General features: G+C 40.5%; 59 protein-coding genes and 1 tRNA gene (2 of these 60 only partly in view). 35 read left to right on the top strand and 25 right to left on the bottom strand.

From position 1 onward, the window contains the following. The 10 genes from HMPREF1212_RS06030 to tpx form a co-directional block, all read left to right on the top strand. Positions 1–1,148 carry the final stretch of an FAD-dependent oxidoreductase gene (locus tag HMPREF1212_RS06030; protein WP_046148754.1) on the top strand. Its footprint begins 1,297 nt before the window's first position, so the window shows 1,148 of its 2,445 coding nt (coding positions 1,298–2,445); its start codon lies beyond the left edge, outside the window; it ends in the stop codon at positions 1,146–1,148. Positions 1,149–1,152: 4 nt separating this feature from the next. After that, positions 1,153–3,363, top strand: a complete 2,211-nt coding sequence (locus HMPREF1212_RS06025) for a heavy metal translocating P-type ATPase (RefSeq protein ID WP_046148753.1) — start codon at positions 1,153–1,155, stop codon at positions 3,361–3,363. A gap of 15 nt (positions 3,364–3,378) precedes the next feature. Continuing rightward, positions 3,379–3,852 carry a thioredoxin gene (trxA, locus tag HMPREF1212_RS06020; protein ID WP_002561278.1) on the top strand — a complete coding sequence of 158 codons (474 nt, stop codon included), beginning with the start codon at positions 3,379–3,381 and terminating at the stop codon, positions 3,850–3,852. 328 nt (positions 3,853–4,180) lie between these two features. After that, positions 4,181–4,342, top strand: coding sequence for a rubredoxin (rd, locus tag HMPREF1212_RS26575; protein WP_082099838.1), 162 nt, complete (start codon positions 4,181–4,183; stop codon positions 4,340–4,342). Positions 4,343–4,361: 19 nt separating this feature from the next. Then, positions 4,362–5,597: a DUF438 domain-containing protein gene (locus HMPREF1212_RS06015; RefSeq protein ID WP_002561280.1), complete on the top strand. Its 1,236-nt coding sequence runs from the start codon at positions 4,362–4,364 to the stop codon at positions 5,595–5,597. Positions 5,598–5,603: 6 nt separating this feature from the next. Further along, positions 5,604–6,098 carry a DUF1858 domain-containing protein gene (locus tag HMPREF1212_RS06010; protein ID WP_002561281.1) on the top strand — a complete coding sequence of 165 codons (495 nt, stop codon included), beginning with the start codon at positions 5,604–5,606 and terminating at the stop codon, positions 6,096–6,098. 398 nt (positions 6,099–6,496) lie between these two features. After that, a complete protein-coding gene (gene rd, locus HMPREF1212_RS06005) occupies positions 6,497–6,661 on the top strand; it encodes a rubredoxin (RefSeq protein ID WP_002561282.1) in 165 nt (54 codons plus the stop codon). A gap of 11 nt (positions 6,662–6,672) precedes the next feature. Then, a complete protein-coding gene (locus tag HMPREF1212_RS06000) occupies positions 6,673–7,914 on the top strand; it encodes a DUF438 domain-containing protein (RefSeq protein ID WP_046150253.1) in 1,242 nt (413 codons plus the stop codon). Between the two features lie 55 nt (positions 7,915–7,969). Further along, positions 7,970–11,524, top strand: coding sequence for a pyruvate:ferredoxin (flavodoxin) oxidoreductase (gene nifJ / locus HMPREF1212_RS05995; protein WP_046148752.1), 3,555 nt, complete (start codon positions 7,970–7,972; stop codon positions 11,522–11,524). A gap of 86 nt (positions 11,525–11,610) precedes the next feature. Further along, complete coding sequence (tpx, locus tag HMPREF1212_RS05990) at positions 11,611–12,111, top strand: thiol peroxidase (RefSeq protein ID WP_046148751.1); 501 nt, start codon at positions 11,611–11,613, stop codon at positions 12,109–12,111. Between the two features lie 103 nt (positions 12,112–12,214). On the opposite strand, the gene HMPREF1212_RS05985 is transcribed toward tpx, so the two are convergent. From HMPREF1212_RS05985 to HMPREF1212_RS05945, 8 genes are all read right to left on the bottom strand, one after another. After that, complete coding sequence (locus HMPREF1212_RS05985; protein ID WP_052724928.1) at positions 12,215–12,832, bottom strand: helix-turn-helix domain-containing protein; 618 nt, start codon at positions 12,830–12,832, stop codon at positions 12,215–12,217. 24 nt (positions 12,833–12,856) lie between these two features. Beyond that, positions 12,857–12,947 (bottom strand) — tRNA-OTHER (locus HMPREF1212_RS05980). Positions 12,948–13,210: 263 nt separating this feature from the next. Further along, positions 13,211–13,654 carry a thioredoxin family protein gene (locus HMPREF1212_RS05970; RefSeq protein WP_052724927.1) on the bottom strand — a complete coding sequence of 148 codons (444 nt, stop codon included), beginning with the start codon at positions 13,652–13,654 and terminating at the stop codon, positions 13,211–13,213. Between the two features lie 118 nt (positions 13,655–13,772). Then, positions 13,773–13,958: a YgaP family membrane protein gene (locus HMPREF1212_RS05965; RefSeq protein WP_046148750.1), complete on the bottom strand. Its 186-nt coding sequence runs from the start codon at positions 13,956–13,958 to the stop codon at positions 13,773–13,775. Positions 13,959–13,960: 2 nt separating this feature from the next. Then, entirely contained in the window at positions 13,961–14,272 is a 312-nt protein-coding gene (locus HMPREF1212_RS05960) for a P-II family nitrogen regulator (RefSeq protein ID WP_046148749.1), read from the bottom strand. A gap of 2 nt (positions 14,273–14,274) precedes the next feature. Continuing rightward, positions 14,275–17,484, bottom strand: a complete 3,210-nt coding sequence (locus HMPREF1212_RS05955; RefSeq protein WP_046148748.1) for an efflux RND transporter permease subunit — start codon at positions 17,482–17,484, stop codon at positions 14,275–14,277. 10 nt (positions 17,485–17,494) lie between these two features. Beyond that, the gene (locus HMPREF1212_RS05950; RefSeq protein WP_046148747.1) at positions 17,495–18,577 is read right to left on the bottom strand and encodes an efflux RND transporter periplasmic adaptor subunit; all 1,083 of its coding nucleotides are present in this window, start codon (positions 18,575–18,577) and stop codon (positions 17,495–17,497) included. 14 nt (positions 18,578–18,591) lie between these two features. Then, the gene (locus HMPREF1212_RS05945) at positions 18,592–19,905 is read right to left on the bottom strand and encodes a TolC family protein (RefSeq protein WP_046148746.1); all 1,314 of its coding nucleotides are present in this window, start codon (positions 19,903–19,905) and stop codon (positions 18,592–18,594) included. A 255-nt stretch (positions 19,906–20,160) separates the two neighbouring features. Here HMPREF1212_RS05945 and HMPREF1212_RS05940 point away from each other — a divergent pair, with 255 nt between their 5' ends. The 5 genes from HMPREF1212_RS05940 to HMPREF1212_RS05920 are packed head-to-tail and all read left to right on the top strand — an operon-like array spanning position 20,161 to position 21,812. Continuing rightward, on the top strand, positions 20,161–20,361 hold the full coding sequence (locus tag HMPREF1212_RS05940; protein WP_046148745.1) for a DUF6132 family protein: 201 nt from the start codon (positions 20,161–20,163) through the stop codon (positions 20,359–20,361). Positions 20,362–20,389: 28 nt separating this feature from the next. After that, positions 20,390–20,689 (top strand): rhodanese-like domain-containing protein, encoded by a 300-nt coding sequence (locus tag HMPREF1212_RS05935; RefSeq protein ID WP_046148744.1) that lies wholly within the window; start codon positions 20,390–20,392, stop codon positions 20,687–20,689. A gap of 12 nt (positions 20,690–20,701) precedes the next feature. Then, the gene (locus HMPREF1212_RS05930; protein WP_046150249.1) at positions 20,702–20,944 is read left to right on the top strand and encodes a hypothetical protein; all 243 of its coding nucleotides are present in this window, start codon (positions 20,702–20,704) and stop codon (positions 20,942–20,944) included. Continuing rightward, complete coding sequence (gene trxA / locus HMPREF1212_RS05925) at positions 20,941–21,411, top strand: thioredoxin (protein WP_046148743.1); 471 nt, start codon at positions 20,941–20,943, stop codon at positions 21,409–21,411. The genes HMPREF1212_RS05930 and trxA (HMPREF1212_RS05925) overlap by 4 nt, the downstream gene beginning before the upstream one ends. A 23-nt stretch (positions 21,412–21,434) precedes the next feature. Continuing rightward, a complete protein-coding gene (locus tag HMPREF1212_RS05920; protein WP_046148742.1) occupies positions 21,435–21,812 on the top strand; it encodes a MarR family winged helix-turn-helix transcriptional regulator in 378 nt (125 codons plus the stop codon). A 110-nt stretch (positions 21,813–21,922) separates the two neighbouring features. Here HMPREF1212_RS05920 and HMPREF1212_RS05915 read toward each other — a convergent pair whose 3' ends face one another. Genes HMPREF1212_RS05915 through HMPREF1212_RS05875 form a run of 9 tightly spaced genes read right to left on the bottom strand, consistent with a single transcriptional unit; the run spans position 21,923 to position 33,330 of the window. Beyond that, positions 21,923–22,393: a nucleoside-triphosphatase gene (locus tag HMPREF1212_RS05915; RefSeq protein ID WP_046148741.1), complete on the bottom strand. Its 471-nt coding sequence runs from the start codon at positions 22,391–22,393 to the stop codon at positions 21,923–21,925. Further along, positions 22,390–24,399, bottom strand: a complete 2,010-nt coding sequence (locus HMPREF1212_RS05910; protein WP_082099835.1) for a TonB-dependent receptor plug domain-containing protein — start codon at positions 24,397–24,399, stop codon at positions 22,390–22,392. The genes HMPREF1212_RS05915 and HMPREF1212_RS05910 overlap by 4 nt, the downstream gene beginning before the upstream one ends. Then, positions 24,396–25,067 (bottom strand): respiratory nitrate reductase subunit gamma, encoded by a 672-nt coding sequence (gene narI / locus HMPREF1212_RS05905; protein ID WP_046148739.1) that lies wholly within the window; start codon positions 25,065–25,067, stop codon positions 24,396–24,398. Before narI ends, HMPREF1212_RS05910 begins: the two co-directional genes overlap by 4 nt. Further along, positions 25,064–25,612 (bottom strand): nitrate reductase molybdenum cofactor assembly chaperone, encoded by a 549-nt coding sequence (gene narJ, locus HMPREF1212_RS05900; protein WP_046150248.1) that lies wholly within the window; start codon positions 25,610–25,612, stop codon positions 25,064–25,066. The genes narI and narJ overlap by 4 nt, the downstream gene beginning before the upstream one ends. A gap of 28 nt (positions 25,613–25,640) precedes the next feature. Further along, positions 25,641–27,110, bottom strand: a complete 1,470-nt coding sequence (gene narH / locus HMPREF1212_RS05895) for a nitrate reductase subunit beta (RefSeq protein WP_046148738.1) — start codon at positions 27,108–27,110, stop codon at positions 25,641–25,643. After that, a complete protein-coding gene (locus tag HMPREF1212_RS05890) occupies positions 27,107–30,832 on the bottom strand; it encodes a nitrate reductase subunit alpha (RefSeq protein ID WP_046148737.1) in 3,726 nt (1,241 codons plus the stop codon). The genes narH and HMPREF1212_RS05890 overlap by 4 nt, the downstream gene beginning before the upstream one ends. 9 nt (positions 30,833–30,841) lie before the next feature. Then, positions 30,842–32,128 (bottom strand): MFS transporter, encoded by a 1,287-nt coding sequence (locus HMPREF1212_RS05885; protein ID WP_046148736.1) that lies wholly within the window; start codon positions 32,126–32,128, stop codon positions 30,842–30,844. Then, entirely contained in the window at positions 32,125–32,694 is a 570-nt protein-coding gene (locus HMPREF1212_RS26260) for a molybdenum cofactor guanylyltransferase (protein ID WP_052724925.1), read from the bottom strand. Before HMPREF1212_RS26260 ends, HMPREF1212_RS05885 begins: the two co-directional genes overlap by 4 nt. A gap of 9 nt (positions 32,695–32,703) precedes the next feature. Then, a complete protein-coding gene (locus tag HMPREF1212_RS05875; RefSeq protein ID WP_002561307.1) occupies positions 32,704–33,330 on the bottom strand; it encodes a hypothetical protein in 627 nt (208 codons plus the stop codon). A gap of 178 nt (positions 33,331–33,508) precedes the next feature. On the opposite strand from HMPREF1212_RS05875, the gene HMPREF1212_RS05870 reads away from it, so the two are divergent. Further along, positions 33,509–34,201: a Crp/Fnr family transcriptional regulator gene (locus HMPREF1212_RS05870; protein WP_046148735.1), complete on the top strand. Its 693-nt coding sequence runs from the start codon at positions 33,509–33,511 to the stop codon at positions 34,199–34,201. Between the two features lie 65 nt (positions 34,202–34,266). Here HMPREF1212_RS05870 and HMPREF1212_RS05865 read toward each other — a convergent pair whose 3' ends face one another. The 4 genes from HMPREF1212_RS05865 to HMPREF1212_RS05850 form a co-directional block, all read right to left on the bottom strand. Continuing rightward, positions 34,267–35,301, bottom strand: a complete 1,035-nt coding sequence (locus tag HMPREF1212_RS05865) for a phospholipase A (RefSeq protein WP_002561309.1) — start codon at positions 35,299–35,301, stop codon at positions 34,267–34,269. Positions 35,302–35,526: 225 nt separating this feature from the next. Continuing rightward, the gene (locus HMPREF1212_RS05860; RefSeq protein ID WP_046148734.1) at positions 35,527–36,225 is read right to left on the bottom strand and encodes an SMUG2 DNA glycosylase family protein; all 699 of its coding nucleotides are present in this window, start codon (positions 36,223–36,225) and stop codon (positions 35,527–35,529) included. Positions 36,226–36,227: 2 nt separating this feature from the next. Then, positions 36,228–36,737: a pyridoxamine 5'-phosphate oxidase family protein gene (locus HMPREF1212_RS05855; RefSeq protein ID WP_002561311.1), complete on the bottom strand. Its 510-nt coding sequence runs from the start codon at positions 36,735–36,737 to the stop codon at positions 36,228–36,230. Then, positions 36,734–37,396, bottom strand: a complete 663-nt coding sequence (locus HMPREF1212_RS05850) for a Crp/Fnr family transcriptional regulator (RefSeq protein ID WP_046148733.1) — start codon at positions 37,394–37,396, stop codon at positions 36,734–36,736. The genes HMPREF1212_RS05855 and HMPREF1212_RS05850 overlap by 4 nt, the downstream gene beginning before the upstream one ends. A gap of 112 nt (positions 37,397–37,508) precedes the next feature. Between HMPREF1212_RS05850 and HMPREF1212_RS05845 the strand changes: the two genes are divergently transcribed. The 6 genes from HMPREF1212_RS05845 (at position 37,509) to HMPREF1212_RS05820 (ending at position 42,060) form a co-directional block, all read left to right on the top strand. Beyond that, positions 37,509–38,360, top strand: coding sequence for an ATP-binding protein (locus tag HMPREF1212_RS05845; RefSeq protein ID WP_002561313.1), 852 nt, complete (start codon positions 37,509–37,511; stop codon positions 38,358–38,360). 26 nt (positions 38,361–38,386) lie between these two features. After that, positions 38,387–40,018, top strand: a complete 1,632-nt coding sequence (gene hcp, locus HMPREF1212_RS05840) for a hydroxylamine reductase (RefSeq protein ID WP_196811952.1) — start codon at positions 38,387–38,389, stop codon at positions 40,016–40,018. Positions 40,019–40,144: 126 nt separating this feature from the next. Continuing rightward, positions 40,145–40,894 (top strand): SDR family NAD(P)-dependent oxidoreductase, encoded by a 750-nt coding sequence (locus tag HMPREF1212_RS05835; RefSeq protein WP_002561315.1) that lies wholly within the window; start codon positions 40,145–40,147, stop codon positions 40,892–40,894. An 18-nt stretch (positions 40,895–40,912) separates the two neighbouring features. Then, positions 40,913–41,239, top strand: a complete 327-nt coding sequence (locus tag HMPREF1212_RS05830; RefSeq protein ID WP_002561316.1) for a cupin domain-containing protein — start codon at positions 40,913–40,915, stop codon at positions 41,237–41,239. 29 nt (positions 41,240–41,268) lie between these two features. Beyond that, entirely contained in the window at positions 41,269–41,799 is a 531-nt protein-coding gene (locus HMPREF1212_RS05825) for a DUF488 domain-containing protein (RefSeq protein ID WP_002561317.1), read from the top strand. Between the two features lie 36 nt (positions 41,800–41,835). Continuing rightward, positions 41,836–42,060 carry a hypervirulence associated TUDOR domain-containing protein gene (locus tag HMPREF1212_RS05820; RefSeq protein ID WP_002561318.1) on the top strand — a complete coding sequence of 75 codons (225 nt, stop codon included), beginning with the start codon at positions 41,836–41,838 and terminating at the stop codon, positions 42,058–42,060. A 91-nt stretch (positions 42,061–42,151) separates the two neighbouring features. On the opposite strand, the gene HMPREF1212_RS05815 is transcribed toward HMPREF1212_RS05820, so the two are convergent. Continuing rightward, positions 42,152–42,814, bottom strand: a complete 663-nt coding sequence (locus tag HMPREF1212_RS05815) for a Crp/Fnr family transcriptional regulator (RefSeq protein ID WP_002561319.1) — start codon at positions 42,812–42,814, stop codon at positions 42,152–42,154. Between the two features lie 136 nt (positions 42,815–42,950). On the opposite strand from HMPREF1212_RS05815, the gene hcp (HMPREF1212_RS05810) reads away from it, so the two are divergent. From hcp (HMPREF1212_RS05810) to HMPREF1212_RS05780, 7 genes are all read left to right on the top strand, one after another. After that, on the top strand, positions 42,951–44,591 hold the full coding sequence (gene hcp / locus HMPREF1212_RS05810; protein WP_002561320.1) for a hydroxylamine reductase: 1,641 nt from the start codon (positions 42,951–42,953) through the stop codon (positions 44,589–44,591). Positions 44,592–44,679: 88 nt separating this feature from the next. After that, positions 44,680–45,405 carry an iron-sulfur cluster repair di-iron protein gene (ric, locus tag HMPREF1212_RS05805; protein ID WP_002561321.1) on the top strand — a complete coding sequence of 242 codons (726 nt, stop codon included), beginning with the start codon at positions 44,680–44,682 and terminating at the stop codon, positions 45,403–45,405. Positions 45,406–45,418: 13 nt separating this feature from the next. After that, on the top strand, positions 45,419–46,738 hold the full coding sequence (locus HMPREF1212_RS05800; RefSeq protein ID WP_002561326.1) for an NAD(P)/FAD-dependent oxidoreductase: 1,320 nt from the start codon (positions 45,419–45,421) through the stop codon (positions 46,736–46,738). 140 nt (positions 46,739–46,878) lie between these two features. Then, positions 46,879–47,385 (top strand): flavodoxin, encoded by a 507-nt coding sequence (locus HMPREF1212_RS05795; RefSeq protein WP_002561327.1) that lies wholly within the window; start codon positions 46,879–46,881, stop codon positions 47,383–47,385. Positions 47,386–48,206: 821 nt separating this feature from the next. Further along, positions 48,207–49,049 (top strand): RteC domain-containing protein, encoded by an 843-nt coding sequence (locus HMPREF1212_RS05790; RefSeq protein WP_002561328.1) that lies wholly within the window; start codon positions 48,207–48,209, stop codon positions 49,047–49,049. A 269-nt stretch (positions 49,050–49,318) separates the two neighbouring features. Then, positions 49,319–49,843 carry a dihydrofolate reductase family protein gene (locus tag HMPREF1212_RS05785; protein WP_046148732.1) on the top strand — a complete coding sequence of 175 codons (525 nt, stop codon included), beginning with the start codon at positions 49,319–49,321 and terminating at the stop codon, positions 49,841–49,843. A 336-nt stretch (positions 49,844–50,179) separates the two neighbouring features. Further along, positions 50,180–50,482 carry a helix-turn-helix domain-containing protein gene (locus tag HMPREF1212_RS05780; protein WP_002561330.1) on the top strand — a complete coding sequence of 101 codons (303 nt, stop codon included), beginning with the start codon at positions 50,180–50,182 and terminating at the stop codon, positions 50,480–50,482. 356 nt (positions 50,483–50,838) lie between these two features. Here HMPREF1212_RS05780 and HMPREF1212_RS05775 read toward each other — a convergent pair whose 3' ends face one another. Then, a complete protein-coding gene (locus HMPREF1212_RS05775; protein WP_052724924.1) occupies positions 50,839–51,633 on the bottom strand; it encodes a tyrosine-type recombinase/integrase in 795 nt (264 codons plus the stop codon). Between the two features lie 52 nt (positions 51,634–51,685). After that, on the bottom strand, positions 51,686–52,585 hold the full coding sequence (locus tag HMPREF1212_RS05770) for a 1,4-dihydroxy-2-naphthoate polyprenyltransferase (RefSeq protein ID WP_046148731.1): 900 nt from the start codon (positions 52,583–52,585) through the stop codon (positions 51,686–51,688). Between the two features lie 89 nt (positions 52,586–52,674). On the opposite strand from HMPREF1212_RS05770, the gene HMPREF1212_RS05765 reads away from it, so the two are divergent. The 6 genes from HMPREF1212_RS05765 (at position 52,675) to HMPREF1212_RS05740 (ending at position 57,076) form a co-directional block, all read left to right on the top strand. Then, positions 52,675–53,073 (top strand): hypothetical protein, encoded by a 399-nt coding sequence (locus tag HMPREF1212_RS05765; RefSeq protein WP_028727494.1) that lies wholly within the window; start codon positions 52,675–52,677, stop codon positions 53,071–53,073. Between the two features lie 291 nt (positions 53,074–53,364). Next, a complete protein-coding gene (locus HMPREF1212_RS05760) occupies positions 53,365–53,577 on the top strand; it encodes a hypothetical protein (protein WP_028727493.1) in 213 nt (70 codons plus the stop codon). Positions 53,578–53,619: 42 nt separating this feature from the next. Next, positions 53,620–53,826, top strand: a complete 207-nt coding sequence (locus HMPREF1212_RS05755) for a hypothetical protein (RefSeq protein ID WP_028727492.1) — start codon at positions 53,620–53,622, stop codon at positions 53,824–53,826. 202 nt (positions 53,827–54,028) lie between these two features. Then, complete coding sequence (locus HMPREF1212_RS05750) at positions 54,029–54,976, top strand: calcium/sodium antiporter (protein ID WP_046148730.1); 948 nt, start codon at positions 54,029–54,031, stop codon at positions 54,974–54,976. A gap of 89 nt (positions 54,977–55,065) precedes the next feature. After that, positions 55,066–55,770: a nucleoside-specific channel-forming Tsx family protein gene (locus HMPREF1212_RS05745; protein WP_046148729.1), complete on the top strand. Its 705-nt coding sequence runs from the start codon at positions 55,066–55,068 to the stop codon at positions 55,768–55,770. Positions 55,771–55,780: 10 nt separating this feature from the next. Beyond that, positions 55,781–57,076 (top strand): NCS2 family permease, encoded by a 1,296-nt coding sequence (locus HMPREF1212_RS05740; RefSeq protein WP_046148728.1) that lies wholly within the window; start codon positions 55,781–55,783, stop codon positions 57,074–57,076. 88 nt (positions 57,077–57,164) lie between these two features. Here the strand turns inward: HMPREF1212_RS05740 and HMPREF1212_RS05735 are convergent, their stop codons facing one another. Continuing rightward, positions 57,165–57,671, bottom strand: the final stretch of a protein-coding gene (locus HMPREF1212_RS05735) for a M13 family metallopeptidase (protein WP_046148727.1). The gene runs 1,536 nt beyond the window's last position; the window shows 507 of its 2,043 coding nt (coding positions 1,537–2,043); its start codon lies beyond the right edge, outside the window; the stop codon is at positions 57,165–57,167.

Here is a 57,671-nt window from a genome sequence, read left to right as displayed (position 1 = left end):
CGGCCAAAGACCCTGTGAATATCGCCGGATTCGTAGCAGAGAATATACTAAAGGGAAAGATGAAAATCGTGCATTGGCGCGATATTGCAACTATTGATCCTGCAAAGGATTTTCTATTGGATGTTCGCACAGTACACGAATATAATCTGAATCGTATAGACGGAGCGGTAAATATTCCTGTAGATGACCTGCGGGGTAGATTAGATGAGATACCTACTGATAAACGGATAATCATCTATTGCGCCATCGGACTACGTGGCTATCTGGCCTACAGGATATTGACTCAGAAAGGATTTACGAATGTATATAACCTTTCGGGAGGCTTTAAGACCTATTCATCTGTAGTGTGTGAACAATCTTGCTACCACGAACCGGATAATCTGGACGAGAACCAAAATACAATAAATCACGATCCCGACAATACAAAAACAATCCGTGTAGACGTTTGCGGATTGGCCTGCCCCGGTCCAATTATACAACTGAAAAAACATTATGATTTACTGGATACAGGAGAGCGTCTGGAGGTTAAATCGACAGACATGGCTTTCAGTCAAGATGCCGAAAGCTGGTGCAGCATAACCGGAGCTCGGTTTGTAGAACGAAAAATCGAAGCGGGAATCGTTTCTGTTACTGTAGAAAAAGTACGTGAAGCGCAGGCTGTTCCGGCTGTTTCTATGGGAGGAAACAAGACCATGATTGTTTTTAGTGATGATCTGGATAGAGCCTTAGCCTCTTTCGTTATTGCGAATGGAATTGCTGCTACCGGGAAAAAAGTCAGCCTATTCTTTACATTCTGGGGGTTAAATGTGATTAAAAAAAGAGAGAAACCTTCCGTAAAGAAAGATATTTTTGGCAAAATGTTTGGTATGATGCTTCCGGCAAACAGCCGTAAACTATCTCTTTCCAAAATGAATATGGGCGGCATGGGCAGTCGGATGATGCGCCTTATCATGAAAAAGAAAAACATCGACAGTTTAGAGGCTCTTATACAACAAGCCATTGATTCGGGAGTAGAAATGATAGCTTGCACCATGTCGATGGACGTGATGGGAGTTAAACAAGAAGAGTTGTTAGACAACGTTCAATTGGGGGGTGTGGCCACTTACCTGGAGCGAGCTGAAAAATCCAACATGAGTTTATTTATTTAATATTATGACCCAAAAAGATATTTTTCCGGTATTGAATATGGGATGTGCCGCTTGTGCCGCTAAAATAGACAAAGCGATAAAGGAGCAGCCCGGAGTGCTTACTTCTTATGTAAACTATGCATCGGCAACTTTGAGTGTTGAATACGATTCTTCAGTTGTAAGCCCTGAATCGTTTCGCAAAGTTGTTACCGATGCCGGGTACGACCTGATAATCGACCAGCAAGAAGACCCTACTATAGAGTTGGAAGAGAATCAGAAGAAAAGGTTCAAAGAATTGAAATATCAAACCATTGGAGCGGCTGTCTTATCGCTTCCGCTTATTGCTATCGGGATGATATTCATGGATATGCCTCATGCCAATCTAATCATGTGTCTACTCGCCACTCCTATAGTTTTTTGGTTTGGACGAACATTCTTTATCAATGCGTGGAAGCAATTGAAACACCGCTCGGCCAATATGGATACATTGGTAGCGCTCAGTACGGGAGTTGCCTATGTATTTAGCCTTTCCAATTTACTTTTTCCGGACTTCTGGTTAGCGCAGGGAATACACCCTCATGTTTATTTCGAATCGGCCGGAGTTATCATAACATTCATCCTTGCAGGACGTTTGTTGGAGGAAAAAGCAAAAAAGAAAACTTCATTAGCAATAAAGAAATTAATCGGACTACAGCCTAAAGCTGTTACAGTTGTAAATGAACAGGGAATATCCACAGAGATACCTGTCAGCCATATTCAAGTTGGGAATACATTAATTGTAAAGCCGGGAGAAAAAATTGCAGCAGACGGATATGTACTGGAAGGAAGCTCTTTTGTGGATGAGAGTACGCTTAGCGGAGAGCCTGTCCCTGTTTTAAAAGAAGCTAAGAGCAAGGTGTTTGCAGGAACAATCAATCAAAAAGGCAGTTTCCGTTTTTATGCCGAAAAAACAGCTAATAATACCATGTTAGCACAAATTATCCGAATGGTTCAGGAAGCACAAGGAAGTAAAGCGCCTATCCAAAAATTGGCAGATAAGATAGCTGCTGTCTTTGTGCCGGTTATTATCGGCATAGCCATACTTTCTTTTATATTATGGATGCTTCTTGATCCGGCAAATGGATTCATGCACGGACTGCTGGCTTTGATAACCGTATTAATCATAGCCTGCCCCTGTGCATTGGGATTGGCAACGCCTACTGCAATTATGGTTGGTATAGGGAAAGGAGCGGAAAAAGGAATCCTTATTAAAGATGCGGAAAGCCTTGAAATTGCAAAAACGATTAATACGGTTGTTTTAGATAAAACGGGCACTATTACCGAAGGCAAACCAACCGTAACTGGTATTCTATGGTTAAATAACGATGACGCCACAAAAAACATCTTGTACAGTCTTGAAAAATCATCAGAACATCCCTTATCCAATGCCGTGACTCAATACTTTAACAATACGGAACCCATTTCTATATCCCAATACGAAAGTATAACCGGAAAAGGAGTAAAAGGATATATAGATAATGAGGTATGGTATGCCGGAAACCAGAAATTACTTATTGAGAATAATATCCAAATAGCTGCCGAATTAATCTCTCAATCTCTGCAATGGACGCTGGAGGCAAAGACTATAATCTGGTTTGCAAATTACGAGCGGGCTTTGGCTGTGATTGCCATATCCGATGATGTGAAGCCAAATTCACAGGAGACGATTTCTCAACTTAGCCGTTTGGGGATTACCGTTTATATGTTAACGGGAGACAATGAACAAACAGCTCAAAGAGTAGCAGAAAAAGTCGGAATAAAATACTTTAAAGCTGAAGTATTACCCGGTGAGAAGGCTGATTTTATAAAAGAATTACAGCAAGATGGTAAAATTGTAGCAATGATAGGCGACGGAATTAATGATAGTGCTGCTCTGGCTCAGGCAAACCTAAGTATTGCTATGGGTAAAGGGAGTGATATTGCCATAGATGTAGCCCAAATGACAATCATATCCTCCGATCTGGCTAAAATACCGGAAGCTATAAACCTGTCTAAACAAACGGTTCGCACCATCCGGCAGAATCTGTTTTGGGCATTTATTTACAATATAATAGGTGTTTCTATTGCTGCCGGACTCCTTTATCCTATCAATGGATTCTTGTTAAACCCTATGATTGCCGGAGCAGCCATGGCTTTAAGTAGTGTAACAGTTGTAACAAATAGTCTGAGATTAAAAAAAAGAAGATATAAACATTAAACAATCATTAGAGATATGAAGAAAAGAAGATTATTTGCAATCGTATTTGCCTTAATAGCCATCACTCAATTGGCAGTCTGTCAGAATCATTCAAATAAAACAAACAATAAAAAAAAGAAAGAAATGAAAACAATTCAATTGACTCAAGCAGATTTTCTCACTAAAGTAGCAGATTATCAGAACAACCCACAAGAATGGAAGTATTTGGGAGATAAACCTGCGATTATTGATTTCTATGCCGACTGGTGCGGCCCCTGTAAGATGATAGCACCTATACTTGAAGAACTGGCAGCGGAATATGATGGACAAATCTACATCTACAAGGTGAATAGCGAAAATGAAGAGGAGTTAGCTGCTGCATTTGGTATTCGCAGTATTCCATCACTTCTTTTTATTCCTATGGGAGAAACGCCCCAGATGGCACAGGGAGCCTTACCTAAAAATGAGTTAAAGAAAGCCATTGATGAAGTATTGTTGAAATCAAAATAAAATAATTGTAAGAGCGGGCCTTGACCATCACGGTTGAGGCTCGTTAGCCTATGTGCCTAACCCCAGCTTTTGTAGACAACAAAAGGTATAGTAGAGGTATTGACTTAAGGTGTTAATCATTCCTGGATGAAAAAAATAATTATAACACATATTTTATTCGTAACAAATGTTACGAATCCTATGATTACAAAACCGTAATTTTGTATTATCCAATGGTTAAATAATTGTATATAGAAACAGATACAACTTTTGATACCACAATGGTGTTTACTGTAAAAGTTACCTTCTATACAGAGAAAAAAAATGTATAACTTAAAATAGAACAAAAATGAAAAAGTATGTTTGTGATCCTTGCGGGTACATTTACGACCCTGAATTAGGCGATCCGGATAGTGGAATAAAGCCGGGAACTCCTTTTGAAGATATACCGGACGATTGGACATGTCCAATTTGTGGCGTGAGTAAAGACGATTTCTCTTCATTGGATTAATATGATTAATTAAGATTTTATGAGTGAGATAATAAATAACTCGGAAAAGCGAAAGGAACTGCTTAAGCATCTGATCCTTCAGCTACATAAAGGCGAAGCACCGGAACAGGTGAGAAGGCGCCTGATAGATTTACTACATTCAGTACCATATGATGAAGTAGTGGAAGTTGAACAGGAATTAATTTCTGAAGGACTTCCAGTGGAGGAAGTATTACGGCTTTGTGATATACATACTGCCGTTCTGGACGGAAGTATTGATGCATCTACAGCCAAACCCATTCCAGACGGACATCCTGTCGATACGTTTAAGCAAGAAAATCGAGCATTGGAAAACCGGATAAGTAGAGTCGAACAGCTATTCAGTAAATTCGAAGAATTGGATGAAGATAAACTTGGAGACTATCTGTTGGAATTACAAGCACTCTTCAATGAATTGTCGGATGTGGATAAACACTATCTGCGTAAAGAATATCTACTATTTCCTTTCCTTGAAAAAGCAGGTATTACTGGACCTCCTAAAGTAATGTGGGGAAAACATGATGAAACGCGTGAGCTACTCAAAGCTGCGCACGAGGTTTTTGCCAATAAAGACGGGCTTACCAAAGAAGAGTTGAAGAGCATCATCATTTTGGTGCTTCAACCAGTTCTAAGTGCTATAGAGGGAATGATTATGAAAGAAGAAGAAATTCTTCTACCAATGGCAATGGATACGTTGACAGATACAGATTGGTATCAGATTGAGGAAGAAACACCAGTCTATGGTTTCTGCCTATATGATCCGCAGACTGAGTGGAAGCCGGAGGAGATAACCACTGAACAATCTCTCTTTTTACCCGGCAATGCCATTAAGTTATCGTCCGGCAGTTTTGATATGAAAGAATTAGAGGCTTTGTTCGTAACTCTTCCTATTGACATTACTTTTGTAGATAAAAATGACAAAGTAAAATTCTTTTCGCATAGCCCTAACCGTGTTTTCGAACGGAATCGCTCTATCATTGGACGCGATGTGCGTATGTGCCATCCGCCACATAGTGTTCATATCGTGGAGCAGATAATCAATGATTTCAAAAGTGGAAAAGAAAATAAAGCTGCCTTCTGGATATCTAATTTCAAAGGACGCTTTGTTTATATTGAATATACGGCTTTGCGAAGTCCCGACAATGAATATTTGGGTATCATTGAGGTTACACAAGATATTACAAATCTGCGGGAGTTAAAGGACGATCAGCGTTTATTATCTTATTCTTCAAAATAAGACTTTATGGAAATTGATCTGCAAACCAAGATTGCCGACTTGCTTAAGTTTTATCCGGACTTGGAAGATACTTTGCTGGAATTATCACCCGCCTTTGCCAAACTGCGTAATCCCATTTTACGCCGTACGGTAGCAAAGGTTACATCCATACAGCAGGCTGCTAAAATTGCAGGTATCTCTCCCTCAGTAATGGTACAGACTTTGCGCAAGGCGGCAGGACTAGCTACTGTTGACTCTATCGAAACATACGAAAACAATCAGCAAGAGCCCATGCCTGAATGGTTTGATGAAACAAAGATTACTACTCGTTTTGATGCAAGCCCAATTATAAATGCAGGAGAAAGCCCTATGCAGGAAATCCTTCGATTGTCAAAAGAACTTCAAGAAGGTGTAATCATGGAATTAACAGCTCCGTTCCGTCCTGAACCTATAATAGATATACTGAAATCCAAAGGTTTTAAGGCCTGGTCTAATGGCGGGAAAAGTTATTTTATGAAATGATCTATGAAAGTAATATTTTGAAGAAAAGAATATAAACAGAATATTATCTTGTTACTGTTACATATTTATTCTTTAAATATCAAAAATACATGTAATATTTTAGCAACTGTGACAAATGTCACATAGATTATAATTCTCTTCCCCTAACTTTGTACTATATAGTTGTAATGCTTAGATATAAAGCCAATACTCTCTACTCGTACAATGTTTATTTAATATAAATTTTAACAGATAAACAGAAATACGTATTGTAGGAGTATATGATGTAGAAATAAGTAAAAGAATCATCATACCAGCTGATGTACTGCATAAGCTACACGTTGTTGGTAATTTGAGATATTACGTTCAATGAAAAAAGAATAGAAGAAATATTGATATTTAATAAAAACAGAAGAAATATGAAAAAATATATTTGTGACCCTTGTGGGTATATCTATGATCCGGAATTAGGAGACCCTGATAGTGGTATAAAGCCAGGAACTTCTTTCGAAGATATACCAGATGACTGGGAATGTCCGGTTTGTTTTGTGGGGAAAGGGGATTTTTCACCGTTAGAAGATTGATTGAGATTGCCGTGAGTGAAATAATCAATAATTTGGAAAAACGGAAAGAATTACTTAAAGAATTAATCCTTCAATTACATGGTCATAAGATACCAGAACAGGTAAAGAGACGTTTTGCTCATCTACTGCATTCTATCCCGCATAATGAAGTGGTAGAAGTGGAACAGCAGTTGATTTCCGAAGGTTTTTCCGAAGAGAAAATACTGCGGCTTTGCAATATACATACCACTGCTTTGGACGAAAATATGGATACTTCTATGGTAAATTATATTCCTGCTGGACATCCTGTCGATACTTTCAAGCAGGAGAATAGAGCATTGGAAAATCGCACAACACAAATAAAAGAACTATTTGCTAAACTACTGCTAAATAAAGAAGAGGTTGGCGATTATTTGGTGCAACTAAAGATTCTTTTTAATGAATTATCAAATGTAGATAAACATTATTTGCGAAAAGAATATTTACTGTTTCCTTTTCTCGAAAAAGCAGGTATTACCGGCCCTCCCAAAGTAATGTGGCGTAAGCACGATGAAACACGTACACTATTCAAAACTGCACATGAAGTACTTAGTAAAAGATTAACAAAGGACGAATTGGCAAATGTAATACCGTTGATACTACAACCAACTATTGATGCTATCGAAGGGATGATAATAAAAGAAGAAGAAATTCTCCTACCTATGTCGTTGGATACTTTAACTGACGAAAAATGGTATCAGATCGCAGAAGAAACATCAATCTACGGATTTTGTTTGTACAATCCGCAAACAGAATGGAAACCGGAGAACATCGTTGCCGGAGAACCTACCTTTTTACAAGGCAATGCCATTAGACTATCGTCCGGCAGCTTCGATATAAAAGGACTGGAAGCACTATTCGTCACGCTTCCTGTTGATATTACTTTTGTTGATAAGAATGATAAGGTGAAATTTTTCTCTCATAGTCCAAACCGTGTTTTCGAGCGCAACCGTTCTATCATCGGTCGCGATGTACGTATGTGCCACCCACCACATAGTGTTCATATTGTAGAGCAGATAATTCGTGATTTTAAGGATGGGAAAGAAAGTAAAGCTGCTTTCTGGATTTCTAATTTCAAGGGACGATTTGTATATATCGACTACACGGCTTTACGAGGTGCAAACAATGAATATCTAGGTATTATCGAAGTTACACAAGACATCACAGAACTAAGAAAATTAGAAGGCGACCAGCGTTTGCTTTCCTATTTATCAAATATTAATAAAGTTAAATAAGAATATAATAAATCAGGATATAAGACAATTATAAAACCAAATAATAAATTTCAGTATGGCTAAAGATAAAAAATTTATAACCTGTGATGGAAATGAAGCAGCAGCACATATATCATATATGTTCAGCGAGGTAGCTTCTATTTACCCAATTACACCGTCATCAACAATGGCTGAATATGTTGATGAATGGGCAGCGAAAGGTAGAAAAAATATATTTGGAGAAATAATCAAAGTACAAGAGATGCAATCCGAAGCTGGAGCTGCGGGCGCACTTCACGGATCGTTACAAGCCGGTGCTTTAACTACAACATATACAGCATCTCAAGGCTTATTGCTAATGATTCCAAATATGTATAAAATCTCAGGCGAACTACACCCATGTGTGTTTCATGTATCGGCTCGTGCATTGGCAGCACAAGCCCTTTCTATTTTTGGAGATCATCAAGATGTAATGGCTACTCGCCAAACCGGGTTCGCCCTATTTTTCTCTGGATCGGTACAAGAGGTTATGGATCTTTCGGCAATATCTCACTTGGCAACGCTTGAAGCTCGTATTCCATTCATGAATATTTTTGACGGATTTCGTACTTCTCACGAAATTCAAAAAGTAGAATTGATGGAGCAGGAATCATTAATTCCACTTGTTAATCAAAAAGCAATAAAAGAATTTCGCAAAAGAGCCTTAAATCCTGAAAAACCTATAACCAAAGGAACAGCTCAAAACGACGATATTTACTTTCAAAGCCGTGAAGCATCTAATAAATTCTATGATGCTGTACCAGAAATTGTAGAAAAATATCTCGGAGAGATAAATAAAATAACAGGACGTAACTATGGATTGTTTGACTATTACGGGGCTGATGATGCAGACCGTGTAATCATTGCAATGGGATCTGTTACAGAAACAATAAAGGAATCTATCGACCATTTAAACGCAAATGGCGAGAAAGTTGGTCTTATTGCGGTCCATCTTTACCGTCCATTCAAAGCCAAAGCATTCCTTTCTAAAATACCTAAAACGGTAAAGAAAATTGCGGTCCTTGATCGTACCAAAGAACCGGGTGCAACCGGGCAACCCCTGTATCTTGATGTTAGGGATTGTTTCTATGGCAGACCTGAAGCACCGATTATTGTGGGCGGTATCTATGGACTTTCGTCGAAAGATACCACTCCGGCACAAATCATATCTGTGTATGAGAATTTAGCCATGAGCCTGCCGAAAAATGACTTTACAATAGGTATCGTTGATGATGTTACATTCAAATCTCTTCCGTTAAAAGAAGAAATTAGTGTAGTTGATTCTAACTATGAAGCCAAATTTTATGGACTAGGTTCTGATGGAACTGTTGGGGCAAACAAAAACACCATCAAGATAATTGGAGAAAATACAGATAAATATTGCCAAGCATATTTTGCATATGATTCCAAAAAATCAAATGGATTCACTACGTCTCACCTTCGTTTCGGGGAAAGTCCTATTCGTTCTACCTATCTGGTAAATTCACCAAACTTCGTTGCTTGTCATGTTATGGCATATCTCAATCGTTATGATGTAACTAAAGGATTGAAAAAAGGAGGGACATTTCTTCTTAACTCTATTTGGGGAAAAGACAAAGTAGGCGACAATTTACCTAACCATATTAAAGCGTATCTGGCTAAGAACAAAATCAATTTCTATATCATCAATGCGACTAAAATTGCAGCAGAAATTGGTCTTGGGGGACGAACAAACAGTATCCTTCAATCGGCATTTTTCAAAATATCGAACATAATACCTTACGAATTGGCAGTAGAGCAAATGAAAAAATTTATTGCTAAGTCGTATAGTAAGAAAGGGGAAGATATAATAAAGAAGAACTGTGCAGCCGTTGATCGCGGTATCGAAATTGAAAAAGTAGATGTCCCCGCCGATTGGGTAGACTTGGAACCTGATATAGTAAAAGAGGACGATGCTCCCGACTTTGTAAAGAAGGTAGTCCACCCGATTAATGCACAACGAGGTTATGATCTTCCGGTTTCCGTATTCTCAGGTCGCGAAGATGGGACTTGGGATAATGGAACAACAACTTATGAGAAACGCGGGATTGCTGCATTTGTCCCTGTATGGGAGGCTGAAAACTGTATTCAATGCAATCAATGCGCTTATGTTTGTCCACACGCTACAATTCGTCCGTTTGTATTAGATGAAAAAGAACAAATAGGATTAAAAGAGGGTACAGAATTACTAAAAGCTCAAGGAAAACAATTCGATGGTATGTCATTTCGTATACAAGTTGATGTTCTTGATTGTGTTGGCTGTGGAAACTGTGTTGATATATGTCCAGGTAAAAAGGGAAATAAAGCGCTTGAAATGGTAGCGATAGAAACTCAATTACCAGAACAGGAGAACTGGGATTATATGGTTGAAAAAGTGAAGAGTAAGGCACATTTGGTCGATACTAAACTTAGTGTAAAAAATTCTCAATTCTGTACTCCATTATTCGAGTTTCCGGGAGCTTGTTCCGGATGTGGAGAAACTCCCTATATAAAATTGGTTACTCAACTTTACGAAGATCGTATGTTGATTGCTAATGCAACAGGTTGTTCTTCCATATATGGAGGTTCTGCCCCTTCCACTCCATATACAACAAACGAAGAGGGTAAAGGCCCGGCTTGGGCAAACTCCCTATTCGAAGATAACGCAGAGTTTGGATTGGGATATGCTCTTGCAAACATCACTATGCGTGATCGTATAAAAAGATTGATGGAAGAAGCTATTGCCGGTGACAATACTCCGGTAAATGTAAAAGAACTATTTCAGGCATGGATAGATAACAAATCGGATGTAGACAAAACAAAAGAACTTTATCCTCAGATAGTAGATGAGTTGGAGAAAGGAGACAAATCCGGCTGTACTATTAGTACTGAACTTCTTGAATTGAAACAATATCTCATCAAACGTTCTATCTGGATATTTGGAGGTGACGGATGGGCATACGATATAGGTTTTGGAGGTTTGGATCATGTTATAGCTTCGGGTGAGGACGTAAATATACTTGTACTCGATACAGAAGTATATTCAAACACTGGAGGGCAGGCATCTAAATCGACACCAATAGGTGCAGTTGCCAAATTTGCTACTTCGGGTATGAAAACTCGTAAAAAAGATCTTGGTCTGATTGCCTCTACATATGGTTATGTATATATTGCTCAGGTGGCAATGGGCGCAAATCAGTCGCAATGTCTTAAAGTGTTTAAAGAAGCCGAAGAGTACAAGGGGCCATCTCTTGTTATAGCATATTCTCCTTGTATCAATCATGGTTTAAGAAAAGGGATGGGGCATGCTCAGAATGAAGAAAAATCAGCTGTAGAGTGTGGATACTGGCACCTGTGGCGCTATAACCCAATGATAGCGCTGGAAGGCAAAAATCCATTCTTATTAGACAGCAAAGAACCGGATTGGAATAAATTCCAAGACTTTTTAAGGAAAGAAACTCGTTATACTTCATTGGAAAAAGTAAACCCTACTGCGGCTCCTGAACTTTATGAAGCTGCTCAAGAAAGTGCGTTATGGCGCTATGAAAGCTATGTACGCATGGCTGAAATGAAATATGGAGGTGATAAAAGTTAAACCGGTCTAAAGAGATAAAATAGAAAAATCTATTAGCCCTTAAAAAAGGGCTAATAGTAATAAAATAATAAATTAAAATTCTAATCATGGCAAAAGTAACGTTCAAAGGATCAGAAGTAAACACAAATGGAGAGTTACCAACAAAAGGAGAATTAGCTCCAGAATTTACTTTAGTAAAAAATGATTTGTCCGAAATCTCACTAAAAGATTTGAAAGGTAAAAATATTGTTCTAAATATTTTCCCAAGTCTTGATACAGAAGTATGTGCTGCATCGGTAAGGAGGTTCAACAAAGAAGCAGCCAGCCTCGTAAACACTATTATCTTGGCTATATCAGCCGATCTCCCATTTGCTGCAACAAGATTTTGCACAACAGAAGGTATCGAAAACGTAATTCCCACATCAATTTTCAGAAACGCAGAATTTGCTAGAAACTATGGGGTTTTGATGAATGACGGTCCACTCAAAGGGCTTTTGGCACGTTCAGTTATAATTGTGAATCCAGAAGGAAAAATCATATATACTCAGCTGGTTTCTGAAATTACAGAAGAACCAGACTATCAAACAGCAATTGATGCTATAAAATAAGTTCAATTAATATTTTAAAAAAAGAGATATCATCCACAATACCATATAAAGTAATAGGACTAAAGTGCGAATCAATAATTTTTGTATTAGAGGAATTACAACGTTAGATAAGTACGTTTTGAATAGAAGGTGCGTTAACCTTGGTTTTAACGCACCTTTTTTTTTGTGTAAATTTCTTTGGTGACATCCCTGTGTTTTTCTTAAAAAATTTACCGAATGAAGACTGGTCGGCAAATCCCAGATTAAAGCTTACTTCCTGAATAGTCAGATTGGTGTGAGTTAACAGTGCTTTTGCTTCCAATAAAATAAATTCTGTTATCCATACACTTGCACTCTTACCACTTACATCTTTTACTACTTTAGATAAATATTGGGGGGTAACAAAAAGCTTTTCAGCATAAAACTTGATACCATGTTCAGTAGAACAATATTGTCTTATTATAGTAATAAATTTATCGAAGAGTTCTTCTTGCCTTGATTTACAAAAACCTTTTGCCTGCTTATATTTAGATAGAATTAAACTATCTATATAAACAGAACCTTTCTTAAAAAAATCAAGTAATTCATCCTGAGATAAATTGTTCTGTATATATGAATATAGGTAATGGCAGAACACACAAAAATCCGTACTATTCATGCTAAAATCATTTACGTCAGGGATTGTTAATTGACCTATATTCTTATTGTGTTCTACAATATTGATGGAAGATATATTTTTCATTTGGAATGATTTAAGTTTAGTCTGTGCTGACGACAGGATTCGAACCTGCATTCTGCTTATTTATTTGATTCATATGCATCAAAAAGCCGCTCTAACCCAGTTAAGCTACGTCAGCATTTTTTCAATTTATTGTTTCAGAAGCTGCTTTGATCTCATTATCTTGAAATAAACTACCGATAAGCCCGCCAAATAGAAACCCATATATGCAGTTTACCCAACATTCGGAAGATAATGGGTAAGTTCCCCAGTAAATAGAATAGTTTAGCCAATAGAGGTAAGCAATTATAGCCCCTGTCAACATTCCGATCAATACCTTTTTGTTGATCCTGATAAAAAATACTATTTGTTCAATTTTATACTTGCTATTCATGATTGTTTTCAATTAAATGTTTTATCATATATTTTTTCTAAGTTTTGTTCCGGAACAACCCCCATAATCCGGGCAACTTCAATCCCTTCGTTAAATATAAATATATTAGGTACTCCTGATATGTTATATTTTAAGTCATATTCGGGGTATTTATCTAAATTGAGTTTATAGAAACCCGTTTTTCCCTGATTATTTTTCGCCAGCTTACTTAAACTAGCCGACATTATATCACATAATTCTGAGTCCTCCTCATAAAACAGAACAAAGCATTTTTTCAGGGTTATGCTGTCAAAAAAAGAATCTTTATCTAACTCAATTAAGCTATTCTCATTTTCATTTAATAGTGGTTTACTCTGAGTTTGTATTCCAAGTATGTATATAAAAATTGTGAAAACAATAATTCCTGTAAGAATATGCCCTGTTTTTATCCGTGTACTTTTATTCTTTTTCATAATTCTGTTTTTTAGACTAAAATATGTACTTCTTGCAATGAGAATAGAAATAAGGAAGAGAGCAAGAACAAGAGTTAAGTACTATTCCTGCCCTCTTCGAACTTATTAATCAATTAAATCACTTAATATTTAATTTATCCAGCAACATCTCCAATGGACAGAACTTCGTGAACGACGACTGTATAAGATTCACTCCTACAAAGGCGGGCAACAACAGCCATCCGATGGCAACAAAGTAAGCCAGGGAAATACCTGCCAGCACCATGGCGCCGGCTACTATGCGGATGATATATTCACGTTTCATAATCAGAACAGTTTAGAGAAATTTTCAACATCAAGAATAAACACATGTACGGGGAAAGGGTTCTCCGTTTCTATATTGCAAGTATCAATCTCTGTAAGGGCTCTGTCGGCTATCTCTTTTTCTACAAAGCTGAAAAGCATGATGGAGTTTGTTTTCGCATTGTTGGAATTAACGGCAAACCAACCCAGATTTTCTTTTTTCCTTTTATAACCGGTTATGTTGGTTACACTAAAGCGATTTACTCCGGCATCTTGCAGCATCCCGGCTACCCGCTCCTGATATTCTTTTATACTTAATACAACTAATAGTTTCATGATTATTTTACTTTTTTCTTTAACATCTTGAAATATAATAAGGGCACGACAATCAATGTCAATACGGTAGAGGTGATCGTTCCGCCCAACAATGATATAGCCAAACCTTGGAAAATTGGGTCGAACAACATAACAATCGCTCCCAACACCACACCACCGGCTGTGAGTATAATGGGAATGGTACGCACGGCTCCGGATTCAATCACAGCCTGTTTCAGTGGGATACCGTCTTTGAGGCGGATGTCTATAAAGTCTATCAGCAATACAGAGTTGCGTACCATAATTCCCGCCAGGGCAATAAACCCGATCATCGAAGGGGCGCTGAAATAAGCGCCGAAAGCCCAGTGTCCGAGAATAATCCCGATCAGGGACAGCGGTATGGCTGCCAACTGTACCAACGGCGTAATAAAGTTCTGAAACCAAGCTACAATCAATATGTAGATAATAATCAATACCAGCATAAAAGCCAAGCCCAGGTCGCGGAACACCTCGTAGGTTATCTGCCATTCTCCATCCCATTTCAAGGCGAAATTGTCTTCATATTTAGGTTGCTCGCTATATTCTTCCGATAGCGTATATCCTTCGGGAAGCTTTATTTCGGACAGTTTATCCGATACCGCAGTAATCGGGTAGATAGGGCTTTCGAGGTCTCCTGCTACTTCGGTCAGAACGAACACCACCCGTTTCTGGTCTTTACGCTGGATGCTTTTCGCTTTCTCGCCTTGGGTAACCGTTACTAAATCGCTGATTGGAACGGCTAATCCCTGCTGGTTGACCACCTTCATATTCAGTACATCTTCGAGGCTTGCTTTTTCCGTTTCGGGTAATTGAAGCACAATCCCAATCTGTTGAACGGAAGCCGGCCGATGTAATACGCCTACCGACATCCCGGACAGGGCAGCCCGTAGGTTCTGAACCACCTGCGCATTGGGGATTCCCAACCGTATAGCCTTGTCTTTATCCACCTCGAACTTATATTCGATCTGCGCGTCTTCTACCGACCAATCTACATCAGCCACATTGTCGGTCGCAGCCAATATATCTTTCACTTGACGTGCCACTTCTATCTGCTGTTCGTAGTCAGGACCGTAGATTTCGGCTACGATGGTAGACATCACCGGAGGGCCAGGAGGAACTTCTACCACCTTTACATTGGCATTATACTTCTTCGCGATAGCCTGCAAATCGGCACGCACGGAGGAAGCAATATCGTGGCTTTGTTCGCTACGCTCGCCTTTACCTATCAGATTTACCTGTATGTCAGCTATATTATCACCCATGCGCATATCGTAGTGGCGGACCAGTCCGTTAAAACTAATGGGAGCCGATGTGCCTACATAAGTTTGATAGTTAGTTACCTTCTCGTTCCGGCTCAAGTATACGGCCAGTTCTTTGGTAACAGCTGCCGTGCGCTCCAGTGTAGTGCCTTCGGGCATATCTATGACTACCTGAAACTCATTCTTATTGTCGAAAGGCAGCATCTTTACCGGAACCGCTTTGGTATAGAAGAGCGAGAACGTAGCAAGCAGAATTATGGTCAGGGTAATCATAAAGCCCCAACGGTATTTTCTGTTTTCCAGAAACGGAGTGATTGTCCTGGCATATAACCGGTACATCTTCGTTTCGCGCAAATCGGAATCTTTCTCTTCCTGTTTCTTCGCCTTCTTTCCTTTTTTATCTTTATGCCTGAGGAACAGATAACCAAAATAGGGCGTGAGCGTCAATGCTATGATTAACGAGAACGTCATTGCAATAGACGCTCCGATAGGCATCGGACTCATATAAGGTCCCATCATCCCCGAAACGAATGCCATAGGCAGTACGGCGGCAATCACTGTAAGGGTAGCCAGAATAGTAGGGTTACCCACCTCATTGATCGCATACAAAGCAGCTTGCAATGGCGGCAGTTTCTTCATCTTGAAATGCCGGTGCATATTCTCGGCAATCACAATGGAGTCGTCCGTTACAATACCTGTTACAAACACTAAAGCAAACAAGGTAATACGGTTGAGCGTATATCCTAAAAAGTAGTAGGCAAACAAGGTAAGGGCAAAGGTTACCGGTACGGAAAGGAATACGACCAATCCGCCACGCCAACCCATGGCCAGCATCACAAACAGGGTTACTATGACGATGGCGATAGATAGATGCGACAGCAACTCGAAGACTTTGTCGGAAGCCGTTTCGCCGTAGTTGCGGGTAACCTCCACATGTATATCATTGGTTATCACCTCTTTCTTTAGATGTTCTACTTTATCGCTTACTATTTCTGCCAACTGCATGGCATCGGCTCCCTTCTTCTTGGCTATCGATATGGTTACGGCCGAATAATCGTCGGGCATAGCGTCCTTTTTGTCTTTCGATGCGGCGCCATAGCCGAACGAAACATACTGCTTAGGCACTTCGGGGCCGTCTTCTATCTCTGCTATCTGATAAAGGTATACAGGCTGATTATCGTTCGTTCCCACAATCAGGTTTTTCACTTCTTCTACATTGGAAAAGAAACTGCCGGTTTGTACTGAATAAACCATATCGCCTGTTATGATATTACCGCTCTGCATCTGCGAATTATTCGCTTGTAAGGCTTGGGTTATTGCCCCGAAGTCGAGTTTGCTCTGTGCCATCTTGTCTTTGTCGAGCATCACTTTCACCTCGCGGCTCTGTCCTCCGACGACGTTTACCTGAGCCACGTCGGGTATTTTCTTTATCTCGTCGCCTACCACTTCGGCTACCTGGCGCAGCTGATAGTCGCCCATCTCTTCACTCCAAAGGGTATATGCCAGTGCGGGCACATCGTCTATGGCACGCGATTTAACTAAAGGCATGGTCGCTCCTTGCGGCATACGGTCCATATTCTTCATTATCTCGTTGTAGAGCTTTACCAGCGAGCGTTCCACATCTTCGCCCACATAGAATTGTACGGTGAGCATTCCCATATCATTCATCGAAGTGGAGTATACATGTTCAACCCCTTTGACATTGGAAACCACCTTTTCGAGCGGTTGCATGATTCTCGACTCTACCTCCTCGGGCGAAGCGCCCGGATAGCCGACCATAATGTCAGCCATGGGCACATCGATCTGAGGCTCTTCCTCACGCGGGATTAGATATAGGCTGAACAGCCCCAAGAGCATAAAAGCGATAAAGAGCAATACGCTCAACTTTGACTTAATGAACGCATTGGCTATTTTTCCTGAAATTCCGTTTTCCATAACTTCCTGTTTATTTAGATGCCGATACTTTTACTCCGTTATACAACTTACTTTCAGCATTCAATACCACTCTATCGCTGTGGTTCAAACCCGAAAGTACCTCTATCTGATTTCCGGTTGTCTTACCCAACCGCACCCAACGCAGGTTGGCTTCACTGCGGTCGTCCACCACATACACACCCGTTAGCTGGTCGCGGTAAACGACAGAATTCTTATCTATCAGTATCTTTGATGCAGTGTCTTCTTTTACCTTATTAGGTATGAGTATATTCACATACATTCCCGAATGGATATTCTCTTTGTCCTTGGTATCGATAGCCAGCTTCATGGCATATTGTCCTCCCGCGCGGTAGGCCGAAGGGCTAAGTTCCGACACTTTACCCGGTATAGTTGTGGCCAACGACTTTATTTCTATCCGGGCCGCATCACCTACTTTCACATACGGGATGTAGCTTTCGGGCACAGAGGCAACGATTTGTAGTTCGCCGCTTTGTTCCATCATCAGGATAGGCATTCCCGGATTGGCCATACTGCCTTCGTCCATTAGTTTCTGGGTAACCGTTCCTGAAAAGGGCGCGCGGATATGGCTATAGGCCAGCATCGCATTCACTTCGTTCATCTGCTGATGAGCCATTTGTACTTTTGCCTGCATGGAAGTATGTTGTAAGGAGACGTTTTCCAATTCCTTATCCGATACACTGTTTTGCGCACGCAGTGTTTTGAAGCGTTCATAGTCTCGCCTGGCGTTTTTCGCTGCTGCTTCGGCCTCTGTGATTATAGCCTGCACCTGTGCTTTTTTAGCCTGAATATCATCACTGCTGATTGAAACTAATAGCTGTCCGGCTGAAACCTTATCACCCGGTTTCGCATGTATCTTATTTATATATCCCATCATACGTGTACTGATGGTGGCTGTTTGCCGGGCAGTGATCTCGCCACTCAAATAAAAGCCTTCGTTGGTTGACTGGGTGGGATAATACACCTCTACATTTACGGTCGGCTGGCCTTTCTCTTTTTGCTCATCGGCAGATGAACAGGAATAAAGCATGGATATTGCTACAATACCTAAAACTACGTTTCTTGAAATTTTCATATCTATCTATTTTGTTAATTCTTAGTTGTGGATAAAAGCCGGAGGTATGCTTCTATTATATTATAGGACATAATAGCTTGTGAGAGCAGAAGCTTCTGCCCAGAGAACTGGGCCTGCGCCATCAATAGGTCGGTAGTACTTGCCAAACCCTCGCTATGACGGTCAGCCAGGATGCGCAAGGCTTCTTCGGCCTGCTCAACGCTTATCTGTTGTTTATTTATTTCCGTTTGCGAGTCGTTCAGATCACGCCTCGCCTTGTCCAATTCCAGTTGTTCTTTTTTAATATGCAGGTTTAGTTCTTCCTGCATCCGGCCTTTTTGGTATTGTGCCGATTTCATTTTACTCCGGTTACGGTTTCCCGAAAAAATATTCCAGCTCAGGTTGATGCCCGCCAGATAAGAATCGTTTCTGAACTTAAAGGCTTTGGAATCGTTCAGGTTGTATGAACCGAAAGCGTTGATGCGAGGCAGGAAGGCCATCCGGGAAGATTTCAGCATCATATCCGTTGCATCTACAGCCTTTTGGAGCGCCATAATATCCGGGCGGAATAAAGAAAGAGTGGTTTCCGGATATATTTCTCTTTTTTGTACTAAAGAATCTGCCGTATATACTTCATCGCTTATGTCTTGCCCCATCAGCAGGCGAAGTCCGTTAGAGGCATTGTGTATGTTACTCTCGGCTTTTGCCAAGGCACTCTCAATAGTGTTTACTTGTACCTGCGCATTCAGTACATCTGATTTTTGTATCAGTCCCTGATTGTAAAAGTTAGCCACCGATCGGTGTATCTGCTTTACATCTTCGAGCGATTTTTGAAGGATATTCCGTGCCTGATAAGCCATTTGTAGTCCGGTATATGCTTTTCTTACTTCAAACTCGATGTATTCTTTGGTGCGCTCAGCTTTATATTTGTACATTTCTTCCTGTGCGCGGGCTCCTTTACGGGCATAAATCATATCCATATTCAATAGAGGCAGTTTCGCCTCTACCTGGGTGCCGTAGTTTTGCGTTGCACCCGGATTATTCAGCTTCGCAGGATCGAAATCCATAGCCGTAACCGATTCTTGTTGTAAGAGGAAGCCAAAGGCATTCAACGGATTGTTTGTCGTCAACGCCGTATATCCCACTGTGATTTGGGGCAGGAAAATAGCATCCGTTTGATGATAGTCGGCATTAGCTATTTTCCTATCCAGATTTGAGATTTTTATATTACTATTATTTTCAACAGCAATATTTACGGCATCCTCTGCCGTAATGTACCGGTGGCTTTGCGCCTGAACCGACAGGCTAAGCCAGATTACACTTAATGTGATGATCGTTGTTCTTTTCATTTTTACTATATTCTACTATTTATTGTATACTCATATTAGTTTCCAATGGAAATATGATGCAAAGGAAAGTAATATATTCCAAAGAAACAAGTTTCCGGCGGAAAATATTATTTTTGAATGTTTTTTCTTATTATTTTGTTTCGTAAACCTCTTATTTGTAGCGGTTATATATTTTTTACAAATTATTTCTAAGAGAAGTAGTTTCCGTTAGAAATAAATGTCTATCTTTGTGGTCTGAATGATAAAAACAAACATATGGAAGTCATAAAAAATAATTGGACATACCTTTTAGGAGCTCTGTTAGGTGCAGTAGGCGGATATCTTTATTGGAGATATATCGGATGTAGCACTGGAACTTGTCCCATAACTTCATCGCCTACCATGAGTACTTTATATGGAGTGCTGATGGGAAGTTTATTAGGAGGAATTTTCAAAAAAGATAAAGCGAAAAAGTAATGAAACAAACAATAATAAATTAAACATTATGGCAGGATTTTTCAGCAGGCTGTTCGGATTAGAAGAGAAGGCCGATTTCAAAACACTTTTAGAAAACGGGGCTATACTTCTGGATGTTCGAACAAAAGAAGAGTATAAGCAGGGAGCAGTAGCTAATTCAGTTAATATTCCCCTGGATAGTTTGAACAACAATCTATCAAAGCTCAAAAAGGATAAACCCATTATTGCCGTATGCGCCAGTGGAATGCGTAGCCGCAGCGCGGTAGCGATCTTAAGGTCTCAAGGGTTTCAGGAAGTATACAATGGAGGAAGTTGGTCTAATTTTTAAATGGAGAACAGTATGAATCGTATATTAAAAAACTGGGATATTACCCGGGTGGTTAGACTGCTATTGGGAATAGCAGTCGCTATCTATTCTATAAGCTCTAAAGATTACATTTTTCTTATGTTAGGAGGAGTGCTGCTTTTTCAGGCAATCATGAATATGTCCTGTTGTGGAGCAGGAGGATGTTATACTGATAAGCAACAGAAAGAAAACATCTATGGTAACCAGATTAGAAAATATAAACCGGATAGAAAATGAAACATACAATCTTGTTATTTCCGCTAATAGCACTGTTGCTAATTTCTTGTAATAATAAAGCGGAAACAAAAAATCAAACGGAAGTAAAAACTAAAAAAGAGAACAATATGACAACAATACATTTAACAAAGGCTGAATTCTTATCAAAAGTTGCTAATTTTGAAGCAAGTTCCCAGTGGCAGTATTTGGGAGATAAGCCGGCATTGATTGATTTCTATGCAGACTGGTGTGGACCGTGTAAAGCGATAGCTCCGGTATTGGAAGAACTGGCGGCAGAATATAAAGACCGTATCTATATTTATAAAATCAATACGGAAACAGAGCCTGAACTTGCTGCTGCCTTTGGAATAAGAAGTATTCCATCATTGCTGTTTATTCCGATGAGTGAACAGCCCCAGATGGCAGCAGGAGCATTGCCCAAACAGCAATTAAAAGATGCTATCGATACTATTTTATTAAAAGAATAATGAGAATATAAATTTATACTGTAATGGCAAATAATATGGATAATTCGCAAGTAAGTACGCTATGTCAGATCAGGGATGTATACAGGGCGATTTATGAATTTGAATCAGACTTTCAGCAATCATATAACCTGGGGTTAAATGAAGGAATGCTGTTATGTTCCCTGAGCATTCAAAAGTATTCTTCAAATGAATTAGCTGGTGTTTTGGGATTGAGTAACTCGAATACGTCGAAAGTAATAAAATCGGTAGAAAAGAAAGGGCTTATCAAGCGTATTGTCGGGAAAGACGATAAGCGCCAGATGTATTTTACGTTGACAGGAGCAGGACTAAAAAAGCTTGAATCGATTAAATGCGCTGAATTCACTATTCCTGAATCATTAAAGCCAGTGATCAAGCTGTAATAGCAGGAAATAAAAAAAGCAGAAGCAACGGTTTCATTAACTATTGCTCCTGTCTTTTTTGTTATGTCAATGATCCTAGAAACAGAGTCTTTATATTTTATATTATACTATTATATACCCAATAACCGGTATTCCTTTATTTTGTACTGATTCAGGGTATCGACTAAGAGACTATCCCTTACCGTAATAGTTATCTCTCTGTCAGATTTCAACAACCTACGCAACAGTTTATCGTATCCCTTCCCTTTGAGTTCCAGTTTGCCGATTTCATCTATCCAGACAGGAATGTGGTCAGAAGAACTCAATATGTATCGTTCGGCTATCTCGAATGTTTCTTTCAGGAAAGCAAACCGTCCCTGGATAAGATAACAGTTCTCGTTTTGGTATATGGATTCTTTTAAACAGATAAAAGGGATTTCTTCTTTACCGGGTAGCAGAATGAGATTGTAACCCACAATCGTTTCTTCCTCATTGTATAGTTTTTTTGCGTATAAACCTATACTATCTCCACTTTCTTCGTATAGTTTTAGAAATCGGGTACTCTTTCCACCATTTACAGGCCCTGTTATAATCCTTATCATGGGTTGCTCTTATTTTTAGTAAACCGGTAAGCCAGCGAAATATAATACCGCCGTCCTTCCATTGGATATCCTTCGGAGAAATAATAGAGTTTGTCGAAGAGATTTTTTATTCCCAGTTTTACATCGAATCCATTAAACTGTTTACCTATATTAGTATGGAACAGTGCATATCCCGGGATTGTTATTTTGCCGTCACTGCTCATATTCGTTTTGCTGACGGCGGTCATCCGCGCCTGAATCCTTATATCATAGAAAGGGCTGACTTGTATCATCGCGTTCCATTTATGATCGGGTACTTCAGTAAACTTTATATCCTTATCCGTTTTGTTTACGCGGTTGATATAGCTGTAATTAGTTTCTGCTTCTATCCACCTGTATCGGTAAGATAATCCAGTTTCAAAACCCCTAAAATGAGCTTTCCCTTTATTCTGAAGTTGCCATATAAGCGGGTCTTCTGTATCCACTCCTGTGATTTCCTGAATGGTATTGGTGAGAAGCATATAATATGCGCTTGTGTACCATTGCCAATGATTCCATTTGCCGTTATAAGTTAAATCCAGATTGTAGGAATGTTCTGTCTTCAGATCGGGATTAGGGACTGCCTTTCCCCGTTTATACGAATATCGCTCTTTTAGTGAAGCAAAACGGGAATTCCGGGAAAAACTGAAACGTAGTCCATGATTAAGATTGTATCGGTAATCCACTGCTAACTGGTAGTTGATATCGTTGTCTGATGATTTTGGATAATTCACTATTCCGTATTCTTTAGAACTCTCTAATTGTTCGTAGGCTTCGATAGTAGCACCCTGATGCCGAAAATATCCAATGCCAGCCAAAAGGGATAACTTGTCATTGATAGTGTAGGTGTTTTCCAAAGAGAGGGAAGCCGTATATTCACTTTGTTCGGCTTCGGGGTCATCATCATCGTGGCTGCGATGCACATCTTTCTTGTAGTTCGCTCCCAGTTTCAGATGATTATTTTCTATCCCTTTCCATCCCAATACCAAACCTGCTCCCAGCGAATAATCGTCATAATAGCTATCGAAAGCCGATTTGCTTTCCTGCGAATTATAATTCTCATCATCATAGGCTTTCAGCAAGTTATAGTATCGGTCGTAAAACAGGCGGGATTCCAATCTCCATTCTTTACCAAGATTAGTTCCGGAAAAGAAATATATCTGATCTTTATCCCAATCCTTATATCTCCAGAAACGTGGTTTGCTCTTTTTGCCCAGATAGGGGGGGACGTATTTATCCGCGCGCACCATACTGTATCCCACAACATATTCATCACCTTCCCGAGGGGTGAAGCCAAACTTTCCATTCAGTTGCCAATCGGTTGTTTCGGAATGATGCCGCTTGCTTCCTTCCTGTAACCCCTCTACTGCGTCATAGCCCGAAGGCAGGTGGAAATCATTACGGTGTATCCAACCCGCATCCACTTGCAGGAACCATTTGTCCTGCCTGGTTCCCAGATTTACAGATGTATTCCATAGTGTACTGGCCTGTATACCTACTTCCAGCTTATTGGTTGGTGACGCACTGATGATATTTACAGCTCCCCCCATCGTATTCCCGCCTAATAAAAGGGAGGATATTCCTTTCGATACATGGATTTTGGAAACGGAAGCGGTCTGCAAGCGTCCCAGATCAATGAACCCGTCAAAAGGAACGGATACAGGTATCCCGTCCATATATACCGGAATACGGCTCTGGTTAAATCCTCGCAAATAGATCATGGTTTCTCCGCGCGATGAAGCTTCTGTAAGCGTTATCCCCGGTATCCACTCCAGTGCTTCGGGCACTTTGGTGATATCCATTTGTTTTATTTCCAACGAAGATATTTCAGTGCCCGCGGATGCGGGAAGTTTTTCCATCACTACCACTTCTCCAAGTGAGAATGTTTTTATACTGTCGATCTCTTCTTTTCCAGTGTTCTGGCCATAACTGTTCAGTGTGCATACGACCAGCAGTATACACACTACGACTTGTTTAAAGTTTATCATTTTCTAAAATAATCAATCACAAAATGTACCGGTACCATCACCATGTGCATCAACTTGGTAAACGGGAAGAGAATAAATATCAGAAACCCGTTAATAATATGCAGTTTGTATACCCAGCTCTGATGGGCTATATATTTCCACGAATCGGGTTCGAATATAACAATACCTTGTGCCCAATGTTCCATAGCCATATAATCCTCGAGTGGAGATTGAGTGGTAATGTATGTGCCCCACAAACCCAGTGCGATCTGGAAGAGTAATAGGGCTACGATGATATAGTCCTGCAATTGACCGGTTGCCCGCACACGTATATTTGTAAACCGGCGCAGGGCAAGTATGGTAATACCGATAAGCGCGGCAATACCCGATAACGAACCCATACTAATGGCGAGCAGGCGCTTGGTTTCGTTCGAAATGAGCCATGTATAAAGCCATTCGGGCGTAAGTAGTCCAAAAATATGTCCCAGAAATACCAGTATGATGGCATAATGAAAGAGCGTGCTTCCCCAGCGGATACTTTTATCGTTGCTGATAAATTGTGACGAAGTGGCTTGTATGGTGTTATTACGCTTGACGGCGCGATAAATAAATCCTGCCGCGAATACGCCCAGAGCGATATAGGGTAGATATCCCAGGAAGAAATTATTCAGATAATCCGATATTGTCATACACTCACTCCTTTCTTTTTATCAGGCTCGCTCTCCAAAGGAGTAGAGAGGCTATGTAATATATCCAGAAGAAGGACATAGGGTGTTTCTTTTTTCTCTAGCGCTTGCTTCATATTGTCCAAAATATGAGATACTTCGTGTAGTAGTTTCTCAGATTCTTCTACCCGTGTCAGCAGTGACAGGTATTCCAGAAAGAGCGGCAGGTAATCCGGTAATTCGTTGGAGCATGGGGTGAATCCTGACCCGGCATACATCTCCGTAAGATCTACCATAGCTTGTCCGCGCTCGCGTGAATCGCCATATACGTGGTCGAAAAGATAGAGATTACTGTGGGTCGAAAAATCGAACAACTGTACATATTGCTGTTGCCACCCTGTTAATGACAGCGATAGGACGTAGTCGATAAACACTTGTAATTTGACGCGTTGAGGTTCGTCCAGATAGCTTTCTTCTTCTACAATCCCCATCACACCCGAAAGATTCTCCTTTAATTCTTCGTTTGGATAATCCAGTAACAACGACAATATTTTATATGTATTTTGCATAACTAACGTATTTAAATAAAACACACTCTTACCTTCCACCAAACAGGTTGCGTCCTTCCTCTTCTTTACCCGGATATTCGTAACCCAACCCGGCCCGTAGTCCGGCCAGATCGGTATCTTCCGTCTTCGTAGGAGCTGTTGGAATAACAAACCGGTCTTTGTAATCAGCAATGGCCATATAGCGGTACATATCTTCATAATCGGCCTTTTCCAGTCCTAATTCCGCGGGAATCAAAGGGTTTTCGTTTTTCTCCACGGTGCGCTGGCGCATATACTGTCTCATGGCCAGCAAACGTGCCAGAGCGGTTCTTACAGGGGTTTCGTCTCCTGCCGTCATCATTCGTGCGATATAATTAACCGGGATACGCATTTCATCGACGGTGGCAAAGAAGTTATCCTTTACATCTGCTTGCTGAAGTACGGGAGACATGGGCGGCACGTACCATACCATAGGTAATGTACGGTATTCGGGATGAAGGGGAAAGGCCACTTTCCATTGTTTCATTAGTTTGTAGACAGGTGAAGCCTGTGCCGCCCTGATAAATGAATAGGATATTCCTTGTTCCTGTGCCTTGCTGATAACTTGTGGGTCGTCAGGATCAAGTATCAGGTCAAGCTGCTTTTCGTACAGGTCTTTATCGTTTTCCGTGGCGGCATATTCATCGATACGGTCGGCATCATATAATAATACGCCGATATAGCGGATGCGCCCTACACAGGATTCGGAGCAGACTGTCGGTTTGCCGTTTTCTATCAGTGGATAGCAGAACGTGCATTTCTCTGATTTTTTCCTGTCCCAGTTAAAGTAGGTCTTTTTGTAAGGACATGCGCTTACACATTCACGCCATCCCCGGCATTTATTCTGGTCGATGAGTACGATTCCGTCTTCTTCCCGTTTATATATTGCTCCCGAAGGACAGGATGCCGCACAGGCGGGATTGAGGCAATGCTCACACAGGCGTGGGACATAAAACATAAATGATTTCTCAAACTCTTCGTATCCTTTTGTATCAAAGTCTTTCAGGTTTGGGTCTTTTTTACGTTCATTGAAAGAACCGCCCAGATTATCTTCCCAGTTGGGGCCGTATTCTATTTTTTCCATCCGCTGGCCTGTAACCAAAGAATAAGGACGGGCACTCGGAGCCGTACGAAAACGTTTCGTCCCCGTCAACTTCGAGAAATCAAAAGTGAAAGGCTCGTAATAATCCTTCATATCGGGTAAATGCGGATTGGCAAAAATCGTAGAAAGAATACTGAGATTGTTTCCTTGCAATAACTGCAACTTGCGTTTCCTGACAGTCCAGCCGCCTTTGTACCTGTCCTGATTTTCCCATTGTACGGGATAACCTGGTCCGGGTTTGGTTTCTACATTGTTAAACCAAACATACTCCATTCCTTTACGGCTTGTCCATACATTTTTGCAGGTAACAGAGCAGGTATGGCAACCGATGCACTTGTCAAGACTCAAAACCATAGCCATTTGTGCTTGTATTTTCATCTTACTGCCTCCTTTCTTTCTTCCATATCCTCATCTTCCCAGAGAACGGTTTCACATTTGCGGATAATTACAAATTCGTCGCGGTTGGCGCCGATCGTTCCATAATAATTCAGTCCGTATGATAATTGGGCATATCCGCCAATCATGTGTGTAGGTTTAGGGCAAATGCGGGAAATGGAATTATGTATTCCTCCCCGGTTTCCCGTAATAGAGCTTAATGGAACATTCACTGTTCTTTCCTGATTGTGATACATAATCAAAGCGCCTTCGGGAATACGTTGTGAAACGATAGCCCGGCAACTTGCCGTTCCGTTGTCGTTGAACACTTCTACCCAGTCGTTATCCTGTATGTTTATTTTGGCGGCATCCGCCTCGCTAATCCAGATAACAGGTCCTCCTCTACCCAATGTAAGCATGAGTAAATTATCGCTCCATGATGAATGGATAGACCATTTGTTGTGAGGGGTAATCAGGTTCAGTGTCAGTGTATCATCGCTAATCCGCAACCTTTCTTTTACGTTATTAACTTCCTGTTTTGATAAGGGCGGTTTATAGCATACCAATCCTTCGCCGAATGCTAGCATCCACGGATGGTCTTGATATAGAGATTGCCGTCCGGTTACGGTACGCCAGGGAATGAGTTCGTGTACATTGGTGTAATTGGAGGTATAGTTCACTTCGTGAGATTCAACACCGCTCCATATCGGAGAATTGAGTACGCGGCGGGGCTGTTGTACCAGGTCGTCATAACGGATTTGGGTATCGCCTCCTTCCTCGGTCAAATGCTCTAAATCCAGACCTGTAGGCTTTTCCAAAGATTTCCATGCTTTACGCGATGTAACGCCATTACTTTCGGGTGCCAGCGACAGTATGGATTCGATAGCCTGAATATCCGTTTCCAAAGCAGGCAAGCCTTGTGTAACTCCCCGATCCTGTATCGTTCCGTTCAATTTCTTGAGGAACTCGTATTCCTCATTCGATTTCCATGTGATACCTTTTCCTGTTATTCCTGCTTTTTCCAATAATGGACCCAAAGAAGTAAAACGTTTATATGTATTCGGATAATCACGCTCCACCACGATCAGTTTACCCATATTGTGCCCGGGAACAGGATGGTTCCCGCTTTCTTTCCAATCATCCACAAACAAGGGTTCCGATATTTCGCCCGGTGAATCGTGCATCAGTGGCTGCATTACTACATCTTTTTCTACTCCTAAATGCCCCTGGCATAGTTGAGAGAATTTCTCGGAAATGCCTTTGAATATATCCCAATCGGTACGCGACTCCCACACAGGGTCTACCGCTTTCGAGAAAGGGTGAATAAAGGGGTGCATATCCGTGCTGCTAATATCGTTTTTCTCGTACCACGTAGCAGCCGGCAGTACAATGTCGGAATGGAGGGAAGACGATGTCATCCGGTAGTCGAGCGTAACAACCAGATCGAGTTTGCCTCTTGCTCCTTCATCGTGCCAGTTCTGATAGCGAGGTAGTGGTTCGCCCAGTTCCTTCAGGTCTTCGCCGAATACACTGTTTTGTGCACCCAGAAGATGCTTCATAAAATATTCCACCCCTTTGGCGCTACTACCGATAAGGTTGGCACGCCAGATGAAAAGGTTTTTAGGGCTGTTCTCTTTCCTGTCCAGATCTTCCGAAGCCAGATTCAGTTCACCTGTATGCAATTTATCGGTGATATAATTGGAAACATCTATATTTTTAGACTCGGCTTCCTTACATATCTGCAACGGGTTCCGGTCGAATTCGGGCGAAGCGGGAAGCCAACCCATCCGTTGCGATTTGATATTGCAGTCGAGCAACGTGAGTTTACTCCATTCGTCTTTCTTGCATAGTGGAGAAATCAAGCTGTCGACTTTCACCTTTTCGTAACGCCACTGATCGCTGTGCATATAGAAGTAACTCGTCGTATTCATGTGGCGGGGAGGACGTATCCAGTCCGAAGCAAAAGCCAGTGTTGCCCATCCCGATTGCGGCCGTACTTTTTCCTGACCTACATAATGCGCCCAGCCGCCGCCCGATTGCCCTACGGTTCCACACAGGATAAGCAGGTTCATGGCGGCACGATAAGTCATATCGGTATTGTACCACTGGTTGACCCCGGCGCCAATAATAATCATACTTTTACCTTCTGTTTTGGCAGCGGTTTCGGCAAACTGGCGGGCAACGGTGATTACCCTTTCGGCAGGAACTCCTGTTATCTGCTCCTGCCATTTCGGAGTATAGGGAATATTATCGTTATAATCTTTCGCGGTTTGCGGGTCGTTCAATCCTCTTTCCACACCATAGTGAGCGAGCATGATGTCGAACACTGTAGCGCATAGTACTTCACCTTCTGCTGTTTGGCATTTCACAACCGGCACTTTTCTTCTTTGTACATCCGCATGGGCAGAGGCGTTGAAGTAGGGGTTTTTATATTCTTCCCCTCCGAAGTAAGGAAAGGATACATCAATGATTTCGTCTTTTTTATCTATCAGAGATAAAAGAGGGGTATATTCTTTTCCTGTCCGCAGATCTTCGTTCCGCAGGTTCCACTTGCCTTCGTTGTTCCAGCGCGAACCGATACATCCGTTGGGAACTACCTTTTCGCCCGTTTGCTCGTCTAGCAACACAGGATACCATTCCGCTTGTTTCTCTATATTTAGTTTATCTTTGAAGTCGGAGGCACGAAGCATCATTCCGGTGCGGTAGCCCCCTTCGTAAGACTCCAGTTTCACCAGGAAAGGCAGGTCGGAATATTTCCTTACGTATGAGTCGAAATATGGAGTTGTTTTATCTACAAAAAATTCTTTCAGAATAACATGTCCCATAGCCATTCCTAATGCGGAATCAGTTCCCTGTTTCGGATTCAACCATATATCGGCAAATTTGCTTGCGTCACTGTAATCAGACGATATGGTAATAACTTTCGTTCCCTTGTATCTTACCTGCGTAAGGAAGGGCGAATCGGGCGTGCGTGTTACAGGTACATTGGAGCCCCACAGCATGATAAAAGACGAATTGTACCAATCGGCGCTTTCGGGAACATCGGTTTGTTCACCCCATGTTTGCGGGGAAGCAGGAGGCAGGTCGCAATAGAAATCATAAAAACTGAGGCATGTGCCTCCAATAAGGCTTAAGTAACGGGTTCCCGCGGCATATGACACCATCGAAAAAGCCGGGATAGGAGTAAATCCCACCAGGCGGTCGGGCCCGTATTTCTTTATGGTATAGATATTGGCGGCAGCAATGATTTCCTGTGCCAGATTCCAGTCCAGACGGACGAATCCACCTAATCCCCGTCTTTCTTTGTATTTTTTAGAGGCAACCTCATCAGCCATCACCGCTTCCCAAGCCGGGACAGGATCATGTAGTATAGCTTTTTGCTGTTGATAGGCTTCCAGCAACTCATGGCGTATCATCGGGTGTTTCACACGTCCCGAGTTATACAGATACCATGAATAACTCGCTCCGCGAGGACATCCGCGCGGTTCGTGGTTCGGCAGTCCCGGACGGTTTTGCGGATAATCCGTTTGTTGGATTTCCCACGTAACAATACCTTTCTTTACGAATATTTTCCAGGAACAGGAGCCTGTACAATTTACACCGTGAGTAGAACGTACCTCTTTATCGTGTTGCCAACGGTTGCGGTAAAAGTTTTCCCATGCTCTCTGTCCGGTATCTCCGGCTCCCGAAAAGAACTTCTTTTTTTGTAGAAGAGACTTTATCATAGCGTTCTGTTATTTTTTGTTCTTATTGCGAACAACCAATCCGAAATAGAGGATCAGTAGTACGATTATACTTAATACGGTAAAGGTGAAAAAGCCCCGGTAATAACCGGTGATTCCCATCACATCCACCACTTTTCCAAGTACGGGAGGAATAACAAATCCACCGAAAGCGCCCAGGCCTCCAACCCAGCCGGATGCCCCACCTACCGATTTGGATACATATACAGGAACCAGTTTCATAATGGCGGCATTATTCAGTCCGAACGCAACGGCAATGACCAGTGTGCAGATTCCGGACAATATCCAGTTACTCGAAAATGCCATGATGATGGAAACAGAGCCTAACAGTGCGATAGCAAACATACTGACTTTCAGCCCACCTATCCTGTCGGATATACTACCACCGGGAATACGCAATAAAGCAGCCAGACAAGCATATACCGCCGTGTAAAGACCTGCTTGGGTAGCCGACAAACCGTGTGTCTTCTGCCAGTATGTGGGAAGCCATGCCGTGAGGGCCATAAAGCCGCCGAAAGTAACGAAGTAGGCGATAACGAGTATCCATGTTTCAGGAATTTTAGCAGATATAATAAGGCTTTGCTTCATATTTCCTGCCGGAAAAAGCTCCTGTCCGGCTTCGGTTGCCATTTTCTTGCTCTCATCTTCGCTGAAACCTTTCGTCCGGTACTGGAAAAAATAAGCATTGCAACTGATAACGGCATACAAAATAGTGCCGAGAATCATAAACGCAGTCCATATATGATAAGCTGACACAAAGCCCACAGATTGCAATAAGACCGGAAGTATAAGTGCGAAAACACCGGCACCCAATGTGCCGAATCCCCCGAATATACCTAAGGCAAATCCCTGTTTATTTTTCGGATACCAGTAAGATGTCTGTCCCGCACCTACCGAAAAGGTTGCAACTCCGCATCCACTTAGGCATCCGAATAACAGAATAAGCCAATAAGTACCTTCCATATTGTCGGGATAATGGGTGGTAAGAAGCAAGCTGAGCCCGGCCAGCCCGATAACGGACAAAACCATGAGCCAAAGAAATGACTTTCGCCCTCCATTTTCATCTACCGATGCCCCGAATGGTATACGAAGCAATGAACCCGACAGGGTAGGTATGGCTACCAATAGCCCCAACATAGATGGGGAGAGCTCCATTACTTCGTTCAGTTTGGTGGCCGACGGGCCAAAGAGTGATATGGCTGCCGAACCGAAGAAAAATCCCAGGGTAGCAGCCGCCAGTCCGCGAGCCGGAGAACCTTTTATCTTTATCGCATTCATTTTATTGTGTTTTTATAGTCTTCTTGGCTATTGATATTTGCGAAAAAATGCTCCCACTGGTCAGGGATCGTTATCCTTCGCGTATTCTCCCGGTTAAAGATTTGTTTTATACGATATTGTTTTTTTTCGATCGCTTTTTCGATATCCGGTAATGCGTTTTTCGATACCAGTAAAGGGAATATTCCTATATTTTCAGCATGATTCCACCCGATTACGTTTTCACCCTTGCCTGCTGCCAGCATATGCATGATAATTTCATTTGTAATGAAAGGCATATCACAGGTTAATACCAGTATCCAGGGGGTAGAACTGTATAATAAAGCTGTATATATTCCCCCCAAAGGACCTGTTTCGCTTATTTTATCTTCTAATACAGCGGCGCCAAAGCTTTCGTATTCAGGATAAGAGCCTGATATAACTACTTCTTTCGCATAGGGCTGAAGTAATGCGGTAATATGCTTTAGAAAAGTCTCATCTCCATATTTGCTTAGGGCTTTGTTAGAGCCGAAACGGGAGCTTTTCCCTCCTGCCAGCACTACACCGGTGATTTCGTCGGGATGTAGCATGATACAAATTTATAATAACACATTTAGAACGATAGACACAAAAAGGAAGGGTATAGCCAACCGGCCTGTCCATTTTGTATAGTCGAAACTCAGGGGAACACACCGAACCAGATAAGCGGCGCCTACAAGCATTATACCCTGTATCAGTGAACGCCATCCCCACTGGAAAAACAATCCCGCGTCGTAAGGTTTATGTACGCTTGGATTGTAAGTAATAAAAGCATCCATAAATAGCTGCCATCCCCGGAAGATAAAAATAGAGGCCAGTACCATGATAAATGCTACGGGAATTCCTATCTTCCATAATGCTTCTCTTTTCTTTGCATATATACAAAATCCCCACGTTACCAACCCCTCCAGAAAGATGGCCACGGCAGGATTTGTTACATGATAAACAGGCACAGCGGGCAGCATAAACAGGTTGACTAATTTTACCATTGCCGCTACTCCTGCCACTTTCACGACAGAAGACATCTGCCCGGTCTGTTTGACAGCCATCATCATGCACATCAGTCCGAAAGGATAAAGTACCAGCACTTCACCCTTGAAATGGATAAGGTGAAGCAACCACCCGAGGGTAGCTTCGAGTATGCCCCACAAAGCGCCCCAGAAGATAATTGTTTTCAGGTTATTCATGTTTTTTCAATATTAGGCGAATACATATTTGCAAATTTAGTATATACCATTGGTGAAATAGGTGTTCTTAATTACATACCATCTATTTAAAACATCAATTAACGTTAAAAGTTTATAGTTGATAAAATTGTGTGTTCTCTATTTTATTCTCTATTTTTGTATATCAGTAGATAGAAGTATGGAACGAATTGTTTTTACGGCAAAACATGAAGAACTGCTGTTGCAGATTCCTTTGTTTAAGGATTTATCCCCCAAAGTACAACACTCTTTGCTGGAAAGATTAGATTGTGCCGTTTACAACATAAAGAAGAACGATATTATAGCCAGGCAAGATTCTCCCTGCCGGGAATTAATGGTTTTACTGGAAGGAAAATTGAAAGTGGATATTATAGATGCCCTATGTAATGAGGTACTGATTGAGCATATAATAGCCCCGCGCGCATTTGCTACTCCTCACTTATTTAAGGCTGATACTACGCTTCCGGCTACTTTCAAAGCAACGGAGGATGGGGTGTTGCTGAAAGCTACTAAAGATTCCGTCTTCAAACTTATCAGTGAGTTTCCAGATTTACTGAAAAGTTTTTTGTGTGTTGCTGGAAACTGTAATAAGTGCACTGTTTTGCGTTTGCGGGCATTGTCGTATAAAAATATACGCAGTCGTTTTGTTGCTTATCTTTTCGAACAAAAACTGGTCGATAATAATATTGTCCATATTGATCATAATCAGGCTCAACTGGCGGATTATATATGTGTTACCCGCCCTGCCTTGACAAAAGAAATCAGTAAAATGGCCAAAGAAGGGCTTATTCTTATGAAAGGAAAAACAGTGGAACTGTTAAATATCCCGGAATTAAGAAAAGCTATTTTATAATAATATAAAGCAGAACCTATGGAGTTTCCATAGTAACTTCAGAAGATGTTTGAACTTGCTTTAAATTAATATGCGCTAAAGAAATCTGGCTTTATAGTAAATCCTATTCTGATTTGGTTTGTATACTCCTTGTAGTTCAACAAACCCTCTCCATAACCGGCATAGTAATCCAAAGTTAGATATTGGTTTGAGTTCTTGGATACCCGAAATGATAAAGATGTATGGATATTAGGATTTATAATCTTATCACGTGGAACTATCTCAAGACTGAACCACCATAAATTTTTCTTATCAATATAATTGATTGAAAAATTACCATAGCCTTTATATCTCAGCATATCTTTATTATGTTCCCCATCTACATATGGTAAATAAGCTTGTGCTTTAGCAGACAATCGCATGTTGTAAAAATATTTAATCGATACATTTATATAGTTCCAGCTTCGTGAATCCAAATCTGCCTTTCCATTTGATTCATGTTCGAGTGAAAGCATTACCGCTCCCTTTAGTTTGTTATTCCTTATTACATATCTGCCTATCCCAATACCCGGATTATAATTTGTATCATGAAAAGGGCTTGATTCATCATAAATATCCCAAAATGATTTCTGAGAATAGGTTATATATAGAAATGAATTAAAAGGAAGAACACTTTTGGTGACCCTGTGACGAATACTGAACTGAAAAAAAGCATCTGCAGTTTTTCGGTTTACAGGTTTGTTCAAAGGTATTCCGGTTACCATATAATTATCCTTATATACTGCAAAAGCAGTTTGTTTATCCAATACAGATCTTACAAGGTTTTCTGTGACTTCAATAGGTTTATGCTTCAGAATATTTACCGATTGCATTTCGGCTAAATAGTCATTTCGTAACGAAAGGCTATCTACATGCAAGATTGTATTCTCTTGTGAATAAGCAGATGTGCCCTGAATAATAAGGATAAAGAATATCAATGTACTATAATTCATTACTTTCATGTCTGAAAAATAAAGAGTGAAAAAAAATGTTTCATAATAAATTAAGAAGGTTTCGATCTTACTTCTGAGAACAATAATATCCAATGGAAATATGGTACAAAGGAAATTATTATTTTCCATAGAAACAAATTTCCACGGGAAAATAAAATAAATATTTGATTTACTACTATACTTGGTTCAAAGAAAGTATATTTAAGTAGCTGCTCGCACTTGATTTTTCATTATCAGGCTGTCGCCTGCTTTTATGCACTTCGAAGTATAGAGTGCCGACTTGTATGAACACATGAAGTATCCAATAATGTGTATACAGTATCTCAAGCGGAGATTAGAAATGTAACCTTAAAACTACACAATGGAGTTATTTAGAGTCAGAATATACTTATCAATATAGAATTGTTTATCTTTTGATTTGTATTGTTGTATATACCGTGGGTGTTCAAGAACGGTTATACGTCCAAATAAATTCGCTTTTTTATTCATTTCTGAAATATATGTAGCATTCATTTTTCCCAATACAAACACTTCGCTACAGTCTATCCCGATAGTAATTTGTTTTTTCAATGAAGTAATCATAAACTCTTCCGTCATTCTTAACAGTGAAGTATCGTCATAATAATTGGCATTAACCCATTTCCCTACTTCTTTTTCGCGGACAATAGCCAAAGGGAAAGGTGAATTTATAAAAAAATCTTGATAAAAGAGCTCAGCCCCACCATATTGGGCAATCATATCATAGACGAATACAGACGATATTTCGTGCGTTTGTGCCGATTGCATTCGGATACCACAAACATTTTCCAAATGTTTTGTATCAGTAAAAGGAATACCGGTAATCCCTGCCCCATGCCTACCTGGATTGATACCTATAATAAACTTGCGCTGCCGGGAATCGGTGTAGTATTTGCGATAAAACTGTTCCATTACTTTTACTGCTTCCGGGTTATCACAAAAAGGATTTACTACCCTAAATCCAGCTGGTAATTCTCCGATGTACGCTAAATTCTTGTTGTACTCAATAATATTATCTGCAAATGTTTTTATCACAATTATTCCTTTATTCTTTTTGTCTTTCCTGATACTTCTATTATATCAAGCCGTATGATATTTGTCCGGTGGAATGATTTCTCGGCATATTTCATTCCTATTTCTTTATTATTGGGTGAATACTTATCTAAAATCAGCAATAAGGCTTTCATGCATTCTTTTTCCGTTAACTCCATGAATACGATACCCCGAACAACAATACTTTCGTAGGCTGTGGTAAATTTGTGCGATATTACTTTTGTATGACCAATTACAGAAAATGAAACTTTGGGATTTTCTTTCAGGCAATCCAATTTATACCCTTCAGGCGCACAATGAAAATAGATTGAATGATTACCATCCCAGACATAGTTAAGCGGAATGCCATACCCTCCTATTTCTTTATCAACACTTTCAACCATTGAAAGTACTCCATACTCGCCTGTACGCAAGAGCTCAATGGATCCGGATTCATCCAGTAGTCGGTCTTGCCTGCGTACACCTTCATTATTTAACTTTACTTTATTTTTCATCCCAATAACTCTTTCAGATCATTGTACTTTAAAATTTTTCCTTTGCCGGCTTCAAATTCTATAATACCATCGTGCGCCATTTCAGATATAGCTCTTGAAAGAGAAGGACGTTCTACCCCAAAATACTCGGCAAGTGATGCAATGCTCCGCCCTAACTCAAATGTTCCACTTTGGTCACGTTGTAGAATATAATAGGCAATTTTAGCCTTAATTCCTTTTTGTGAGAATATTTTCAGCCTTTCCGACAGGAATTGCACCCGGTTGGCTATAAAAGCCATAAATCCCCTTAAGAATCCGGGGCATTTAGCCATCTGTTTTTCAATAGAAGACTTACTGATTAGTATCACTTCACAATCCTCCATTGCGGTAACCTCCACCGGAAAGCGGTTATTGTCTGCAAAAATAAAAGCCGCAGCTAACGGATAAGGAGCTGTAATTTCTTCCACAGAGACGGTAAGTCCCGACTGGGAAATAATTTCCGTCTTTACCTTCCCTCTCGTTAGCATATACAAGTCGGATATGCGATCGCCCTGCGAAGCAATCAGCTCTCCTCTTTTATAGTTTTTGACTTTATGGTCGATTGTACATCTTATTTTCTCAATCTCTTCGGGAGATTTCTCCCGACATAGGGTACAGAAAAATAGTAAGTCGGCATTCATACATTCTATTTTCCGCAAAGTTACACATAATAAATTTTACAAGCGTAACGAATGTTACGCTTTTTATTTTCGCAGTACTGTATGTTTGCAAAAGGATAATTGAGGAAGGTTAATGAAAAGAACAGTTATAAAGATAGATGAAGAATTGTGTAATGGCTGCGGAATTTGTGTCAATGGTTGCCATGAAGGAGCATTACAACTTATTGATGGTAAGGCTCGAATGATTAGCGATTTGTATTGCGACGGTTTGGGGGCTTGTATCGGAGACTGTCCTGTGGGAGCAATAGACTTTGAAGAACGTGAAGCTGAGCCTTACGATGAAATTGCAGTTATGGAAAGGCTTGTTCCCAAAGGAGAAAAAACAATCCGGGCTCATCTGCTTCATTTGAAAGAGCATAATGAAACAGCACTTTTGGCTCAAGGCCTTCGTTACCTGGAAGAACATAACATAGAAATAGATATGGATATAGAGAATAATAATGAACAAAACTCAGACTGTGGGCAAGCCTTCTCGGCCTGTCCAGGAAGCAGGGAGATGTCTTTCGCTCCGGTAAAACCGGTAGTACCAATCGGCAGCACCCCTTCGCAGTTACGTCAATGGCCGGTTCAACTTCATTTACTGAATCCGCAGGCGGGATATTTCCGGGGTGCTGATGTGGTGCTGGCTGCCGACTGTACAGCTTATGCTTATGGTGGCTTCCATGACCGTTTCTTAAGAAATCGCATATTGGCTATTGCCTGCCCGAAACTTGACAGCAACAAAGAAGTGTATGTATCGAAAATTGCCGATATGATAGACGGGGCACAGATTAATACACTGACAGTTGTTATTATGGAAGTTCCCTGCTGTGGTGGGTTATTACAATTAGTTAAAATGGCTCTGGAACAGGCTTCAAACAAAGTACCTGTTAAAAAGGTTGTTATAGGTATAGAAGGAGAAATAGTAGAAGATAACTGGATATAAACAATTAAAATCAAAGAAAGATGAACATGTTTTGCTATCAATGTCAGGAAACAGCACAGAACAAAGGTTGTACTGTGAAAGGAGTATGCGGAAAGACTTCCGATGTGGCTAACTTACAGGATTTATTGATATTCCTGTTAAAGGGTATTTCCCGTTATACGGTAGAAATGCGAAAGAAAGGAATTGAGGTATCGGCAGAGACTAATCACTTTGTGATGGAGTCGCTCTTTATGACGATTACCAATGCCAACTTCGACAAGGAACGTTTTGTAACTCGTATTCAGGAAGCTATCGCTTTACGCGATAAGCTTGCGGCAGAGGCAGGAAATATCACTGCCGATTGCGATTGTATGACCTGGAGAGGGAACTCTTTGGATGAAATGGAGGCGAAAGCTGCTACAGTCGGCGTACTTAAAACAGAAAACGAAGATGTACGCTCTTTACGTGAATTGCTCACATATGGATTAAAAGGGATGGCTGCATACGCAGAACATGCCGTAAATCTGGGCTTTGATGATGAAGAAATTCAAGCCTTTATGCAAGAAGCATTGGTTGCTACCACTCAAGAACTTTCTGCCGATGAATTAACAGCATTAGTTTTGAAATGCGGAGAATACGGTGTGAAAACAATGGCGCTGCTCGATAAAGCAAATACATCAACTTATGGCAATCCGGAAATAACAAAGGTAAATATAGGTGTACGTAATAATCCTGCCATATTGATATCCGGACACGATCTGCGCGATATGCAAGACCTGTTGGAACAGACCGAAGGTACCGGTGTCGATGTGTATACCCACAGCGAAATGCTTCCGGCACATTACTATCCGGCATTTAAGAAATACAAGCACTTCGCAGGTAACTATGGTAGTGCCTGGTGGCGTCAGAATGAAGATTTCGAATCATTCAACGGTGTTATCTTGTTTACAACCAACTGTATTGTTCCGCCCCGTTCCACTTCCACTTATTCAGACAGGGTTTATACTACAGGAGCTTCCGGCTTCAGTGGATTCACACACATTGAAGACCGCAAAAACGGACAAGCGAAAGACTTTTCAAAACTGATCGAACACGCTAAACAATGCAAAGCCCCTACTGAAATCGAGACAGGAGAAATCATCGGAGGTTTTGCCCATGAACAGGTATTCGCACTGGCCGATAAGGTAGTCGATGCTGTAAAATCAGGCGCTATCCGTAAGTTCTTCGTGATGGCAGGTTGCGACGGACGTATGAAGAGCCGCAGCTATTATACAGAATTTGCTGAGATTCTTCCGAAAGATACGGTAATCCTTACCGCAGGATGTGCTAAATATCGTTATAACAAATTGCCATTGGGTGATATAGGCGGCATCCCACGTGTACTGGATGCCGGACAATGTAATGATAGTTATTCGCTTGCGCTGATCGCCTTGAAACTGAAAGAAGTGTTCGAACTGAATGATGTAAATGAGTTGCCGATAGCTTATAATATTGCCTGGTATGAACAGAAAGCGGTTATCGTTCTTCTGGCTCTGCTTTCTTTAGGTGTGAAAAATATCCACTTAGGACCTACACTTCCTGCATTCCTTTCACCGAATGTGGCGAAGGTACTAATCGATAATTTTGGTATTGGAGGAATTACCACGCCGGATGAGGATATGAAGATGTTTTTAGGATAATCTGTTAAATACCCTATAGTTGAAGAATCCTCCTGAAGTCTTTCCTTTTGGAGGGTTTTTCTTCAATAAGATAAACTAATATTTGGTGGACTGTGTTATCTAATAAAGAACTAAAAAGATACGGATATGAAAAAGAATGATTTTGAAAATAAAGTAGTCTTAGTTACCGGAGGAACCGGTGGTATTGGGTTAGCAACGGTTAAAGAGTTTATGAAAGAAAATGCTTTTGTCTATTTTACGGATATAAATGCGGAAAAGGGACAACAAACAGAAAAGCATTTAGGGAATAATGTTACATTTATCAAACATGATGTTGCCAGTGAAGAAGATTGGAAAAATGTAATAGGTAGAATTGAAAAAGAACATGGCAAGCTGGATGTATTGGTAAATGTGGCAGGGATATCCTTGTACAAACCTTTTGGAAAAATGTCTTTAGAGGAATATATGAGGGTAGTTAATATCAATCAAGTAAGTGTTTTCCTGGGGCAAAAATATACGTTGGAATTGCTAAAGAAGGGGGATAATCCCGCGATTATCAATATTGCCTCGATTGCTGGACTGGAAGGAAGCCGTGACGGAGCTGCCTATCACAGTTCAAAAGCAGCCGTAATTTCCCTTACCGAATGTGCAGCTTTAGAGTTTGCCGATTTTGGAATAAGGGTAAATTCTATTTCTCCCGGGGCCGTATTGACCGATATGGTATTGAATAATGAAGAGTATAGAGATGCGATAAACAAAATGATAGAAGCAGTTCCGTTGAAGAAAATTGCTAATTCGGAGGACATTGCAAAAGCGATATCATTTCTGGCATCCAGTTATGCACCGGTTATTACCGGCACCAATCTGATTATTGACGGAGGTTCAACAAAAGTCTAATGATAAATAAGTATAATTATGAGCGAATTATTTGAAAAAGGAGCCATTCTGAATATGGCAGAAATGGTTGAATACTCCGCAGGTGGAGTTATCAGCAAACAAGTCTTGAAGAACGATGTGGGAAATATAACCCTTTTCTCATTCGATAAGGGGCAGGGACTGAGTGAACATACGGCTCCGTTTGATGCCGTAGTAGAAATATTGGACGGAGAGGCTGAAATTACAATAGCCGGCAAACCCTTATTACTCACTACAGGCCAAACCGTTATTATGCCGGCTAATGTCCCGCACGCACTCTTTGCCAAGCAGCAATTTAAGATGTTGCTCACGATGATTAAAGGATAAAGACACATAGATATTCCGGTACCGAGATTATGGGAACATCCAGAGAACATATTATTTACACAATTGGTCATTCTACCCATAGTATAGATGAATTTATTGCTATGCTGCAATCATTTGGAATAAAGCAATTGGTGGATGTACGGAGCCTTCCGGGTTCAACTAAGTTCCCTCAATTTAATAAAGAGAATCTGGAAATTCTATTGCCGGAGACAGGAATAAGGTATATATACATGAAAGAATTAGGCGGACGGCGAAAAGTCCGCCCTAATTCAAAAAACATACGATGGAAGAATATTTCATTTCGTGGATATGCCGATTATATGGAAACAGAAGCTTTTGCGGAGGCTATTGGTAAACTGGAAAAGATTGCCTTACAAGCTCCGACTGTATATATGTGTGCCGAGGCAGTCTGGTGGCGCTGTCATCGTTCTATGGTGTCTGATTTTCTAAAAGCAAAAGGTTGGAAAGTAATGCACATCATGGGCGTTAATAAAGCTCAGGAACATACTTACACATCTCCGGCAAATGTTGTCGGATCGCGTGTTTCCTATGAGGATTGAATTATTTGGCTTAAACTCTCTATACAAAAATAAGATATGGATAAAACATTTAAAATAGGCGATCACGTAAGTTGGAATTCTGAGGCAGGCAGAGTGTCGGGTAAAATCATAAAAATACACACGTCTGCTTTCGATTATAAGGGTTACAGACATCATGCTACGGAAGATGATCCACAATATGAAATAAAAAGCGATATATCTGACCACATTGCAGTACATAAAGGTTCGGCCTTGACGAGGGTATTCCCACTTTTACTTTGAATTATCCATATGGCAGTATCTTAGATAGTATATTGAAAGAACATGTGGAAAACAGGCCTTGTTTCCACCAATACAATATATAAATTATTTTTTAAAACATATTTTTCAGTGCATTACGATCAATAATCTTCCCTTTTCCCTCTTTAAATTCAATAATTCCGTCATGTACCATTCCTGATATAGCTCGTGATAGAGAGGACCTGTCAACTCTGAAAAATTTAGCAAGAGAGGTAATGCTTTGGCCTAATTCAAATTCGTCACCTTTAGCACGTCGAAAAAGATAAAAAGCTACTTTTGTTTTTATTCCTTTCAGTGAAAAAATCTTCAATCTTTCTGATAAAAATAGTGCACGGTCAGAAGTGAAGGCCATAAACCCACGAAGAAAATAAGGGCATTTAGCCATCTGTTTTTCTATTGAGTCTTTCGTTATTAGAATTATTTCAGAATCTTCTAAGGCTATAACATCCACGGGGAAATGGTTATTCCTTGAGAACAAAAAAATTGCAGCTAATGGATGAGGTGCACTAATCTCATCTATCTGTAAAGTTATCCCCGGATCAGAAACGACTTCTGATTTAACCTTACCTTTGGCTAGCATATATAGAAAGTCCACCCTGTCGCCCTGATATGCAACATGCTCTCCTTTTTTGTAGCTCTTTACGGTATGAGGTATCGTACAAGCTCTTGATAAAATTTCTTCAGGTGATTTCCTTTCACACACATTACAGAAAAAAAATAACTCTACATTTTCCATTGACTTAATCTTTATTGCAAAAGTAGATAAAATATCTTCATCACCCGTGATAAATGTCACAGATTTAAATAATCAAAGGCTTTATGTTTGCAATAAAAGAAAAAAGTATCAACAACTTAAACAGTAAATAATGAGTATGTTTTGTTTTCAATGTCAGGAAACTGCCCGTAATGAGGGCTGTACAGTAAGAGGTGTTTGTGGAAAGACACCGGATGTAGCTAATCTTCAGGATTTGCAGCTATTTCTATTACGAGGGATTTCGTATTATGCAATCCAGATGCGTAAAGTTGGGATAGAAGTGCCAGTTGAAGTCGGCCGTTTTATTGTAGAATCACTGTTTATGACTATCACCAATGCCAACTTCGATAGAACACGTTTCATTAAACGTACATATGAGGCTATTACTTTAAGAAACTCACTGGCTGCACAACTGGGAGCTGATGTCGTTGATTGCCTAAATAAAGACTGTGCTACTTGGCAATGCGATAGTGAAGATGAAATAGAAGCCAAAGCAGCTACAATAGGTGTCCTTCGTACAAAAAATGAGGATATCCGTTCGTTACGAGAAATGCTGACCTATGGATTAAAAGGTATGGCTGCTTATACTGAGCACGCATTTAATCTTGGCTATGAAGACAATGATATTTATGTCTTTATGCAAGAGGCATTAGTAGCTACTAACCAAGATCTTTCTATAGAAGAATTAACTACACTTGTACTAAGATGTGGAGAATACGGCGTAAAAGCAATGGCTTTACTCGATAAAGCCAACACATCAACCTATGGTAATCCTGAAATAACAAAAGTAAATATTGGAGTACGCAATAATCCTGCCATTTTGATTTCGGGACATGATCTACGAGATATGCATGACCTGTTGGAGCAGACCGAGGGTACAGGTGTAGATGTATATACTCATAGTGAAATGCTACCTGCAAACTATTATCCTGTATTTAAGAAATATAGTCATTTTGTAGGAAACTATGGTAATGCTTGGTGGAAACAAAATGAAGAATTTGAAACATTCAACGGTGTAATCCTTTTCACTACAAACTGTATCGTACCGCCTCGTCCAAATGCTACTTATGTCGATAGGGTTTATACAACCGGAACAACAGGGTTTAGTGGATTTACTCATATCGAAGACCGTAAAGATGGTCAAGCGAAAGATTTTTCGATACTAATTGAGCATGCTAAACGCTGTAAAGCTCCTACCGAAATCGAGACTGGTGAAATTGTTGGAGGATTTGCACATGAGCAAGTATTTGCACTTGCTGATAAAGTAGTAGATGCAGTTAAGTCGGGTGCTATTCGTAAGTTTTTTGTGATGGGTGGTTGTGACGGACGGGCAAAAAGTCGTAATTATTATACCGAGTTTGCGGAGAAACTACCGAAGGATACAGTTATTCTTACAGCTGGTTGTGCAAAATACAAATACAATAAATTACCGTTGGGTGATATTGGTGGAATTCCTCGTGTATTGGATGCTGGACAGTGTAATGATAGTTATTCAGTGGTATTGATCGCCTTGAAATTAAAAGAAGTCTTTGGACTAGATGATATAAATGAACTACCAATAGCTTACAACATAGCTTGGTACGAACAAAAAGCAGTAATCGTCCTATTGGCTCTCCTTTCACTCGGTGTTAAGAATATTCATACAGGACCTACAATACCCGCATTCTTCTCACCTAATATACTAAAAGTACTGGCTGATAACTTTGGTCTTAGCACTATTACCACAGTAGATGAAGATATGAAGATATTCTTGGCATAAATCTATCTAAACTATAACTCTGTGGTAATTATAATTCCATATTGTTAATTCAGGAGAGATAAAGTAATATATAAAAAAGTTGTATAAAATGAACAAGAATTATAAAGATATGACTGTCGGTCAAATAGTGGCCGACAAGTTTGATAACTCTAAAGTATTTAATGATTTTGGAATAGATTTCTGCTGTAGAGGCGATGTTTCACTATCTAACGCATGTAATGCACAAGGAATAGATATAAAAGATGTATTAAAAAAATTAGGGGAAACAGAACCTTTTGTAGATAAAACAATGGACTTTAAGACTTGGGATATAGACCTCTTAGTTGACTTTATTATAAAACACCATCATCGTTATATCCGAAAGAATGGAAGAGGAATACAAGAATTGTTGAATAAGGTCTGTGACGTTCACGGAAATAAATACAATTCGCTGTATGAAGTGAAGGCTCTTTTCGACGCCTCTTTGACGGATCTTAATGAACATCTTAATAAAGAAGAGCAAATACTATTCCCTTATATATACGAGATGCATGAAGCATATTCTTCACGGAAACCATTGCCTTTTTTCCACTGTGGAGGTGTAGAACAGCCAATTGCAGTAATGATGAGTGAGCATGATACCGAAGGTAGCCGTTTTCGTGAGATATCAAGATTGACAAATACATATTTAGCTCCAGACGATGCTTGCGAAAGTTACAGATTGGTGTTGAACCAATTGAATGAGTTTGAAGAAAATCTGCATCATCATATTCATTTGGAAAATAATATTGTATTTCCGGCTGCAATACAAATACAATTATCTTTCAATTTTTAGTTTAATATAGACTATGGGATTCAATATACCAAAGACTGATAAAAAAAGAGTAATTATTGTAGGGGGTGGTTTTGGAGGACTCAAACTAGCCAATAAACTAAAGAATTCATATTTCCAGATTGTTTTGGTAGATAAAAATAATTACCATCAGTTTTTACCTCTTATATATCAGGTTGCATCGGCTGGGATTAATCAATCAGCAATATCTTTTCCTTTCCGAAAAATAATTCAGGGAAGGAAAGATATTCATTTTCGTATGGCTGAAGTAAGAGCTGTTTTTCCCGAAAAGAACATGATTTTGACTTCGATAGGTAAGATAGAATATGATTATATTGTTTTTGCAGCAGGTACAATAACAAATTATTTTGGTAACAAAACAATCGAAGCAGAGGCTATACCGATGAAAAACGTATCGGAAGCGATGGGTTTACGAAATACTTTGCTTTCTAATTTTGAAAGATCGATTACTTGTACCACAGAAGAAGAAAGACAAGAACTTCTCAATATTGTTATTGTTGGGGCGGGAGCTACCGGGGTAGAAATTGCAGGTGCCATTGCCGAGATGAAGAAATTTGTGATACCTAAAGATTATCCAGAAATGGATAATAAGGTGTTGAACATATATCTTATTGAGGCTGGAGATCGGGTATTATCGGGTATGTCAAAAGAATCATCAGCCGCTTCTGAAAAATTCTTGCGTAAGATGGGAGTAAATATTATACTCAACAAAAAAGTAATAGCTTACGAGGATCGTAAAGTTATATTAGAAGACGGAACTAAAATTTCAACACGTTCCTTTATATGGGTCAGTGGAGTAAGTGCAGTTCCTATTGATAATCTTGAAAAATCAATATTAGGGAGAGGAGGAAGAATACAAGTAGATGAATATAACAGAGTAAAAGGTTTTAACAACATATATGCTATTGGCGACCAATGTCTTCAAACCACAGATATTAACTATCCAAATGGACACCCACAATTGGCACAAGTAGCAATACAGCAAGCTACCCTTCTTGCCAAAAATCTAAAATGTATGCTGAGCAGAGAGCAACCAAAAGCCTTTCGATATAAGGATTTGGGGGCTATGGCTACTATTGGTAGAAACAAAGCTGTCGCCGAATTAGGAAAGTTGAAGATACAGGGTTGGTTTGCATGGATTCTTTGGCTTGTTGTCCACCTACGGTCTATATTGGGTATCCGAAACAAAATATCTATATTTTTTGGTTGGATATGGGACTATATTACTTATGGACACTCTATTCGCTTGATTGTGTATGCGCGAAAAACAAAGGAAATACAAGAACGTGAAATATGTGAAGTTAAATCACATTGAAGAAAAGATATATTTAGTAAATAATAAATGTAAAGCTAAGATAAACGCTAAATCATAACAGTACTGTTTTTAACTAATATTGATTCTGGTTTATTATAGCTATGATCCTAATAATCAGTAAAATTTAAATAAGAAATATTATGAAAAGGATAGGACTTTTTTATGGTTCCAGTTCGGGGAACACACAACGAATTGCAGAAGAAATAGCTAAAAACTTAGATATAAACAAAGAAGATGTTTATGATATAGGGAGAAGCCAATTGGAAAAAATACTTGATTATGAATATTTATTGCTTGGTTCATCTACATGGGGACTTGGCGATATTCAAGATGACTGGGATATTAGTAAATTGGAAAAGTTAAACCTAAATGGAAAAAATATTGCTGTATTTGGTACAGGCGATTCATCTTCTTATTCCGATACATTTTGTGATGCAATCGGACAGCTTGCAGATGCAGTTCAAAAAGCGGGAGCTGTATTAGTTGGAAATAATGTTGATATATCAGGTTATTCATTTGATTCTTCCGCATCTGAGAAAGACGGTTATTTTTGTGGTTTAGCAATCGATGAAGATAATGAATCTGACAAGACAGAAACAAGAATCAAAAGTTGGGTAATTCAGTTAAAGCAAGATTTCAATATGTAATAATGAACAAACTGACAGTTTAAGGCTGTATGGAATCTTATGTAAATAGTAATTAGGGATTGGAATCTGATCTGGCTTACTTTAATCTACTGAACGAATAAGTTCGAAGAGGACAAGAATAGTACTTAGCTCTTCTTCTTGTCCTTTTCTTACTTTCATTACAATAGAAGTGAATTTTAATCTAATGGATTTATAGAAAAGGATAAAAGTACACAGATAAAAGTAGAGTATAAACTTTTTGTTACTCCATATTTACTAAAACGGTATAAGAGACAAGTGACAAAACTGCAAGTGCCTGGATAACAGGATTTATTATATTAGAAATAAAAATACTTTTAGCTCACACTAATCTAACCATTCAGGGGGGGGTAAGTTTTAATATGGGATTTGCATATTAATCTTCTTTTAGTAAATTCTTTAAGAAGAATGTAGACTTATCACTAAAAAAATTTACTCAAAAACTCACTTGACGAAACATTTAAAATGAGTGAAAATAAATTTTTTTTTTATCTAAAAATAGCAAAGAAAACAAAGACCGGTAACTATAACGATAACATCAAAACTTGTATAGGACGCTATACTTGCTTTTGTAGTTATCTAACGCCAACGAGTCTTTTGCAAAATAATAGCCCGGTATTATCAAATACCCTTATGTTATGGATTGGCTTATTTATATATATTAGGAGTTGTTACTTCTATAAAACAATTCTTAGTTATGTATTGTAAATTCTGTAGCCCGGGAAAGTGTATTTGACAGGCAGCGATAGTTGGCGTGTGTTTACCATGTTTTGTTATTCAATCATTAATTTAAAAATGAAATCATGGAAAAATATGTTTCAACTCTGAAGAATAATATTCTTCAGAACATCTTAGAAATAGAGAAGATGGAATGTAGTATGCTGCAAAAGTCAAAACTAATTATCCCTCAGTTAGAGGAAGGCTTTGAACAACTGAAGTTCTTTATAAGCAATTATTCTTTCAAAGGAGACTCCGAAGAAATTTACTTTTTTAAGGAGATAAAACCCCAACTGTTTTGCCTGTTAATATACCATAGTAAAGTTTATAACATTGAAATAAGAATGCCGGCAGGCAGTATTGATGATAAAAAGCTGTATTTAGAACGAATTCAAAACCGGATAAAATACTTCTTTGATGTTAATCTTGATTTTTATCAATACTATCGCTCTGGAAGTACTCACTTAGACCATGTTTATTTCCTTCGAGGAAAGCCGGATATTCAACTGCCTCTTGATAGTTTCTATTTTGAAAGAGACAGTAATTTTTCAACATGTTATGATTTTAAGCTAACTAAAATCCTGGCGCATGAGATGCTTACGGTTTACATTAGTAATAAATTGGCAAAACTAACAAAAGAGGATAACGACATGGAGTCAATTCATGGCCTCCATTCTAATGAGATGTGGACAGATAAGAAAAATGCTTTGGGTGAAATAATCTATGGTATCCATACCTTAGCAAGTGTCAATCATGGAAATATTGACATTATTGTACTGGCGTCTATGTTTGGTACAATGTTCAATGTTGATTTGAGTAACATATATCAGATATATATAGAATTAAAAGGTAGAAAAGAACGGACTGAGTATCTAAACCGCATGATAACAGCCCTAAAAAAGAGAATGGATGATGATGATAGTAAATAAATCAATTCAATGTGCTATCTTTGCATGTGTAAAACAGTAACAATCAGAAGTATTTCAGATACTTCATGAGTACATAACATAACGTTCGCTGAACGTCTCGATACAGAAAACTGGTAATTTTCAAGAAAGACGAGATGAAAGGTGTAATGTTCATGCTATACAGAGTATGGCGTGGACTTGCAAATTTCGTCTTTCGGGTATACCAGTGCCCCTGTATCGGAATGAGCGAGCTCCACGCTTTTTCTTTTGTATAATTAAATCATAAAGTTATGAAAAAAATTAAGTTGTATACAGTAGTTTCCCTTGACGGATACATAGCTCGGACTGATGGCGATTTAGACTGGATATCAGATTTTTCAAGTCCGGAAAAGACAGACTATGGATACCAGAGTTTTTTTGAATCGACAGATACGGTAATCATAGACGAATCTTCCTATCTGAATATTCTGAGTATGGATATCATTTGGCCCTATAAGGATAAATCTGTATATGTGGTTTCATCTATGCCCATGCATGCAAAAGACAATATCCACTTTATTACAGATGATATAATTGACAGTATAGATAAACTGCGGGAGGAAGAGGGAAAAGACATCTGGCTTGCCTGTAGCGGTAAACTCCTAACAATGCTACTGAATCACGATATGGTAGATGAAATGATAATTAACCGTTTCCCTGTGATACTTGGCTTCGGAACGCCTTTATTCTCCGATAATCCGAAAGAATCCGAATGGCGTGTAAAAAACAATGTAAGCTATCAAAATGGGATTACCCAAACGATATATACAAAGTAACTAAGTATTGCCGGTTTCAACATTAAACCTTACAACCTCTAAGGTTTAACCTTGCGAAAACGCCTATATAGTGGCTGCAAAACACCTGAGTTGCACCTGACACAGGTATTTCTTGTTTTATGGTTATCCAAACACATTTTTAGCCTATTTCGAGTAAAAATACCCTTCTCTATCAACAATTACCGAGTATTATATCTGATTTCTCATTTTTTCTCACTGTAAATCAGTCAAATAAGATTTTTTTTAATAAAAATAGTACCTGACTCAGGTATAACCTATGAAATCCGTTTCTTTTTACTGCCGACCTTTGCACTGTAACATTTTTCTAAGGTCATTATGGATAATAAAAAAAGTTTCGAGGAATGGATGCAAATCCTATTAGGACGCTTTGACAAGATAGACAAAACGCTTGATAGAATGAACAAGCTCAAAGAGTGTTTTGATGGTGATGCGCTGCTTGACAATCACGATCTGTGTAAACTCCTTGGAGTTACAAAAAGAACGATTGCCCGGTATCGGCAAAAGAAGCTGCTTCCATATTATACCTACGATGACGGAAGAGTGTATTATAAAGCTTCAGAAGTCGAACAATTCATGAAAAGAAAAGGTAGACCGTCGGATGAACCTGAATTAGTTTAAATTTCATATATTAGTAAATAGATAAGCCCGCAGCTTTACGCTGTGGGTTTTTGTTTAGGAAGTTTTTCCTGCACAAGTTAAAGATGCGCATTTGACGGTTAAGCAAGTTCAAGCCTTCGGTTCTCTCAAAAATATTTTTCAAATATTTTCGGTAGAAAACTTGCATAACCTATGCACATCTTATTTTTTGTGCTGGAAAAAGTTTCCTATGTCGGAAGATACAATATGGAAGAAAGAAGCCTATAGTTTTCTTCGACAGAATAATTTTATGTAACTTTGTAAATGAGAGTCGTTCTTTGTCTTTATGCAAAATGGCGCAAATCGCAGAGGTTCGCTGGTTTCTAAATCGTTACCTATCAAAAAAAACAGCCTTGTAACTCGCTTATTTTCAGCCATAAAGTAGATTTTGTATGTCTTGCCACATAAGAGGTCAGCTTAGAAGGGAAAGCAAGCCGCTCACCGATCTCCTTCAACATGGTGTTGTAGGTATGCAAGGCGGCTTTATAGGCTTCATGCCCGTCTTTTCCTTCCCGGAGTATCGGAAAAAGGTAGCGGGAACCCTCCCGTGCGTAACGGTTCAGCAGCAGGCGCATCGCTTCGGTAATCCCTACCCGCACCAACGTACCGGTTTTGTGGCGGTGATAAACGATCTCGTCGCCCACGATGTTTTTCTCCTTCAGGTAGGCCAGGTCTATAAAAGGAATACCGCAGGCCAGGTAGGAGAAAAGGAACAGATCGAGAGTCTCCTGCATGGCGGGCTCCTCCTCCACTTTCACCTTCATCTCCATCAGCTCACTGATGGTTTCCGTGGGTAAGGCCCGCTTGGCCGTCTCCTCGCGCCGCAGACACAACCGGGCAAAAGGGTCGCGTGCCGTTTCAAACATTTCCTCGCGCAAGGCGGCATGATACATGGCACGGAAACTGCTCAGGTAGCTGTTCACCGTATTCACCGCCAGCCCTTCGGTACGAAGCGTAGCGGCAAACCCGTCGATCAGTTCGACCGTGATACCGTTAAAATGTAGCTTTTTGCTTTTCAGAAAAAAAGACAGCCGGTTCCTTACCACGCGGTACAGGTCAGCTGTGCTATCCCTGCCGGCAGCGCGCTTGCGTCCCACAAGGATTGTCATGTAATCGAAAACATTTTGTGTCATACTCGTCTGTTTATTATTCGGATAAACAAAGATACAACACCGGGGGTTCTTACTAATGCCCTGTCGTTAACGAGATTAACAATACCGACAACAGCAAGGTAAAGAAAAAGACATTGCGGGCGGTATGCGCCAGGGTTTTATTCAGTTCGCGTCCTTCAAAATGATAAAGTTCGCGCCAGGTAGCATAGAAGAGGGCAAAAAAGGCGGCGAACAGAAAGAGTATCCACCAGGAAGCACCCAGCAAAAGCGGCATAGCCAGCAATAAGGCCACTACCCCGTTCAGCAGGTAAAACACCCGACCGAAACCACGACCGAAAAGGACGATAGTAGTCCGTTTACGGGCGGCCTTGTCCTGCACATAGTCGCGGTAGTTGTTTACGACCAATATATTGGTAGATAGCAGCCCGACCGAAACGGACAGCAGGAATGACAGTAAAGAAAACGAAAGCGCCTGCACATAATAGGTGAAGCATACCGGAATAATCCCGTAGAACAGCACTACACAGACATCGCCCAGCCCATTATAGGCCAGCGGAAAAGGCCCGGCGGAATAAGCCAGTACGCATAAGGCAATGGCGATACCGACCGGTATCAGTTCCCAACCTGCATAAAAGAGCAGCATACAGCCACAAAAACAGGATAATGCGAGGGTAAGAAAAGTGGCTTTCAGCATAGCTTTCGGGGTTATCCATCCCTGGGCTACGGCGCGTTCCGGCCCCAGACGGTCTTCTTTATCGGCTCCCTTCTTAAAATCAAAGTAATCGTTGGCAAAGTTACTGGCAATTTGCGCCAACAAAGCAACACCAAAACACAAAATAGCCGGTACTAACCGGAAAACGTTGTCGCACCAGGCTAAAACACAGGCTAAAAGTACCGGGCTCAACGATGCCGGCAGGGTCTTCGGCCGTGCAGCATCTACCCATGATTTCAAATGGCTCTTCTTCTCTTCCATCTTTACTTGTTCACATTTTGACGGACAAATGTATAAACAAAAAACACAATGATTTGTTTTTTTAATAGGAATTCGTATATCTTTGCAGCATGAAAAATTTTCTATTCATATTAACCCTGCTATTCGGCATTTTGCTTTTTTCTCCCCAGGAGGAGATAGAGAGCAACGATACTGTCGTGTCGAATAAAGAGGCTGTCATGAAGGAAAAAGGTTCTGCCGATATGCAATACTTCCTGACCGTATTAAGTACGGATCTGAAGGGTAGCAATGGACTGACTGCACGCAGGACTATTCAATCGACGAATAATGCATTTAATTTGCGCACGCTGAAAATGGCGGAAAAGATTCTTCAGGATATTCGCCTGAAGGAAATGAATGCGCTTCGCAAGATTTCATTGGATGTATCAGAATGTCAAACCATAAACCTCTCTACTCTTCTTTGCCGCATGGCACAACATGTGTTTGTCCTGCGGAAACTTATTATTTGATTTTAATAGGATAGGTTTTACTTTTCTCTTGATAGAAAAGTAAACAAAAGATCAAGGCTTCACCTGCTTCGCTGCTACGGTGAAAGACTACGCTGTCGTCTGCGAACTCGCTTCGCTCAAACAGCGCAGCCTCCGGACGCTTCGTCTTTCACCTTCGCTTAACGCTCACCATCTGAGGCCTTTCATAGAACGCTTTGCGTTCTTTGGGGATTGCCGATACTGCCTGTCGTTTGGGAGGGCTATTGGTATGATCCGTTATTAATTATTTAATCATATTAAAATCAGAATATTATGTCAACTAAGAAATCAAATAAAACCCGTATTTATCTTTCAGTGATTATTACTATTGTAGGCTGTGTGTTAGCTTGTAGTTCGATTATACCTAACGATTATCTGAAGTTACTCATCGTGATGGGGGCTTTAGGGTATGGATTATATGGTATCATGAAGGGGCTGAGCGGTTCCGGTTCTGCCGAAGGAGCTGCTATCGATGAAAAAGAATAACACCAGATTTGAACAAAAGTAATAATTAAAAAGTTTAATAAAATGAAGATAAATAAAGATTTGGTAGACGCAGTCATGATGTTGTCGTTTATCATTCTGGTACTGATCGGTACCACAGATTTTGAGAATATTGTTGTTAAGGATGTAACAATGGGAGTTCTCGGACTGATTACAGTTGTTATGGTAGTGCTTCGTGGCATACAGATGCGTCAGGAAGCAAAAGAGCCAAAAGAAGAATACGAATATTAAAATCACTAATACGAATATTCCTAACAACCCTAACTGAATGTCTGATCTGCTTCCTGCTGTTACTCCGGAGGGATTCCTGGGGTTATCCGAGGTACGTTTTTCTGCCTAAAATAACTTGCTGTTTACTTGGTTACGGCAATCTGACGATTACCGGACAACAGGAAGCCAGACATTGTAAAAAAAGAATAATAAAATTACTACCATGATAACAAGTGTAACATTATTAGTTCTTTCTCTGTTTGCCCTTTACATCGGGGCAGGCTGGTTAGTTAAGGGAAGTACGGAGATCGCCCTGAAAGCTAATGTATCGAATCTAGTGATAGGTCTTACTATCGTCGCATTCGGAACCAGTGCTCCGGAACTGGTGGTCAGTATCAACGCTTCATTGACCGGACAAGGAGATATTGCCATCGGTAATATCGTGGGGTCAAACATATTTAATATCGCCGTCATACTGGGTATCTCTGCCGTTATCCACCCGCTACAGGCTAAACGCCAACTGACCCGGATAGATATTCCTCTCTTGATCCTGGCAACCATTGTACTTACCGTCCTTTTCTGGAACGGCACTTTAAACCGCCTGGAAGGGTCTATATTCCTTATCGGCATTATTCTTTATACGACTTTCAGCCTTTATTACTCGCGCAAGCATGAGGAAAAGGTGGAAAAAAGCATCGGGGAACTGGAAAAACAACCGGAGCCGTGGTACAAAGATATTTTATATCTGGGCGGCGGACTGGCTATACTGATCTTTGCCTCTCATCTGTTAGTCAACAACGCGGTTTCGATCGCACAGGAGCTGGGGGTAAGCGAAGCGGTTATCGGACTTACCATCGTTGCCGCAGGAACAAGCCTTCCAGAACTGGCAACCTCCCTTGTGGCTGCCCTGAAGAAAAACCCGGATATTGCGATCGGTAATATTGTTGGGTCGAACCTGTTCAACATCCTGGCGATAGCGGGAACCAGTTCAGTCATTCATCCGATCGTAGCCAAGAACGTCAATTATATCGATCTGCTGGTGATGCTGGGACTTACCTTGCTTTTGCTACCGGTAGTCAAAAGCGGACAGAAGATATCGCGCGCCGAGGGTTGGGTGCTGATTGTTATCTACTTGTGTTATCTGGCCTGGTTACTTCGGGATCTGATATAACACAATACCTGGCAGGGCCTTTCAGAAAGTCCTGCTTTTTTTTATATCTTTGCGGCTTTCCAAATAATAAACCATATTAAACAATCAGGATGAAAAAATTCTTTACGCTGGCTATTCTTCTGTTGGCCACTATTGTATGCGGGAAAGCGCAAAATGTTCAGTTGCACTATGATTTCGGGGGAGCTCTTTACGACAAAGACCTGGACGGCCGGCCGGCTCTAACCTCTACCGTCGAAATGTTCAGGGCAGACAAATGGGGAAGCACTTACTTCTTTATAGATATGGATTATAAGAAAGAGGGTGTCGCTTCGGCCTACTGGGAGATTGCCCGCGAACTCAAATTCTGGCAACCTCCTTTCTCCGTACATGTAGAATATAACGGGGGATTGATGAAAGGGGGCTCTTATAATAATGCTTATCTCGGGGGTCTTACCTATACATATAATAGTAAGGATTTCTCCAAAGGGTTCACTTTCACTCCTATGTATAAATATATCCAGAAGCACCGCAGTCCGAACAATTTCCAACTGACGGGTACCTGGTATATCCATTTTGCCAAAAACGGGTTATGCACATTCAGCGGTTTTGCCGACTGGTGGCGGGAAAAGAACGATCACGGGAACTTCATTTTTCTTTCCGAGCCACAGATCTGGGTGAACTTAAACAAGCTGAAAGGTGTTGATGATAAGTTCAAGCTCAGTGTCGGCAGCGAGGTGGAATTAAGCCATAACTTCGGTGGACGTAACGGTTTCTATACCATTCCGACGCTGGCTATCAAATGGACATTCGATTAAATACAGATATATGATACAAAAACTATTGGGGTTTGACAAACAGACCATGACCCTCCGGACAGAAGTGATCGCCGGGATTACAACTTTCCTGACGATGAGTTATATTCTGGCAGTGAATCCTTCCGTCCTGGGAACTACCGGCATGGATAAAGGGGCTGTTTTTACAGCTACGGCACTGGCTTCCGCCATCGCCACTCTCCTACTGGCTTTCATGGCTAAACTTCCGTTTGCCCAGGCTCCAAGTATGGCGCTGAATGCTTTCTTCGCTTTTACACTGGTACAGGGGATGGGATATTCATGGCAAACGGCAATGACGGCGATGTTTGTGGAAGGGGTTATCTTTATCCTGATCACATTCCTGAATATCCGGGAGATCATACTGAACAGCATACCGATGAATCTGCGGTATGCCATTTCTTCGGGGATCGGAATGTTCATTGCTTTCATCGGGTTGAAGAATGCGGGGATCATTGTCCCTAATCCGGAGACGTTCGTTATGTTCGGGGAGTTTTCCCCGGCTTCCGTCCTGGCTATGATCGGTATCCTGCTGAGCGGCGTATTGATCGTGAAAAAGGTGAAAGGGGCTCTATTCTATAGTATCCTGATATGTACTTTGATCGGAATTCCTCTGGGGGTAACGGAGATACCGGACGGATTTTTCCCGGTTTCCATGCCGCACTCGATGGAGCCGACTTTCTGTAAGTTCGACTTTACCGGTTTCTTTACGTTAGACATGGCGGTAATCATATTTACCTTATTGTTCATGAATATATTCGATACGGTAGGGACATTGGTCGGATTGGCATCTAAAACGGGCATCATGGGTAAGGACGGGCAAATCCCGCACGTCAAAGAAGCGATGATGTCTGACGCTATCGGGACAACTGTCGGTGCTATGATGGGTAGCTCTACGATCACAACTTATGTTGAAAGTGCTTCCGGTATTGCGGAAGGGGGACGTTCGGGATTCACTTCCCTGGTTACAGGGGGCTTATTTATCCTGGCTTTGTTCTTTGCTCCTTTATTCCTGCTTATCCCGAGTGCCGCCACTACGGGTGCCCTGGTTCTTGTCGGCGTCTTTATGATGGATTCTATCTCAAAGATCGATATGGACGATATATCCGAGGCTTTACCTGCCTTCATTACGATCATTATGATGGTGCTCACCTACTCCATCGCGGACGGTATGGTATTGGGATTACTTTGTTACGTGCTCGTCAAGCTGTTCTGCGGAAAACATAAGGAAGTCAGCATAACAATGTATGTGCTGGCAGGATTGTTTATATTGAAGTTTATTTTTGCTTAGGATATTTCCCTGAAACTATTATAACAAAAGCGGGATGATCGTTACAAATCATCCCGCTTTCTGTTTCTTATATATAATAATGTATAGCTTACCAGATAACCACCCGGTCGGCAGGCATCATATACATCGGATCGCCTTCTTTAATATCGAAAGCGGAGTAGAATGTATCGATGTTGCGAAGGGCGGCATTGACACGCCATTTACCCAATGAATGCGGGTCGATCTTGGTCAGACGCAGGATCTCTTCGGGACGGATATTCTGTCCCCAGAGAGTGGCGTATCCCAGGTAGAAACGTTGCTCGTTGGTGAAACCATCGATCGGAGCCGGCGTTTTGCCATTCAGTGAGTTCAGATAAGCCAGGTGAGATACCAGCAAACCACCCTGATCGGCAATGTTTTCACCCAAGGTATAACGTCCGTTGGCATGAACACTGTCTACCACAATGATATCGTCATACTGCTGAACCAGACGGTCGGCACGTTCTGTGAAACGGGCGGCATCTTCAGCAGTCCACCAGTCGGTCAGGTTACCATCTTTATCGTAGTTACGTCCCTGGTCGTCGAAACCGTGAGTCATTTCATGGCCGATCACGAC

This window comes from Parabacteroides sp. HGS0025, from assembly GCF_000969845.1.
GTDB classification, from domain to species: Bacteria; Bacteroidota; Bacteroidia; order Bacteroidales; family Tannerellaceae; genus Parabacteroides; species Parabacteroides gordonii.
The sequence above is the reverse complement of the archived record's forward strand: the minus strand, read 5'-3'. Positions and strand labels throughout refer to the sequence as shown.

What these genes read in the sequence shown, in the direction of transcription:
- HMPREF1212_RS05760 (WP_028727493.1), top strand. Translation starts at nt 53,365, where the DNA reads ATGTCAACTAAGAAATCAAATAAAACCCGTATTTATCTTTCAGTGATT.
- trxA (WP_046148743.1), top strand. Translation starts at nt 20,941, where the DNA reads ATGAAACATACAATCTTGTTATTTCCGCTAATAGCACTGTTGCTAATT.
- HMPREF1212_RS05790 (WP_002561328.1), top strand. Translation starts at nt 48,207, where the DNA reads ATGGAAAAATATGTTTCAACTCTGAAGAATAATATTCTTCAGAACATC.
- HMPREF1212_RS05835 (WP_002561315.1), top strand. Translation starts at nt 40,145, where the DNA reads ATGAAAAAGAATGATTTTGAAAATAAAGTAGTCTTAGTTACCGGAGGA.
- HMPREF1212_RS05775 (WP_052724924.1), bottom strand. Translation starts at nt 51,633, where the DNA reads ATGACACAAAATGTTTTCGATTACATGACAATCCTTGTGGGACGCAAG.
- hcp (WP_002561320.1), top strand. Translation starts at nt 42,951, where the DNA reads ATGTTTTGTTTTCAATGTCAGGAAACTGCCCGTAATGAGGGCTGTACA.
- HMPREF1212_RS06025 (WP_046148753.1), top strand. Translation starts at nt 1,153, where the DNA reads ATGACCCAAAAAGATATTTTTCCGGTATTGAATATGGGATGTGCCGCT.
- HMPREF1212_RS26260 (WP_052724925.1), bottom strand. Translation starts at nt 32,694, where the DNA reads ATGCTACATCCCGACGAAATCACCGGTGTAGTGCTGGCAGGAGGGAAA.
- HMPREF1212_RS05870 (WP_046148735.1), top strand. Translation starts at nt 33,509, where the DNA reads ATGGAACGAATTGTTTTTACGGCAAAACATGAAGAACTGCTGTTGCAG.
- HMPREF1212_RS05935 (WP_046148744.1), top strand. Translation starts at nt 20,390, where the DNA reads ATGGCAGGATTTTTCAGCAGGCTGTTCGGATTAGAAGAGAAGGCCGAT.
- HMPREF1212_RS05820 (WP_002561318.1), top strand. Translation starts at nt 41,836, where the DNA reads ATGGATAAAACATTTAAAATAGGCGATCACGTAAGTTGGAATTCTGAG.
- HMPREF1212_RS05955 (WP_046148748.1), bottom strand. Translation starts at nt 17,484, where the DNA reads ATGGAAAACGGAATTTCAGGAAAAATAGCCAATGCGTTCATTAAGTCA.
- trxA (WP_002561278.1), top strand. Translation starts at nt 3,379, where the DNA reads ATGAAGAAAAGAAGATTATTTGCAATCGTATTTGCCTTAATAGCCATC.
- narI (WP_046148739.1), bottom strand. Translation starts at nt 25,067, where the DNA reads ATGACAATATCGGATTATCTGAATAATTTCTTCCTGGGATATCTACCC.
- narJ (WP_046150248.1), bottom strand. Translation starts at nt 25,612, where the DNA reads ATGCAAAATACATATAAAATATTGTCGTTGTTACTGGATTATCCAAAC.
- HMPREF1212_RS05815 (WP_002561319.1), bottom strand. Translation starts at nt 42,814, where the DNA reads ATGGAAAATGTAGAGTTATTTTTTTTCTGTAATGTGTGTGAAAGGAAA.
- rd (WP_082099838.1), top strand. Translation starts at nt 4,181, where the DNA reads ATGAAAAAGTATGTTTGTGATCCTTGCGGGTACATTTACGACCCTGAA.
- HMPREF1212_RS05920 (WP_046148742.1), top strand. Translation starts at nt 21,435, where the DNA reads ATGGCAAATAATATGGATAATTCGCAAGTAAGTACGCTATGTCAGATC.
- HMPREF1212_RS05865 (WP_002561309.1), bottom strand. Translation starts at nt 35,301, where the DNA reads ATGGAAAATAATAATTTCCTTTGTACCATATTTCCATTGGATATTATT.
- HMPREF1212_RS05890 (WP_046148737.1), bottom strand. Translation starts at nt 30,832, where the DNA reads ATGATAAAGTCTCTTCTACAAAAAAAGAAGTTCTTTTCGGGAGCCGGA.
- HMPREF1212_RS05950 (WP_046148747.1), bottom strand. Translation starts at nt 18,577, where the DNA reads ATGAAAATTTCAAGAAACGTAGTTTTAGGTATTGTAGCAATATCCATG.
- HMPREF1212_RS05780 (WP_002561330.1), top strand. Translation starts at nt 50,180, where the DNA reads ATGGATAATAAAAAAAGTTTCGAGGAATGGATGCAAATCCTATTAGGA.
- hcp (WP_196811952.1), top strand. Translation starts at nt 38,387, where the DNA reads ATGTTTTGCTATCAATGTCAGGAAACAGCACAGAACAAAGGTTGTACT.
- HMPREF1212_RS05855 (WP_002561311.1), bottom strand. Translation starts at nt 36,737, where the DNA reads ATGAAAAATAAAGTAAAGTTAAATAATGAAGGTGTACGCAGGCAAGAC.
- HMPREF1212_RS05750 (WP_046148730.1), top strand. Translation starts at nt 54,029, where the DNA reads ATGATAACAAGTGTAACATTATTAGTTCTTTCTCTGTTTGCCCTTTAC.
- HMPREF1212_RS05850 (WP_046148733.1), bottom strand. Translation starts at nt 37,396, where the DNA reads ATGAATGCCGACTTACTATTTTTCTGTACCCTATGTCGGGAGAAATCT.
- nifJ (WP_046148752.1), top strand. Translation starts at nt 7,970, where the DNA reads ATGGCTAAAGATAAAAAATTTATAACCTGTGATGGAAATGAAGCAGCA.
- HMPREF1212_RS05795 (WP_002561327.1), top strand. Translation starts at nt 46,879, where the DNA reads ATGAAAAGGATAGGACTTTTTTATGGTTCCAGTTCGGGGAACACACAA.
- ric (WP_002561321.1), top strand. Translation starts at nt 44,680, where the DNA reads ATGAACAAGAATTATAAAGATATGACTGTCGGTCAAATAGTGGCCGAC.
- HMPREF1212_RS05745 (WP_046148729.1), top strand. Translation starts at nt 55,066, where the DNA reads ATGAAAAAATTCTTTACGCTGGCTATTCTTCTGTTGGCCACTATTGTA.
- HMPREF1212_RS05965 (WP_046148750.1), bottom strand. Translation starts at nt 13,958, where the DNA reads ATGAAACGTGAATATATCATCCGCATAGTAGCCGGCGCCATGGTGCTG.
- HMPREF1212_RS05930 (WP_046150249.1), top strand. Translation starts at nt 20,702, where the DNA reads ATGAATCGTATATTAAAAAACTGGGATATTACCCGGGTGGTTAGACTG.
- HMPREF1212_RS05785 (WP_046148732.1), top strand. Translation starts at nt 49,319, where the DNA reads ATGAAAAAAATTAAGTTGTATACAGTAGTTTCCCTTGACGGATACATA.
- HMPREF1212_RS05755 (WP_028727492.1), top strand. Translation starts at nt 53,620, where the DNA reads ATGAAGATAAATAAAGATTTGGTAGACGCAGTCATGATGTTGTCGTTT.
- HMPREF1212_RS05770 (WP_046148731.1), bottom strand. Translation starts at nt 52,585, where the DNA reads ATGGAAGAGAAGAAGAGCCATTTGAAATCATGGGTAGATGCTGCACGG.
- HMPREF1212_RS05940 (WP_046148745.1), top strand. Translation starts at nt 20,161, where the DNA reads ATGGAAGTCATAAAAAATAATTGGACATACCTTTTAGGAGCTCTGTTA.
- tpx (WP_046148751.1), top strand. Translation starts at nt 11,611, where the DNA reads ATGGCAAAAGTAACGTTCAAAGGATCAGAAGTAAACACAAATGGAGAG.
- HMPREF1212_RS05885 (WP_046148736.1), bottom strand. Translation starts at nt 32,128, where the DNA reads ATGAATGCGATAAAGATAAAAGGTTCTCCGGCTCGCGGACTGGCGGCT.
- HMPREF1212_RS05845 (WP_002561313.1), top strand. Translation starts at nt 37,509, where the DNA reads ATGAAAAGAACAGTTATAAAGATAGATGAAGAATTGTGTAATGGCTGC.
- HMPREF1212_RS05800 (WP_002561326.1), top strand. Translation starts at nt 45,419, where the DNA reads ATGGGATTCAATATACCAAAGACTGATAAAAAAAGAGTAATTATTGTA.
- HMPREF1212_RS06010 (WP_002561281.1), top strand. Translation starts at nt 5,604, where the DNA reads ATGGAAATTGATCTGCAAACCAAGATTGCCGACTTGCTTAAGTTTTAT.
- HMPREF1212_RS05825 (WP_002561317.1), top strand. Translation starts at nt 41,269, where the DNA reads ATGGGAACATCCAGAGAACATATTATTTACACAATTGGTCATTCTACC.
- HMPREF1212_RS05985 (WP_052724928.1), bottom strand. Translation starts at nt 12,832, where the DNA reads ATGAAAAATATATCTTCCATCAATATTGTAGAACACAATAAGAATATA.
- HMPREF1212_RS06015 (WP_002561280.1), top strand. Translation starts at nt 4,362, where the DNA reads ATGAGTGAGATAATAAATAACTCGGAAAAGCGAAAGGAACTGCTTAAG.
- HMPREF1212_RS05910 (WP_082099835.1), bottom strand. Translation starts at nt 24,399, where the DNA reads ATGATAAACTTTAAACAAGTCGTAGTGTGTATACTGCTGGTCGTATGC.
- narH (WP_046148738.1), bottom strand. Translation starts at nt 27,110, where the DNA reads ATGAAAATACAAGCACAAATGGCTATGGTTTTGAGTCTTGACAAGTGC.
- HMPREF1212_RS05970 (WP_052724927.1), bottom strand. Translation starts at nt 13,654, where the DNA reads ATGAAAAAGAATAAAAGTACACGGATAAAAACAGGGCATATTCTTACA.
- HMPREF1212_RS05960 (WP_046148749.1), bottom strand. Translation starts at nt 14,272, where the DNA reads ATGAAACTATTAGTTGTATTAAGTATAAAAGAATATCAGGAGCGGGTA.
- HMPREF1212_RS05765 (WP_028727494.1), top strand. Translation starts at nt 52,675, where the DNA reads ATGAAAAATTTTCTATTCATATTAACCCTGCTATTCGGCATTTTGCTT.
- HMPREF1212_RS05945 (WP_046148746.1), bottom strand. Translation starts at nt 19,905, where the DNA reads ATGAAAAGAACAACGATCATCACATTAAGTGTAATCTGGCTTAGCCTG.
- rd (WP_002561282.1), top strand. Translation starts at nt 6,497, where the DNA reads ATGAAAAAATATATTTGTGACCCTTGTGGGTATATCTATGATCCGGAA.
- HMPREF1212_RS05740 (WP_046148728.1), top strand. Translation starts at nt 55,781, where the DNA reads ATGATACAAAAACTATTGGGGTTTGACAAACAGACCATGACCCTCCGG.
- HMPREF1212_RS05915 (WP_046148741.1), bottom strand. Translation starts at nt 22,393, where the DNA reads ATGATAAGGATTATAACAGGGCCTGTAAATGGTGGAAAGAGTACCCGA.
- HMPREF1212_RS05875 (WP_002561307.1), bottom strand. Translation starts at nt 33,330, where the DNA reads ATGAATAACCTGAAAACAATTATCTTCTGGGGCGCTTTGTGGGGCATA.
- HMPREF1212_RS05830 (WP_002561316.1), top strand. Translation starts at nt 40,913, where the DNA reads ATGAGCGAATTATTTGAAAAAGGAGCCATTCTGAATATGGCAGAAATG.